The following is a 42,655-nucleotide window of genomic DNA, read 5'->3' as shown; positions in this document are numbered from 1 at the left end:
GGCGCCCGCCTCGGCACCCCCGCCGAAGCCGCCCGCACGCCCCTGCGGCCCGTCGCGGCGACCGGGACGAATCCGGCGACCGAGACGGCCGCGGCGCCCGCGCCGGTCCTGGAGATCGCCGACGATTTCGTGCCCGCCCACCGCTTCGACCAGGCCTTCACCGTGGCACACCCGCCCGACGCCGTCTTCGCCCTGTTCGGCGACGTCGAGGCCGTGGCGACCTGCCTGCCCGGCGCCGTGCTGACGGGCCGGCCGTCCCCGGAGATGGTCGAGGGCGCGCTTCAGGTGCGGATCGGCCCCATCGCGGCCCGCTTCCGCGGCCGGGCCCGGATTTTTCGCGACGCGCCGGCCCGCAGCGGACGCATCCTCGGCGCGGGCAGCGACGCGGGCGGGCGCTCCGCCACGCAGGGCGAGATCCGCTACCGGGTCGGGCCGGGGGAGGCCCCCGGCACGGCGAAGGTCGACCTCGCCGTCGGCTACACCCTCAAGGGGCCCCTCGCCCAGTTCGGCCGGCCGGGCCTCGTGCGCGACCTCGCCGGGCGCCTCGGCGCCGAATTCGCCGCGAACCTCGAAGCGCGGCTGTCCGGCGCCCCGGCGCCGCCGGCCGCCGGCCTCAACCCCCTGCGCTGGCTCCTCGCCGCCCTCGTGGCGCCCCTGCGCCGCCGCCTCGCCGCCCGGGGTGCCCGCCGCCCCTGATTCTTCGCCATCGCCCTTCGCCGCCGACTTTGGAGACCCCCATGACGCGCAGCCTCACGATTCCGGCCCTCACCCTCGCCTTCGTCCTGTCGGCGGGCGTCGCTCAAGCCCAGGCCCAAGCCCAGACACAGGCCATCCGCATCGGCGTCAACGAGCCCCTCACCGGCCCGTTCGCGGCGTCGGGCACCTACGTGGTCAACGGCGCCAAAATCGCCGCCGACGAGATCAACGCCAAGGGCGGCGTGCTCGGGCGCAAGCTCGAACTCGTCGTCGAGGACAACAAGAGCAACCCGACGGAAGCGGCGGCGGTGGCGGAAAAGCTCATCACCAGCGACAAGACCCCGGTGCTCATGGGCGCCTGGGGCTCGAGCCTGACCCTCGCGGTGATGCCCAAGCTCGCCGATTACGAGACCGCGATGCTGGTGGAGACCTCGTCGTCGGGCAAGATCACCACCTCGGGCAACCCCTTCGTCTTCCGCATCTCGCCGCCCTCGGCCCTGGAGGCCGAGGCTTTCGCCCCGATGGTGGAGCGGCTCGGCCTGAAGAAGGTCGATTTCCTCGCCATCAACAACGACTGGGGCCGGGGCGCCGCGGCCGATTTCGGCAAGATGCTCAAGGGTAAGGGCGTCGGCGTCGGCCTCGTCGAGACCATGGACCAGGGCGCGCAGGACATGAGCGCCCAGCTGTCGAAGCTCAAGGGCTCGGATGCCGACACCCTCCTGATCACGGCGGCCGTCGATCAGCTCACCCTGCTGTTCAAGCAGATGGCGGCGCTCGGCTTCAAGAAGCGGATCATCACCACCGGCGGCTCCCAGAACCCCGACCAGATCATCGCCCAGGCGGGCACCGCCGCCGAGGGCACCCTGCACCTGACCACCTTCCTGCCCTGGTACCCCGAGAAGACCCCGAACCCGGCCGCCACCGCCTACTTCATCGCCGAGTGGAAGAAGCGCGGCTTCGAGTTCGCCGGCGTCACCGAGAGCTTTCGCGGCTACGACGGCATCCGCACCATCGCGGCGGCCATCGAGAAGGGCGGCGCCGCCGACGCGGCCTCCATCCGGAAGGGCTTCTGGTCGGTGGATTTCACCGGCCTCAACGGCCCCATCCGCTTCGCCAAGGCCGGCCCCGCCGGGTCCGAGAGCGGCCAGAGCAAGCCCGACGTCTACCTCGTGAAGATCGAGGCCGGAAAAGTCGTGGTGCCCGACCTCTAGCCCGCGCCGAACCTGTCCCGGCCGCCCGTCCCCGGGCCGCCGGGTCCCGTCCGCACCGGCGAGGCCTCCATGACCGAATTCCTGCAGCACCTCCTCAACACCCTGATCCTGGGCGGGACCTACGCCCTCTTAGGCATCGGGCTGACCCTGATCTTCGGCATCATGAACGTGGTGAACTTCACCCACGGCGCCCTCTACACGGTGGGCGCCTACGTCATGTACCTCGCCGTCACGGCCCTGGGGCTCGGCTTCTTCGCGGCCCTGCCCACCGCGATCCTCGGCGGATTCCTCCTCGGCGCGGTCCTCGACCGCGTGCTCCTGCGGCCCCTGCGCGGCGCGGACATGGACACCACCATGCTGGTGATGATCGGGGCCGGCATCGTCCTGCAATCGGGCACCCTGTGGCTGTTCGGCGGCGTCGCCAAATCGATCCCGACGCCGTTCCCCGACGCGCCGCTCCAGCTCGGCCCCGTCTCGGTGTCGTGGCTGCGCCTGTTCGTCCTCGGGGCCGCCGCCTCCCTCATCGTCCTGACCTACGGGCTCATCAACCGCACCCGCCTCGGCCTCGCCATGCGGGCGACCTTCCAGGACCACGACACCGCCGCCCTGATGGGGGTGAACGTGCGGCTGGTCTACACCGCCACCTTCGCCATCGGCTCGAGCCTCGCCGCCGCCGCCGGCGCCCTGCTCGGCCCCGTCTACGTGGTGTTCCCGCAGATGGGCGGCATGGCCGAGCTCAAGGCCTTCGCCATCGTCATCCTGGGGGGGCTCGGCAGCATCACCGGGGCGGCCATCGGCGGCTTCATCCTGGCGCTCGCCGAGGAGCTGGGCGCCGGCTACATCTCGTCGGGCTACCGCGACGCCATGGGCTTCCTCATCATCATCGCGGTGCTGGTCTTCAAGCCGACGGGCCTCTTCGCCAAGGCGGAGCGCATCGGATGACCCAGTCTCTCCTGAATCGGCATCTCCCCGCCCTCGCCCTCCTCGCGGCCCTCGTCGCCCTGCCCTTCGCCCTCGGCGACAACCCCTACCTCCTCAACGCCCTGATCACGACGGGCATCGTCACCATCGCGGCCATGAGCCTGAACCTGCTGCTCGGCTTCACCGGGCAGCTCAGCCTCGGCCACATCGCGTTCTTCGGCATCGGCGCCTATGTCAGCGCCCTCACCAGCCTGGGCTTCGACGTCGAGATTCTCTGGGGATTTCGCGTCGTGCACGAGCCCTGGCCGGCGGCCGTGGGATTCGGGCTCGCGGTGCTGGCGACGGCCGCCTGCGGCTACCTCGTCGGGCGCCTGTCGTTCCGGGTGCGCGGCGCCTACTTCGTCATCGTGACCATCTCGTTCGCCGAGGTGGTGCGCCTCGTCGCCCTCAACTGGGTGGAGCTGACGCAAGGCCCCCTGGCGCTCACGGGCATCCCGCCCTTCACCCTCGGCCTGCCGGGGCTCGGCAGCACGACGCTTCGGACCAAGCTGCAGAACTACTACCTCGTCCTCGTGGTCGGCACCCTGTGCTACGCCCTCATCGCCCGCCTCGTCGGCTCGCGCTTCGGCCGGGCCATGCGGGGCCTGAAGGAGAACGAGTCCCTCGCCCTCTCGGTGGGCATCGACGCCACCCGCACCCTCACCCTGGCGGCGGTGATCTCGGCGGCCATGGCGGGGGCCGCCGGCAGCCTCTACGCCCACTACCTGCGCATCATCGACCCCGACGTGTTCCTGTTCTCCACCACGGTCACCATGGTCACCATGGTGGTGGGCGGCGGCAAGGGCACCCTGCTCGGCCCCATCGTCGGCGGCCTGATCTTCGGCCTGCTGCCCGTGGCCCTGCGCCCCGTCATGGTGCCGGAGGCGCAGTGGATGGTGTTCGGCCTCGTCCTCATCGCGATCCAGTTCGTGATGCCCCGCGGCATCGTCCCGGGGCTGGCCCGCCTGTTCGCGTGGCGGCGCGCGCCCGCGCCCGCGCCCCGCGCCGTGGAGGTCCGGTCATGAGCGCCCCCCCGATCCTCTGCGTCGACCATGTCGGGGTGCGCTTCGGCGGCCTCACCGCCATCGCCGACCTGCATTTCGACGTGCATCCCGGCGAGATCGTCAGCCTCATCGGCCCGAACGGGGCCGGCAAGACCACGGCCTTCAACGTGATGACGGGCTTCCTGAAACCGAGCCAGGGCCAGGTCCGCTTCCGCGGGACGGGCCTCCAGGGCCTGAAGCCCCACGAGATCGTTCGCCTCGGCCTGAGCCGCACCTTCCAGCGCACCAGCGTGTTTCCCGACGACACCGTGTTCGACAACGTGATGATCGGCCTCCATCGCCGGGGCCGGTCGCGCCTCGTCGATACGCTTCTCGGGCGCGACCGCGCCGGCGAGGCGGACCTGCGGGCGCGGGCCCGCGACCTCCTCGACACCGTCGGGCTCTCGGCCCGGGCGCAGGACAAGGCCGGCGCCCTGGCCTACGGCGAGCAGCGCCTCGTCGGCGTCGCCCTGGCGCTGGCCACCGAACCCGCCATGCTCCTCCTCGACGAGCCGGTCTCGGGCATGAACGCCTCCGAGACCCAGGTCTTCGTCCGCCTGATCCGGTCGATCCGCGACCGCGGCGTCACGATCCTCCTCGTCGAGCACGACATGCCCATGGTGATGGAGGTCTCCGACCGCATCGTGGTGCTGAATTACGGCCGCCTCATCGCCGAGGGGCCGCCGGCGGCCATCCGCGCCGACCCGGCCGTCATCGAGGCCTATCTCGGCCAGGGCAGCGCCGCCCGCGACGCGGCCCGGGCCGCCAGGGAGACGAGCGATGCTTGAGATCCGGGACCTCGTCTGCGGCTACGGCACCGTCACCGCCCTGAAGGGGCTGTCCCTCACCGTGGCGGAGGGGCAGCTCGTGGCCCTGGTCGGGGCCAACGGCGCCGGCAAGTCGACCACCCTGCGGGCGATCTCGGGCCTCGTCCCGGCGCGGGCCGGCAGCATCCGATTCGCCGGCCGCGACATCACCGGCGCCGACCCGCGCACGGTGCTCGGTCACGGCATCGCCCATTGCCCCGAGGGCCGGCGGGTGTTTCCGCAGATGAGCGTCGCCGAGAACCTCGCCCTCGGCGCCTACCTGCGCCGGGACCCGGCCGGGGTCGCGGCCGATCTCGCCCGCGTCTACGGCGAGTTCCCCCGCCTCGCCGAGCGCCGCCGCCAGATGGCCGGCACCCTCTCGGGCGGCGAGCAGCAGATGCTCGCCATCGGCCGGGCCCTGATGGCGCGCCCGAAGCTCGTCCTGTTCGACGAGCCGTCGCTGGGCCTCGCCCCCAACATCGTCGAGCGCATGTTCGCCGTGATCCGGGCGATCTGCGACGCGGGCACGACGGTCCTCCTCGTGGAGCAGAACGCCTTCGCGGCCCTCGAACTGTGCGACGACGCCTACCTGCTGGAGACGGGGCGCATCGTCCTCTCCGGTCCGGGCGCGACGCTCATCGCCGACCCCCATGTGCGCCAAGCCTATCTCGGCGGGTGAGCCGATTCCGGAGGGCGGCGTCTGGGTCCGTGCCTGCGGGCGCGAAGCCCTCGCCGCCCGCGCCCTGCTCCCGGTCTTCGTGGCCGGGCGGCCCCTCCTGCTGGTGCGGGACGGCGATAAGCTGTTCGCCACGGAGCGGGCCTGCCCGCACGAGGGGGCCGACCTCGCCGCCGGCCGCTGCGCCGGGGGACGGCTGTTCTGTCCGCGCCACCTGGCGTGGTTCGCCCTCGAGGACGGGACGGTCTCGCCGGGCTGGGATTTTCGCCGCCTCGTCACCTATCCGGTCCGCACCCGCGGCGCGGACGTCTACGTGCGGATCGAGCCTCGCGATCCGCCGTGAGACCTCGGGGTCATGCGGGATGCGGAACGCCCGGCCGTTCGCGCGCGATGTCGTCTACGCGGGTCCGGCTGCGTCCAGTCGCTCCACCACCGGCGTCGCGGAACTCGCCGCGAGCAAGGCCGTCCAGTCGTCCGGCGGGTTGCCCTTCGCGAGCATCTCCCTGAACACATGATAGGCGTCCGTCTTCGAGCCGTAGGTCCGCAACGTGGTCTCGTCGTTCACCCAGGCGAAGATGATGACCTTCGCTCGGCTGTCGAAGCGGAAGAAAAGCCGAAATCTGCCATTGCCGAACTTGGCGCGGAACCAGTGTTTCCGGGCCCTGCCCAGGGTGTCACCCTGGCGATACTCGGGCCGCGTCGGATCGGCCGGGATCGTTTCGAAGATCAGGGTGCGGAGCATCGCCAAAAGCTTCGCCTGCGCCGTGCTCCGATAGCCCTGCGGATCGGCCGCCCTGGCCGCCTCGACGGCCGCCGTCGCCCGCTCGAGCTGATCGAGCAGCAGGGGATGCGCGAAGATCGCCCAGCCGCCGACGACCATGGCTCAGAGGGCCACGGCCCCATCGATCTCCTCGGCGAGGTCGACGGTCATCCCGGCCGTGAGCGCGGCCATACGCTCCGCCAGGGCGGCAGGGAAAGCCGTGACCTGTGACGGGTTGCGGGTCATGTCCCGCGCTAGGAAGGTGAGGAACCCGTCGATCACGGGGTCCGTCTCCCGGTCCGCCCCGAGCAGGCTCACGTGGCCGCTGTCGTCGACGACGTAGGCGATTTCGCCGCCGTAACTCACGCCGAGGGCTTGGCGCACGGCTTTCGGAACCGTCGTCTGCCCCTTGGACGTGATCCGGCTCCGCTCGTGGACACGGGTCGCCATGGCCTTCTCCCGACGTAGGGTAAGGAATATTCCTTACCCTACGCAGGAAGGGCGGGCAACGGCGCGACCCCGGCGCCCCGACGGAGACCGAACCTCACGCCGCGCCGAGATAGGCCGCCTCCAGGCCCTTGTCCGCGGCGAGTTCGGCGGCCGAGCCGCGGGTGACGACGCGGCCCTGCTCGAGGACGTAGCCGCGGTCGGCCACGGTCAGGGCGAGGGCCGCCATCTGGTCGACGATGAGGATGGTGGTGCCGGCATCGCGCAGTTCGGCCACCACGGCGTAGAGGGCGTTGATCATCGCGGGGGCGAGGCCGAGGGACGGTTCGTCGAGGAGCAGGATGCGCGGCCGCGCCATCATCCCGCGGGCGATGGCGAGCATCTGCTGCTCGCCCCCCGACAGGAGCCCGGCCCGGCTCGTCGCCCGGTCGCGCAGGCGGGGGAAGCGGGTGAGCAGCGCCTCGATCTCGGCCGGATCGATGGGCTCGGCCCGGCCGTGGGCGCCCAGCCGGATGTTCTCCACGACGGTCAACTCCGAAAACACCTGCCGGCCCTCGGGCACCAGGGCGAGGCCGAGGCGGGCGATGCGGTGGGCCGGGAGGCCCGCGACGGCGCGGTCCTCCAGGACGATCCCGCCGGTGACCGGGCGCAGGAGCCCGGCGAGCGCCCGCATGGCCGTGGACTTGCCGGCGCCGTTGGCGCCGAGCAGGGCCACGGTCTCGCCGGGGCGGACCTCCAGGGACACGCCCTCCAGCACGGCGGCGGCGCCGTAGCCGGCGGTGAGGCCGTGGGCGGAGAGCACGGCGTCGGCCGGGCCCTGCCAGGGGGCCGCGCGCGGCCGGGCCGGGGTGTCGGCCGCCCCCAGATAGGCGCGGATCACCGCCGGGTCGTGGCGGATGGCGGCCGGGACGCCGTTCGCGATGGGCCGGCCGGCATCCATGACGAGGATGTGGTCGGAGACGCCCATGACCAGGGGCATGTCGTGCTCGACGAGGATCACGGCGACGCCGCAGGCGGCGATCCGGCGCAGGAGATGCCCGAGGCGGTCGGTGTCGGCGCGGGTGAGGCCGGCGGCGGGCTCGTCGAGGAGGAGCACCCGGGGCCGGCCGGCGAGCGCCCGGGCGATCTCCACGAGGCGGCGGTCGACATGGGGCAGTTCGTCGGCCGGCCGGTCGAGGGCGCCGGTATAGCCGGTGAAGGCGAGGAGTCCGGCGGCCGTGGCCCGGTCGTCGCGGCCCGCCCGGCGCCAGAGCCGGCCGGGGGCGAAGGCCAGGGCCACGTTGTCGGCGACGCCCAGCGACCCGAACAGCCGCGTGGTCTGGTAGGTGCGGGCGATGCCGGCCCGGGCGATGCTCTGGGCCGGGGCGCCCGTGAGGTCGCGGCTGCCGAGGCGGATGGCGCCGGCGCTCGGGCGGTAGAAGCCCGAGACCATGTTGAGCACCGTGGTCTTGCCGGCGCCGTTGGGGCCGATGACGCTGGTGACGGCGCCGGGCGCCGCGGTGAACGACACGCCCTCGGCCGCCTGGATGCCACCGAACCGGATGCCGATGGCCTCCACCACCAGGGGCTCGCCGGGCCGCTCCCCGAGGAAGCCGGCCAGGAGACCGGCGAGATCGGCTTCCCCCGTGGCCTTGGCGTCCGTCCGGCGCGGGATCAGGCGCGAAACACTGCCGACGAGGCCGGCGGGCACGAGCCAGAGCACCACCAGGGTGGCGAGGCCGAAGAACAGCAGCCGGTACTCGGCCAGGCCCGACAGGGTCTCGGGCAGGAGCACGGTGACCAGCGCCCCGAACAGGGGGCCGAGCACGGTGCCGGCGCCGCCGACCACCACGGCGAGGACGAACAGGATCGACTGCGAGAACGGGAACGAGCTCGGGGCGATGAACAGCATCAGGGGCGGCAGCACCGCCCCGGCGAGGCCCGTCAGCGCCGCCGAGACGGCGAACGCCAGGGTCTTCACCCGCACGGGATCGAAGCCGAGGGAGGCCGCCGCCACGTCGGCGTCGCGCACGGCGCGCATGGCCCGGCCGAGGCGGCTCCGCGCCAGGCGGTGGAAGCCGTAGAGGGCGGCCCCGGCCATGAGCACGGCGAGGATCGCGAGTTCGCGCTCGGCGAAGGGCAGGCCGAACAGGGTCGGGCCGCCGGTGACGACGAGGCCGTTCTGGCCGCCCGTGAGGGCGCCGCCCTCGATGAGCGCGTGCTCGACGATGAAGCCGAACGCGATGGTGACCATGGCCAGATACGGCCCCTTCACGCGCATGGCCGGAACCGCCAGGACGATGCCGACGAGGCCCGAAAGCGCCGCCGCCGCCGGCAGGGCCAGCCAGAAGCTCACCCCGGCCCCCGTCAGCACCGCGCTCGCATAGGCGCCGATGGCGTAGAAGCCGGCATGGCCGAAGGAGATCAGGCCGGTGAGACCCAGGAGCACGTTGAGGCCGACGCCGGCCAGCGTCGTCAGGGCCACCAGGGCGATGACGAAGTGGCTGTAGCCGGTGGAGCCGGCGACGAGGCCGAGGCCCGCGGCCGTCAGGGTCAGGATGGCGAGCGGCATCGCCCAAGGTCCGTTCAAGTGGCGCATGGCGTCATACGGGCTCCGGTTGATCACCTCGGATTGAATGGACGCGACCGACCTCCCTCTCCTGGAAGGAGAGGGTTGGGGTGAGGTGTGCGAACTCTCCGAACAAGTCGCACACCTCACCCTGTCCCTCTCCTTCCAGGAGAGGGGACCCGCGCTTGGCCGACCGAACGGATCAGCCGGGAATGGCGTCAGACCTTGTTGACGGCACGGCGGCCGAACAGGCCGTCCGGCCGGAGCGCCAGGGCCAGGATGATCACCGAGAACACCACGAGCTGGGTGTAGGCGGAGCCCAGCGTCGCCGTGACGGTGGCTTCCAGCAGCCCGTAAAGCAGCCCCGCCACCACGACCCCCGTGGCCGAGCCGATGCCGCCGAGGATCGCCACCGCGAAGGCCTTGATCCCGAACAGGGCGCCCATCTCGGCCGAGACGGAGAACAGGGGCGCGATGAGCAGGCCCGCGACCCCGGCCAGCACCGCCGACAGGGCGAAGGCGCAGGCCACGGTGCGGCGCACGTCGATGCCCATGAGGCGGGCCGCGTCGGCGTTCTGGGCCACGGCCAGGAGCACCCGGCCGAGGTCGGTCCGGCGGAACACCGTGCGGATGACGACGGCCACCGCGACCCCGATGACCGGGATCACGAGCTGGAGCGGGTAGATCCCGGCGCCGAAGACCTGCACGGGCGCCACCGCCAGGGGGGAGGGCAGGCTGCGCGGCTCCTTGCCGAAGGTGAACAGCAGGGTGTTGTCGAGGATGATGCCGCCCGCCACGGTGGCGAGGAGCCAGGCGTCCGAGCCGCGCTCGACGAAGGGCCTGACCAGCAGGCGCTCCACCGCCACGCCGAGGAGGGCGCAGCCGGCCAGCGCCAGGAGCACGGCGAGGGGCATCGGCCAGCCGAGGGTGACGCCGAGCCAGTAGCCCAGGACGGCGCCCAGGGTCACGGCCGACCCCTGCGCGAAGTTGACCGTGCCCGACACCGCGTAGGTGATGTGGAATCCGAGCGCGATCAGCCCGTACATGGCGCCGAGGCCGAGGCCGGTGACGAGGGTTGCGGTGAGCATCCCGGGAACGTCAGTTCGACACGGCGACGATCTCGCCGTTCTGGAAGCGGGTGAAGACGTAGTCCTTCGGCCCGAGGGCGTCGTGCCGGCCGGGGGCGAACGGCGCGTCGTAGGTCTTGATCAGGCCCGGATAGGTGGCGACCTTGTAGAAGCCGTCGCGGACCTCCGGCCCCTTGGTGGAGCCGGCGGCCTTGATCGCCAGGGCGAGCAGGTGGGTCGCGTCGTACGCGTTGGCGATGCCGACCGCCGGGGTCACGTCGGCCATGGACTTGATGGCGGGATACTTCTTCTTGAGGGCGTCGAGGACGGCCAGGGCCTTCGGGGCGGTGTTGCCCGCGAAGGTGAAGGTCTGGATGAAGTGGACCTTGCCGGCGTTGGGGCCGGCGAGCTCGTCGAAGCGCCCGCCCGCCGGGCCCCAGTGCGAGACCACCGGCACGGTCCAGCCCATGCGGTCGAGGGACTTCACCACCTGGGCCGAGGGCCCGACATTGCCGACGAGGAACAGGGTGTCGGCTCCGGCCTCCTTCAGGCGGGTGAGCTGGGGCACCATGTCGACGTCGGCGGCCTCGTACTTCTCGATGCCCGCGCTCGGCAGATCCGCCGCCTTGAGGGCCGCGACGAGGCCCTCCCGGTTCGACTCGCCCCAGGCGTTGTTGACCAGGATCAGGCCGGGCTTCTTGGCGCCGTGGGTCTTGACCGCGTAGGCGACGAGCGCCTCGTCCACGAGGGCGTCCACGGCCGAGACCCGGAAGGCGTAATTGTCGGCCGCGCCGTTGCGGGTGATGCCGGTGCCGGCGGCCCAGGGGCCGAGGAACGGCACCTTCATCTGATTGGCGATGGGCACCACCGCCATGGAGACGGGGGTGTCGAGGCCGCCCACCAGGGCGACGACGCCGACGCGCTGGATCAGTTCGCGGGCGGCGAGCACGCCCTTCGACGGGTTGGCCTCGTCGTCCCGCGCCACGAGTTCGAGGGGCCGGCCGAGGACGCCGCCGGCGGCGTTGATCTCGTCGATGGCAAGCCCGATGCCCCGCGAGATCGCCTCGCCGGATTTGGCCGACTGGCCGCTGAGCGCCGTGACGAGGCCGATGCGGATGGGGTCCTCGGCCAGGGCCGTGGAAACGCCCGAGACGCCCGAGACGCCAAGGAGCAGGGCCACGCCGAGGGCCGCGCGGCGGGTCGGGGACGGACGGGGGCGGATGGGCATGGGGCAGGTCTCCGGCGGAATTTTTGGAGTGTCTGCAACGCCCGTGCCATGGATCAAATCGTTGGTATCGTTGAAGAAAGATCCGGCCCTCCGGGGCCCGTGCCGCGAACTTCGCCAAAGTGCATACACTTTTTGCATGCACTTCCGGCGGCGTGCGGCGAGAAGGGGCGGAACGCGCAGGAGATCGAGGGATGACGGCAGGACCGAACGACCCGGACAGGCAGGGAGCGGACAGGACGGCGCGGGACGCCGCCATCGTCACCGCCTACCTCGAAGCCTCCATGGTGCCGGACCCCGAGCGGGCGGCGACCTACATGGCCCCCGGCATCGCCATCGTGTTCACGGGCGGGCGCCGGTTCGGGCATCCCCGGGAGGTCACGGCCTTCAACGCCGGGCGCTACGCCTGGGTGAAGAAGCGCATGGAGCGCCTCGACGTGGTGCCGGGGGACGGATTCACCACGGTCTACAGCCTCGGCACCCTCTACGGCGCCTGGCCCGACGGCACGCCGTTCGAGGGCAACCGCTACGTCGACCGCTTCACCGTGCGGGACGGTCTGATCGTCACCATGGAGGTGTGGAACGACAGCGCCGAGCGCCTCCTGACGGCGCGCGGGATCACCGCCTGATCAGACCGCGGCGTAGGGGGCGAGCCGGCGCAGGAGATCGCCGTCGCGGGGCGGGGCGGCGACGATGTGCGCCCGCTCGGCCACGGCGTCGAGGTGGTGGTCCATGAGGGCGGTGGCCCGCGCCGCATCGCCCGCCACGAGGGCCGCGATGAGGGCGCGGTGCTCGGCCACGGCGCATTCGGCCGAGTGGGGCCGGCTGTAGAGGGACAGGATGAGGGCGCAGCGGTAGCCGAGTTCGCCGACGTAGCGCTCCAGCACGGGGCTGCCGGTCATCTGCGCCAGCAGCAGGTGGAACTCCGTGGCGAGGCGGATGGAGCCCGGCTCGGTGCCGCGCCGGGCCGCCTCCTCGCGGTCGACATGGGCGTGCAGGGCGGCTTCCTGGTTGGGATCGAGGCGGCCGGCGAGGCGGGCGACGACGAGGCGTTCGAGGCCGATGCGGATGTCGAAGGTGTCGCGCGCCTCCTCCCAGCCCGGCGTCGCCACGACGGCGATGCGGTTGCGGCGCAGCTCCACCAGCCCCTCGCCGGCGAGCTGGCCCAGGGCCTGGCGGGCGATGGTGCGGCTGACGCCGAAGCGCTCGCCGAGGGCATCCTCCGGCAGGCGGTCGCCGGGGGCCACGGCCCGCTCGACGATGGCCCGCCGCAGGGCCCGGCAGATCGCCCCGACCCGGTCCTGACCGCCCTGCTGCGCGGTGTTGCCCGCCATGGCCTTTCCACCCATCCTGTTTCCGTCCTCCCCTGTCCCGCCGGACCACGACACACTCGCGAGAGTTGCCCAAGCACGAGCGGGACCAGATCTCCCACCACCAAGCCCCCGAACAAGGACCGATGCCGTGAGAGATTTCGCGAAGCCGGGGCGCTCGCCCGTCCATGCCGCCCAGGCGGCGGTGGCGACCTCCCACCCCCTCGCGTCCCTGGTGGCCATGGAGACCCTGCGGGCCGGGGGCAACGCCGTCGACGCCGCCATCGCGGCCGTGGCCGTGCAGGGCGTGGTCGAGCCGGCCATGACCGGCATCGGCGGCGACTGCTTCGTGCTGTACACGCCGAAGGGTGCAAGCGCGCCCGTCGCCCTCAACGGCTCGGGCCGCAGCCCGGCCGCCGCCCACGATGCCTGGTACCTCGAACGCGGCCTCGCCATCGGGCCGACCTCGCCCCACGCCGTCACGGTGCCGGGCGCCGTGGCGGCCTGGGCGAGGCTGCTCGCCGATCACGGCACCCGTTCCCTGGCCGACCTGCTGCAGCCGGCGATTCGCTACGCCGAGGACGGCTACGCCGTGCAGCCCCGCGTCGCCCTCGACTGGGCCCGCAACCGCGACAAGCTCCGGGCCGATCCGGCCTCGGCCGCCGCCTACCTCGTCGACGGCGAAGCGCCGAAGGTCGGCACCCTCATGCGCCACCCCAAGCTCGCCGCCACCCTGCGGCGCATCGCCGAGCACGGCCCGGCGGGGTTCTACGAGGGGCCCGTGGCCGAGGACATGGTCGGGCGCCTGCGGGCGCTGGGCGGCCTCCACACCCTGGCGGATTTCGCGGGCGCCGCGCCCGAATACGTCACCCCCATCACCACGCGCTACCGCGGCTACGACGTCTACGAGTGCCCCCCGAGCGGCCAGGGGCTGGCCGCCCTGATGATGCTCAACGTGCTGTCGCACTACGACGTCGGCGCCCTGTCGGAGGCCGACCGGGTCCACCTCTTCGCCGAGGCGTGCAAGCAGGCCTACCACCACCGCGACGCCCTGTTCGCCGATCCCGGAATCGCCGCCGTGCCGGTGGAGCACCTGCTGTCGGAGGCGTGGCGGGCCGCGGCGCGGGGCGCCATCGACATGGGCCGGGCGCAAGCCCCGGTGCTGTGGCCGGAGGTCCGCCACACCGACACGGTCTACCTCTGCGTGGTCGACCGCGACGGCAACGCCATCTCGCTCATCAACTCGATCTTCCAGGGGTTCGGCAGCGGCATCACCGCGCCGGAGAGCGGCGTGCTCCTGCACAATCGCGGCTTCTCGTTCCGGGTCGAGCCCGGCCACCCCAACACCATCGGTCCGGGCAAACGCCCGCTGCACACCATCATCCCGGGCATGCTCATGCGCGACGGCGCCGTGGTGGCCCCGTTCGGCGTCATGGGCGGGCACTATCAGGCCATGGGCCACGTCGAACTGCTCACCGGCCTCATCGACCGCGGCCTCGACGTGCAGGAGGCCCTCGACGCCCCGCGCAGCTTCGCCTACGGCGGCGGCGTCGAACTCGAAGGCGGCTTCGCCCCGGGCCTCGCCGACGCCCTCGCGGCCCGCGGCCACGTCACGCTCCCGGCCCCCCTCCCCATCGGCGGCGGCCAGATCATCTGGATCGACCCCGCCACGGGAATCCGCGCCGCCGGCTCCGATCCGCGCAAGGATGGGTGTGCGTTGGGGTATTAGGCGGGGTATTAGCGGAGCGGCGGGGCATTGGCGTCACGCGGAATTTTCTTCATGCAGGCCGTCCAAAACGGAACTTCGCTCATGGGGGCTGCAATCGAGCCGAAGCTCTTTCAGAAAGCCAGATTCCGGGCGGCACGATCTGATTGATTGGGCCTCTGCGACTGATGGTGGCCGTTTTCAGTCTGGTAGCTTCTGACTGAAATAGTCGGTTCGCCGCCACAATATCGTCGATAACAACCGAAGTTGAATCTATCATAGGATGACGAGGCGGCCGCTTTCCGCTAGTTCGCTAATAAGGGGGACGATTGCATGGGCGGTGCGATGAAAAAAGCGGGAGTTGAGCCCAAACGCAATTACTCATCGAAGACTATCAAAATTTTGTTCGCCCTTTCCGGCAATCAATGCGCAATCCCGGAGTGCAACGAGCCGGTCATCGCCCTTCAGACGGAGAAATCGGACGCGATGGTGGTCGGGCAGATCGCGCATATTTATGCGATCAGCGACGATGGCCCTCGCGGCAAGAAGGGAATGACGGAGAAGGATCTGAACCAAGTCTCGAATTTGATTCTTTTATGCCCGACGCATCATGTGAAAATCGACGGTCAATACGAGACCTATCCAGCGATAATGTTGATCGACTGGAAGACGCGCCATGAAAAGAAATATGGTGACTCCCTGTCTCGATCCATCAGCGGCGTTGGCGCCGCGGAGTTGGAGGTCGCCGCACGCGCGCTGATCGCGCCAAAACCGGCAGGGCATGCAATATCGTTCGCGGCGATCCCTCCACAACAGAAGATCGACCGGAACCGTCTTGGGGCCGCGACTAGCATGCTGCTCTCGATGGGCGCTGCGAAGTCTGCGGAGGTCGAGCACGTGATGATTCAGGCAGCGCAACTCGATTCTCAGTTCCCAGAGCGACTGAGCGCAGGTTTCGCCTCACGTTACCAAGAAGCAAAATCGCGTGGTCTAAGTGGCGACGAGATCTTCAACGAACTCTATGAAGCCGCCGGCGGTGGTGGCAGCGATAAGCTGCGCGAGGCGGCAGGCCTTTGCATCATCGCGCATCTCTTCATCATATGCGATATTTTTGAGAAATAGGCCCGTGTCGGCGCTCCCCAGCAAATATGTGCCCGTCGAACATTCAGCCGTGGGCGTCGCGGCGTTTCTCGTCGCGTCGCTGGGTGCCAACGACACAGTTTCGTCGCTTTGGGACCGTGTGCGCCACGATATCCGAGTAAGGACCTTCGATCGGTTCGCTGGTGCGTTGACGATGCTCTTCGCGGGCCGGATCATCTTTGTCGACAAAGGGGTTTTGAAGCTCGGTCAGCCTTCGGGCGCTGACCGATGATCACGAAAATCTGGTCCGACCTGCCGACATTCCGCGAGGTTGAGTTCGGCGTTGCGATGAACGTCGTCCTGGCTGACACGAACGCCGATTCTGAGGAGACGGAGAGCACCAACGGGCTTGGTAAAACCACCTTGTTGCGAATCATCCATTTTTGCTTGGGGAGTGACTTCGCGAAAGAGCGGACGCTTTCGCATCCCGATCTTTACGATACGACCTTCAGCCTCGCATGCAATGAGCGCGATATCTACTTCGAGGTTCATAGGAATACGGCCAGACCCAAGATCGTATCCGTGACGTGGCACTTCGTTGCTGATCTCTCACTGGAATTCGAGCGTGATGGCGATCTGGCGATAATGAGTGTCGAAGAGTGGCGCTACGCGTTGTCGGCGCGATTGGTGCCCGAGGCTCGTCTTCCCGACGAACCGATGAAGTTCAATCCCAGCTTCCGCAGTCTGTCCTACTATCTGATCCGACTCGGCAAGGAGGCGTTCGCTGAACCGCAGACGGCCTTCAAAAATCAGTCGGGTCTTTCGCGTCGGATTGATACGAGCTTCCTGCTGAGCCTCAATTGGCCAATCCAGCGCCAACTACATGCGCTTCAGGAAACCCGCGCCAGTGTGAATGCTGCGCTGAGGGCGGTGGCCAATGCCGCCGAGGCGGACAATGAGAATAGCATAGGTGACCTAGAAGCGGATCGCGTATTACTTGAGGAGGCGCTCGCTAAGCGGGAAAAGGAGGTCTCTGAATTCAATCTGCGTGAGGATTATCATGAGCTCGAAACCCGGCTTCAAGCGGTAGACACTAAAATCCACGAGCTCCTGAACGACAATCACGCGGACGGACGGCTGTTAACCTACTATCAGGAGAGCGCCCAGGAAACGCCGCTGTTTGATGCGAACGAACCGGTCGAGATACTCCGCGACGCCGGCGCCTTATTCCGACCTGAAGCGCTGCGCAGCCTCAAAGAGGTGGCTGACTTTCATCGTCAGATCTACGCCAACCGAAAGCAATTCCTCGCCGCGGAGATCACGCGGCTGAACGATCGTATAAAAATTCGAAACGCTGGAATTGCCCACGAGAGCGCTGTAAAAAGCGCCATCCTGAAGACGCTCTCGTCAAGTGGGGCCCTTGATGCCCTTATCGCTCTGCAGCGCGGCGCCTCGGAGCTGACTCTGAAGCTCGAAGCTTTGAAAGCGAGGATCGAGGATCGCAAGCGGTTTGACCGTCGGAAAGACGAGCTCACGCGCGATATCAGTCAAGCCCGCACCCTGTTGAAGCAAGATCTTGATGATCGACGCGCCACGATCGATGAAGCGATCGTGCTTTTCGGTGATTACACTCGCTTCCTTTATGGCGTACCCGGCAAGCTCGGCGTTGACGTCAATCGGGAAGGGTATCAGTTCAGCTTCGCCATCGATCGTATGGGCAGCGATGGCGTCGACCAGATGGTGGTGTTCTGCTTCGATCTAGTAGTTGCGACGTTGCGCGCGCGGCGTGGGGGCAGCTTCCTTTCACTTGTCCACGACAGCAGCATGTTCGCAGACGTTGATCCCCGCCAATACGGGCTTGCACTCCAGCTTGCCTGCCGCGTCTCCGAAGCCGAGAAATTTCAGTATGTCTGCTGTCTAAATGTAGGAGCGCTGCCGCGCGACCATCTAGGGGACCTCGATCTCGAACCATACATAAAGCTCAGGCTATCGGACGATGGCGACGCGGGCCGTCTACTCGGCAAAAGACTTCGCCCCCGAGAAAGCTAAGGCTTATGATCGACTACTAGTCGATTGCAGTCGGACCGTGAACGTGCGGGCGCTTTCAGAATCAGTCGTTCGATCCCTAGGCGGTACCAATGCGAACGGAGCAGCGCGTCCGCGTTCTCGCCCGGAGCCAAGGTTTGGAAGTCGAGCAAAGCCGCCTGTCGCAGCCTTCAACATGAGCGTCCATCTCTTCGCGTTTTTCTATCCGAAAACTGATTAGTGAGAACCTGCTCCATCCGACCACGGACACCGGTACCAAGCGTCGGATGTCGACCACCGGCCGCCGGATTGAACTTTAGGCGAAGGCCGTCATCGGATGGGGGTCGAGTCGGCAGGCATGGCGCCCGCGACCGAACAGGCGACCACCGTACCCCACCCCACCCAGCCACCTTGGAACCCCTCGCATAAAGACATCTTTATGTCTTGATTGCCTCGCATCCCGTCGCCTGCTATAGCCCCGGCCAACACGCAGCGGAGAGACGGAACCCCCATGGCTCAGGATTACATCGTCAAGGACATCGCGCTGGCCGAGTACGGCCGCAAGGAGATCTCCATCGCCGAGACCGAGATGCCCGGCCTCATGGCGACGCGCGAGGAGTACGGTCCGTCGCAGCCCCTGAAGGGCGCGAAGATCGCCGGCTCGCTGCACATGACGATCCAGACGGCCGTGCTCATCGAGACCCTGGCGGCCCTCGGCGCCGACATCCGCTGGGTCTCGTGCAACATCTACTCGACCCAGGACCACGCCGCCGCCGCCATCGCGGCCGCCGGCATCCCGGTCTTCGCCATCAAGGGCGAGACCCTGGAGGAGTACTGGGACTACACCTCGAAGCTGTTCGACTGGCACGGCGGCGGCATGCCGAACATGATTCTGGACGACGGCGGCGACGCCACCATGTTCGTGCACCTCGGCCTGCGCGCCGAGAACGGCGACACCGCCTTCCTCGACAAGCCGGAATCGGAAGAGGAAGAGATCTTCTTCGCCCTCCTGAAGAAGAAGCTCGCCGAGAAGCCCAAGGGCTGGTTCGCGGGTCTGGCCGATTCCATCAAGGGCGTCTCGGAAGAGACCACCACGGGCGTGCACCGCCTCTACAACCTCGCCAAGGAGGGCAAGCTGCTCTTCCCGGCCATCAACGTGAACGACGCCGTCACCAAGTCGAAGTTCGACAACCTCTACGGCTGCCGTGAATCCCTCGTCGACGGCATCCGCCGCGGCACCGACGTGATGATGGCCGGCAAGGTCGCCATGGTCGCCGGCTTCGGCGATGTCGGCAAGGGTTCGGCCTCGTCGCTGCGCCACGCCGGCTGCCGCGTCCTGGTGTCGGAGGTCGATCCGATCTGCGCCCTCCAGGCCGCCATGGAAGGCTACGAGGTCGTCACCATGGAAGACGCCGCGCCCCGCGCCGACATCTTCGTGACCGCCACCGGCAACAAGGACATCATCACCCTCGACCACATGCGGGCGATGAAGGACCGGGCCATCGTGTGCAACATCGGCCACTTCGACAACGAGATCCAGGTCGCCGGCCTGAAGAACCTCAAGTGGTCCAACATCAAGCCGCAGGTGGACGAGATCACCTTCGCCGACGGCCACCGCATCATCCTCCTGTCGGAGGGGCGCCTGGTGAACCTCGGCAACGCCACCGGCCACCCGTCCTTCGTGATGTCGGCCTCGTTCACGAATCAGACCCTCGCCCAGATCGAGCTCTGGACCAACCCGGGCAAGTACGAGAAGCAGGTCTACACCCTGCCCAAGGCCCTCGACGAGAAGGTCGCCCTCCTGCACCTCGAGAAGATCGGCGTGAAGCTGTCGAAGCTCAGCCCCGAGCAGGCCGCCTATATCGGCGTCTCCGAGACCGGCCCGTTCAAGCCCGACCACTACCGCTACTGAGCCCGGCGCTCCTCCGAGGCGTCCCTCCGGGGGCGCCCCGGCTCCTCACCGACTCGTGAAAAGGCCCGGCTTCCCGCCGGGCTTTTTTTGTGAACGGGCCGGCCCGCCAGCTTGACCGCACTGTGACTTTTCTGCGGCCCCGGCGGCCCGCGTGCCCGAAACCGGAGAAGTCCGCCTCAACCCTCTTCCGGGACGAATCCGCCTCGCGCTACTGTGGGTCGATTCCTCAGGTGGAGTGATCCGCCGACGGCCCCGCGGGGCCGGAGGCGGGATCGGCGCGTTCGGCGCCGCGTCGGGGATTCGTGGGGGCGGACCGGATCATGAGGGTCGATCGAACGGCGCGCGCCGTGGTGTGCGCCGGCGCTGTCGTCGTCGCTGCAGCCGGTGGACCGGCGCGGGCCGCCGCGCCCGGAACGGACCCGTCCGCCTGGACCATCGGCCTCGGGCCGCACACCCACAACGCCGTCGGCCTCGCGATTCTCATCGGGCTGACGGTGTTCTCCACCATCCTGGCCCTGCTCCACATGCGCGAGCGCGCCCGCTGGAGCCACCGCGACGCGGAGCTCACCCGCGAGCTCACCCGCCTGCGCGGCGCCCACGACCGCGCCGAGATGCTGCTGCATTCCGAGCGCCAGGTCATCGTCACCTGGACCGGCCGCGGCTCCGGACTCATCGAGGGCGACACCGGCCTCGCCCTCGACGGACGCCGGCTCTCGGCCGACGATCCCGACCACCTCCTCCAGTTCGACGCCTGGCTCCAGCCCTCCGACGCCCGCGATCTCACCGCCGCCGTGGACGGCCTGCGCGCCCGCGGCACCGGCTTCCGCCTCAGCCTGCGCACCCAGGACGGCCGCTTCGTCGAGGTCCAGGGCCAGGCGCTCGCCGGCCGCGCCCTCCTGCGCCTGCGCGAGACCACGGAAGAACGCCGTGAACTCATGGACTTGCGCCTCACCCTCGACGAGGCGCGGCGCGGCCTCGCGGCGCTGGGCGGACTCCTCGACGCGATCCCCCAGCCCCTGTGGCGGCGCAACCGCGACGGGGCGCTCGCCTGGGTCAACACCGCCTACGTGGCCGCCGTGGAAGCCGACAGCCGCGAGGCGGCGCTCGGCCTCGAGCTCCTCGACCGCCAGGCCCGCGACCTCATCGCCCGGGACGACGGCACCCGGACGCCCACCGGCGGCCGCCCCGCCCTGCGCCTCTCCGCCGTGGTGGCCGGCGGCCTGCGCATCCTCGACGTGACGGAGAGCGCCGTGGAGGCCGGCCGCGTCGGCATCGCCGTCGACGTCTCGGAGCTGGAGAGCGTGCGCGCCGACCTCCAGCGCCAGATGGACGCCAACGTCCGTACCCTCGACCAGCTGCCCACGGCGGTGGCGATGTTCGACGCCCGCCAGCGCCTCATCTTCCACAACGCCGCCTACCGCCAGCTCTGGGGCCTCGACCAGGCCTTCCTCGAGGGCCGGCCCCTCGACGGCGAGATCCTCGATCGCCTCCGCGCCTCGCGAAAACTGCCCGAGCAGGCCGATTTCAAGTCGTGGAAGGCCGACGTGCTCGCCGCCTACCGCGCCGTGGAGGCCAGCGAGGCGTGGTGGTACCTGCCCGACGGGCGGTCCCTGCGCGTCGTCGCCGACCCCAATCCGCAGGGCGGCCTGACCTACCTGTTCGACGACGTCTCGGAGAACATGAAGCTCGAATCGCGCTACAACGCGCTGATGCGGGTGCAGGCCGAGACCCTCGACACCCTCAAGGAGCCCGTGGCGGTGTTCGGCGCCGACGGCCGCCTCACCTTCGCCAACCGTGCCTTCGCCACCCTGTGGCGCCTCGACGCCGCCACCCTGTCCGAGCGCCCCCGCGTCGACGCGGTGATCGCGGCCTGCCGCGCCCTCGCGCCCGACGAGGAGCCGTGGCTCGACATCCGCGGCGCCATCACGGGCCTGGAGAGCCGTGCCGGCCTGACCTGCCGCCTCGAGGTGATCGACGGCACCGTCCTCGACTGCGCCGCCCAGCCCCTGCCGGAGGGCGCCACCCTCCTCACCCTCATCGACGTCACCGCGAGCGTGAACGTCGAGCGGGCGCTCACCGACAAGAACGACGCCCTGGAGCGGACCTCGCAGCTGCGCGACACCTTCGTGAACCACGTCTCCTACGAGCTGCGCTCGCCGCTCACCAACATCATCGGCTTCACCCAGCTCCTCGGCGACGAGACCGTGGGCGCCCTCAACGAGCGCCAACGCGAATATTCCGGCCACATCATGCGCTCGTCGGGCGCGCTCCTGGTGATGATCAACGACATCTTGGATCTCGCCTCCATCGATGCCGGCTCCCTCGAGCTGTCGCGCGAGGTCGTGGATGTCCGCGCCACCGTCGAGGCGGCCGTGCGCGGCCTGGAGGATCGCTTCGCCGAGGCGGCCATCGGCCTCGACCTCGACGTGCCCGAGGACATCGGCAGCTTCGTCGCCGACGGCAAGCGGGTGCGCCAGATCCTGTTCAACCTGCTCTCCAACGCCGTGGGCTTCTCCGCACCGGGCCAGCAGGTCCGCGTCGAGGTCCGGCGCAGCGCCACGGACCTCACCCTCGCGGTCATCGACTACGGCCAGGGCATGCCCGAGGAGGTCGCCGCCCGGGTGTTCGACCGGTTCGAGAGCAACACCCTGGGGACCCGCCATCGCGGCGTCGGCCTCGGCCTGTCCATCGTGCGCTCCTTCGTCGAACTGCACGGCGGCCGGGTCGCCCTCGAATCCGCCCCGGGGGTCGGCACCCGCGTCACCTGCACCTTCCCCATCGCCGCCGGCACGGCCCGCCGGGCCGCCGCCGAGTAGGAAGCGTCGCCGATTCGGGAGCCTTCGGCCGTTCCGGGGTTTTGGTTAAGGATGCGCGTCTATGATGACGGGTATCGTGCGGCCCCGCGACGGCTCGCGGCCACGGTAGGAGTTGGGCGTTGAACGAGGACGGTGCGGATTCGCCCCAGCGTGACGTGCGGGCGGCCTGGGAGATCATGCTCCCCGACGAGGGCGCCACCGAGGATCTCGGCCGCTTCCTGGCCGAGCTCCTTCAGCCGGGCGATCTCGTCGCCCTGTCGGGCGGCCTCGGCGGCGGCAAGACGACCCTCGCCCGCGCGCTGATCCGCGAACTAACCGCCACGCCCGACCTCGACGTGCCGAGCCCGACCTTCACCCTGATCCAGCCCTACGAGGCGCCGGGCGGACGCCAGATCGTCCATGCCGACCTCTACCGCCTGCGCAGCCCCGACGAACTCGTCGAGCTCGGCTTCGACGAGATGACGGAGGCGGCCATCACCCTGGTGGAATGGCCCGAGCGCCTCGGCGACCGCGCTGGGCCCATCCTCACCGTCGATCTCTCCCTGCGGGCGGAGTTCGGCGACGGCGCGCGCTTTGCCCGCATCGACGGGTCCGGCGGCATGGACGCCCGGCTGAAGCGGGCCAGGGCCCTGCGCATCCTCCTCGTGCGCAGCGGCTGGGACGAGGCCGCGCGCATTCCGATGCAGGGCGATGCCTCTTCGCGCGCCTACGAGCGTTTGATAAAGCCGGACGGCGCCCGCGCCGTGCTGATGGTGTCGCCGCCCCGCAGCGACGGCCCGCCGGTGCGCAACGGCAAGCCCTACAGCGCCATCGTCAAGCTCGCCGAGAGCGTCCACGCCTTCGTCGGCGTCGATCGCGGCCTGCGGGCGCTGGGCTTCTCGGCCCCGCGCATCTACGGCGAGGACCTCAACGAGGGCCTCCTCATCATCGAGGACCTCGGCTCGGAGCCGGTGGTGGATGCCAGCGGCCCGCGTCCCGAGCGCTACGCCGAGGCCGTGCGCCTGCTCGCCAAGCTCCACGCCACGGAACTGCCCGGCGTGCTGCCCGTGGCCGACGGGATCGACCACGTCCTGCCGCCCTACGACCTCGAAGCCCTGGTGTTCGAGACCGAGCTGCTGCCCGACTGGTACTGCCCGGCGATCCGGGGGGCGGATCTGCCAGGCCCGGCCCGCTCGGAGTTCGTCGCCCTCTGGGCGGAGGTTCTAGGGGGGCTCATTCCCGAGCGCCCGACCTGGACCCTGCGGGACTATCACTCGCCGAACCTGATCTGGCTGCCCCAGCGCGAAGGCCTGGAGCGCATCGGCCTCATCGACTTCCAGGATGCCGTGCTCGGGCACCCGGCCTACGACCTCGCCTCCCTGCTGCAGGACGCGCGGGTCGATGCGACCGCCGAGTTCGAGCTGCGCCTGCTCGGGCTCTACGTCCGCGAGCGCCGCAACCGCGAGCCCGATTTCGACATGCAGGGCTTCGCCCGCGCCTACGCGGTGCTGGCGGCGCAGCGCGCCACCAAGATCCTCGGCATCTTCGCCCGCCTCGACCGGCGCGACGGCAAGCCCGGCTACCTCGCCCACCTGCCGCGCATCGAGGGCTACCTCACCCGCAACCTCGCCCACCCGGCCCTGACCCGCCTGCGCCTGTGGCACGCCGAGCACCTGCCCGACCTCGTGCCGAAGGCCGCACCGGACGCCGCGCCCGAGGACGCCTGAGATGGACCCGCGCCTGACCCTCGTGACCCTCGGCGTCGCCGACCTCGCCCGGGCGTCGCGCTTCTACGAGGCCCTCGGCTGGACCCGCTCGGCCTACGCCTCCGAGGGCGTGGCCTTCTTTCAGCTCGGCGGACTCGTCCTGTCGCTCTATCCCCATACGGCCCTGGCCGAGGATGCCGGCGTCGCGGTCGAAGGCAGCGGCTTTCGCGGCTTCGCCCTGGCCCACAACACCGCGAGCCGGGCGGAGACCGATGCGGTGCTGGCGGAGGCCGTGCGCGCCGGCGCCACCCTGGTGAAACCCGCCCGGGACGCGTTCTGGGGCGGCTATTCGGGCTACTTCGCCGATCCCGACGGGACCCTGTGGGAGGTGGCCTGGAACCCGGACTTGATCCCGCGGGCCGACGGCACCGTGCGACTGCCTGCTTGAATTCGACCGGGCCGGCTCGCCCGCGTTCATCCCACCTGCGCCCGGAAGCGCGATGCGAGACCCCGCCGGAATGTCCGACACGCCCCCCATCACCCGCGCCTTCGTCCTCGCCGCCGGCCTCGGCAAGCGCATGCGCCCCATCACCGCGACGGTGCCGAAACCCCTCGTCGAGGTGGCCGGCCGCGCCCTCCTCGACCACGCCCTCGACCGGGCTGCGGAGGGCGGGATCACGGAGGCCGTGGTCAACGTCCACTACCTCGCCGACCTCATCGAGGGGCATGTCGGCAAGCGCCGGACCGCCCCCGAGATCGTGATCTCCGACGAGCGCGACCGACTGCTGGAGACCGGCGGCGGCGTGAAGAAGGCCCTGCCGCTCCTCGGCGACGATCCGTTCGTGGTCTTCAACGCGGATTCGTTCTGGCTCGAGGGGCCGGACTCGAACCTCGGCCGCCTCGTCGCCGCTTGGTCGCCCGGGACCATGGACATCCTGCTCCTCGTCGCCCCCACCGCCACCAGCCTCGGCTACGAGGGCGCGGGCGATTTCGTGATGGCGTCCGACGGGCGCCTGGAGCGGCGCGGCGAGCGCGAGGTCGCGCCGTTCATCTATGCGGGCGTCGCCATCCTGAAGCCCGGGCTGTTCGCGGACACGCCCGAGGGTGCGTTCTCCCTCAACCTCCTGTTCGACCGCGCCATCGCCGCCGGCCGCCTCCACGGCCTGCGCCTCGACGGGCAGTGGCTCCACGTCGGCACGCCGGAAGCCATCGTCGCGGCCGAGGCCCGCGTGAAGGCCAGCGCGCAGGTGCTGTAGGCGGCTTCACGGCGCCGCATTGCAAGCTCCCGCCCTGGGCTTATGCTGACCGATGGTCCGATGGAGCATCGCGTTTCCGCGATGACAGGCGCCTCAATTCGTCCCACGAACGCCAACGGTGGCTGAGCTGACGCACACGAGCGACGACGAGCCCGCCAGCCCCTCCCGCGTCTTCACCATCCCCCCCGGCGCACCGTTCCTGCCGACCCTCGCCGACGCCCTGCTCTCCGGCCGGCTCGTGGGCGACCTCGGGGACGATCCCTTCGCCCTCGCCGCCGTCACCCTCTACCTGCCGACGCGCCGGGCCGCGAAGGCGTTCTCGGCGCTGCTGGCCCAGCGCCTGGGCCGGGCCGCCCTCCTGCCCCGGATGGTGCCCCTCGGCGAGGCCGACGAGGCCGAACTCGATCTCGCCACGACTCCGCTTCTCGAGAACGGGCCGGACGTGCTCGCCCCCGCCATGCCGCCCCTGGAACGCCGGCTGATCCTCGCCCGCCTCGTCCAGCAATGGGCCGAGGCCGTAGACCGCACCCTCCTGCCCATGGACGACGACGTGCCCTTCCTGGTGCCGTCCTCGCCCGCCGACGCCGTGGCGCTGGCCGCCGACCTCGAGCACCTCATGGACGCCCTCACCGTCGAGGGGCTGCCCTGGGCGGAGATCGGCGGCGCCGTCGAGGTGGAGTACTCGCGCTACTTCGGCCTGACCCTGGATTTCGTGAAGATCGCCGCCGAGCACTGGCCCGGAATCCTCGCCGAGCGGCACATGAGCGACCCCGTCGCGCGCTCGCGCCGCCTGCTGGTGGCGGAGGCCGACCGCCTGCGCCGCGAGCGCCCGGCCGATCCGGTGATCGTCGCCGGCTCCACGGGCTCGGTCCCGGCGACCACCCGCCTCATCGCGGCGGTGCGGGGGCTTCCCCGGGGCGCCGTGGTGCTGCCGGGCCTCGACACGCGCCTCGACACGGCCGGCTGGGATGCCATCGAGACGGGCGAGGGCAGCGCCAAGACGATCGCCCACGGCCACCCGCAGGCGATTCTGCACCGGCTTCTCGGGCCGACCGGCCTCGATCTCGCGCGCGGGGCGATCGCCGGTCTCGGAGACCCGGATGCGGCGGCCCAAGCCCGCGCGGACCTGCTCTCGCAGGCCCTGCGGCCCGCCGAGACCACGGAGGCCTGGGCGGACCTCGACCCGGAGGCCCGCCTGTTGCTCGGCGGGGCCGGCATGGCGGGGATCGCCGTGGTCGAGGTCTCCGACGAGCGCGAGGAGGCCCTGAGCATCGCCATCGCCCTGCGCGAAACCCTGGAGACGCCCGGCGCCACCGCCGCCCTCGTCACCCCCGACCGGAACCTCGCCGTCCGGGTCGCGGCCGAGCTCGCCCGCTGGGGCATCGTCGCCGAGGATTCCGCCGGCGAGGCCCTGTCGTGCAGCCGGGCCGGACGCCTCGCGCGGCTCACCGCCGAATGCGCCGCCGACCTTCAGCCGGCCCGGATCATCACCCTCCTGGCCCATCCGTTCGTGCGCCTCGGCCTGCCGCGGAGCGAGGTGGTCCGGGCCGCCGCCGCCCTGGAGATCGGTGCCCTGCGCGGTCCCGCCCCCGGGCCGGGCTTTGTCGGCCTGCACCGGGCGGTGGTCGATCAGCGCGGCGCCACCGGACGCCGGCCCCGGGCCAAGCGCCGCCTCGTCGACCACGACTGGGACCTCGCCGCCGACATCCTCGCCCGCCTGGAGGCGGCCTTCGCCGGCTTCCTTCGGACCGACCACGACGGCCTCGGCAACCTCGTCGCCTACGCCGCGTGCCACCGCGCCACCGTCGAGGCGCTGCTGGCCCCGCCGGCCGAGGGAGAATCCGAGCCCGTCGACGACGCCTCCCTCGACGTCCTCGACAGCCTGTTCGATGACATCGCCGCGATCCCCGACGAGATGAAGCCCGGCGCGCCCTTCCGGATTCCCGGACAGTTCTCCGACTACCCGGCCTTCTTCACGGCCCTCACCACCGAACGGCCCGTGGCCTGCGGCGGCGGGCGCCCGCATCCGCGCCTGCGCATCCTCGGCCTCCTGGAGGCCCGGCTCATGAGCGTCGACCGCATCGTCCTCGGCGGCCTCGACGAGGGCGTGTGGCCGATGAAGACGGTCACCGACGCCTTCCTCAACCGGCCCATGCGCGAGCGCGTCGGCCTCAACCCGCCCGAGCGCCGCATCGGCCAGAGCGCCCACGACTTCGTCCAGGCCCTGGGCCATCGCGACGCCGTCATCACCCGGGCGGCCAAGCGCGAGGGCGCGCCGACGGTGCCGTCGCGCTTCCTACAGCGCCTGCGCGCGTTCGCCGGGGAGGCGTGCTGGGAGCGGGCCGTGGCGGGCGGCCGGCGGTTCACCGCCTATGCCGCCCACCTCGACCGGGGCGCCGGTCCGGTGCCGCGCCTCTCCCAGCCCAAGCCCCGCCCGGACCCGGCCCTGTTCCCCCGCACCCTGAGCGTCACCGAGATCGAGACCCTGGTGCGCGACCCCTACGTGATCTTCGCCCGCCACGTGCTCGGCCTCGATCCCCTGGAGCCCGTGGCGGCGCAGCCCGGCGCGAGCGAGCGCGGCACCCTGATCCACGAGATTTTGGGAAAGTTCGCGCAGGCCTTTCCGGAGACGCTGCCCGAGCCAGGTGTCGCGCACGATCGACTCGCGGCCATCGCCACCAAGGAGTTTGCTGCGATCTCCGGGACGTATCCTGCGCTCTACGCCGAGTGGTGGCCGCGCTATGAACGCCTCGCTTCCAAGTTTCTCGACTGGGAAACCGCGCGCCGGGACGGTCTCACCCGGGTCCACGGCGAAGTCTCGGGCAAGTGGCTGATCCCGCTGGGCAACGAGACCTTCACCCTGCGCGCCCGCGCCGACCGGATCGAGCTCGGCCGCGACGGGACCGCCTGCATCGTCGACTACAAGACCGGCCAGCCGCCGAGCAACAAGGAGGTTTTCGCCGGCTTCTCGCCGCAGCTTACCCTGGAGGCGGCCATGCTCCTGCACGGCGCCTTCGATGGGCTGCCCCGGACGCCCGTGACGCCGGACCTGCTCTACGTGTACGCGTCCGGCGGTCGCAAACCGTTCGAGCCGCTCCCCGTGAAGCCGCCGAAGGGCGATGACCGCGAGGTCGCCGCCATCGTTTCCGAACACGAGGGCCGCCTGCGCGGCCTCCTCGCCCGTTTCTTCACCGGCGAGGCGGCCTACACGTCGCGCCCCTACCCGAAATTCGCCAAGTCCTACGGCGATTACGACCACCTCGCCCGGGTGCTCGAATGGTCGCTCGGCGGCGAGGGAGACGGCTGATGACGGCCCATTCGCCGAAGGCCTTCGTGGTCGACGACCTCACCCAGGCGTCCCAGCGCCGGGCCGCCGATCCGCACGCCTCGGCCTGGGTCTCTGCCAATGCGGGGGCGGGCAAGACCAAGGTGCTCACCGACCGGGTGGTGCGGCTGCTGCTGGACGGGGCGCCGCCGGCGCGCATCCTGTGCCTGACCTTCACCAAGGCGGCGGCCGCCAACATGTCGATCCGGGTGTTCCGGGTGCTCGGCCGCTGGGTCACCCTCGACGCGCCCACCCTGACGCAGGAACTGACGGCGCTCACCGGGGAGCCGCCCTCGCGAGAGACGCTGCGGGCGGCGCGGCGCCTGTTCGCCCGGGCGGTGGAGACGCCGGGGGGGCTCAAGATCGAGACCCTGCACGCCCTGTGCGAGCGGCTGCTGCACATGTTCCCGTTCGAGGCCAACGTCCCGGCCCGCTTCGAGGTCTTGGACGACGACCACGCGGACGCGGCCTTCGCGGCGGCGGTGGACGCGGTCTACGCCGAAGCGATCTCGGCGCGCGCGGATCGGGACCTCGCGGCGGCCTGGGCCATCGTCAGCGCCGAGGCAACGGGCGACATCCTGCGCCGGACGATCCGCACGGCCCTGCGCGCGCGGGGCGTGTTCGCGCAGCGCGGCGGGCTCGAACGGTCGTTCGCCGCCCTCGCCAGCGCCCTCGACCTCAAGGCCGGCGAGACGGTGGCCGCCGTCGAGGCCCGCATCCTCGCGGGCGGGCTCGGCGATCTCACGGACTTCGCCGCCCGCCTGCGCACGGGCAAATCCACCGACGAGGGGCTGGCCGACAAGCTCCTGGAGGCCGAGGCCACCGAGGGACCCGGACGGGTCGAGGCGTATCGCGCGGTGTTCTTCACCAAGGACGGCAGCCCGAAGGCCGACCGGAGTCTCGGCACCAAGGCGGTGCCGGAAGAGGCCCGCCAGGCCCTCGCCGACGAGCGCGACCGGATCGCGCCCCTCGACGATTCCTTACGCGGCGTGCGCGCCCTGGAGCGCACCCGCGCCCTGTTCACCCTGGCGGCCGAGATCCACCGTCGGGTCGAGGCCGAGAAGGCGCGCCTCGGCGCCCTCGACTTCGACGATTTGATCCACAAGACCCTCGATCTCCTGGCCCGGGTCGATTCCGCCTGGGTCCTGTACAAGCTCGACCGGGGCATCGACCACGTCCTCGTCGACGAGGCGCAGGACACCAACCCGCTTCAATGGGAGATCCTGCGCCGGATCACCGCCGAGTTCGCCGCCGGCGCGGGCGCCCGCGAGGTCGCGCGGACGCGCTTTGCCGTGGGCGACCCCAAGCAGTCGATCTACAGCTTCCAGGGCGCCGAGCCCCGCGAGTTCGAGACCACCCGGCGGGAATGGATCAAGGCCGCCGCCGCCGCCGACCTGCCGTTCGAGGACGTCCACCTCACCCTGTCGTTCCGCTCGACCCGGGGCGTCCTCGGGGCGGTGGATGCCACCTTCAAGGTTCCCGAGCATTACGAGGGGCTGTCGTTCGAGGACACCGGAATCGGCACCGTCCATACCACCGCGCGGGCGACCGCCCCCGGCGCCCTCGAACTCTGGCCCGTCGCCGAGCCGCAGGCCGAGGCGGACCCCGATGCCTGGGCCGCCCCCGTGGATGCGCCCGAGGCCAACGCTCCGGCCGTCGTCACCGCGCGGCGCGTGGCACGGGCGGCCGCGACCTGGATCACCACGGGCGACGAGACCGGCCGGGTCTGGCGTCCGGGCGACATCCTCATCCTGGTGCGCAAGCGCTCGGTGGCGTTCGAGGAGGTGATCCGCGCCATGAAGGGACTGGGCGTGCCCGTGGCCGGCCAGGACCGCCTCGACATCGCCGCCCACATCGCCGTCAACGACCTCGTGGCGGTGGGGCGGGCCGGCCTCCTGCCCGCCGACGACCTGACCCTCGCGGGGGCCCTGAAGACACCCCTCGTCGGCCTCGACGACGACGACCTCGTGCGCATCGCCGCCCGGCGGGAGGAGTCCGAGACCCTCGAGGATGCGCTGGCCCGCCACGCCGCCGCCGGCGATCCCGCCGCGATCCGGGGCCGGGACGCCCTGCGCCTGTGGATCCGTCTGGCCGCCTGCGAAGGCCCGTTCGCGTTCTACGCCGCCATCCTCGGCGCCCATGGCGGGCGCCGCGCCCTGGTCTCCCGGCTCGGCGGCGAGGCCGGGGACGCCATCGACGTGTTCCTCGCCACCGCAGCCCAGGCCGAGCAGGCCGGCGAGGCGTCCTCCCTCGGAGGCTTCCTTGCCCGCTACGCCACGGTGCCGGGGCGCGGCGAGGCCGGGCACACGGTCAAGCGCGACCTCGAATCCGGCCGCGACGAGGTCCGGGTGATGACCGTCCACGGGGCCAAGGGCCTGGAGGCGCCCCTCGTGGTGATCATCGACGGCAGCGAGCCCCTCGGCCGCAACGATCCGCCGCTTTTCACCCTGGCGGGGGGGCTGCCGCCGGTCTGGTCGAGCGCCAAGACCTATGACAGCGAACCCATCGGCGCGGCGCGGGCCGGCCTCCAGGCCCGCGCCCGCGAGGAGCACCACCGCCTGCTCTACGTGGCCATGACCCGGGCCGCCGATCGCCTCGTCGTCGCCCCCTATCGCGGGCACGAGACCGGGGGCGAGACCGCCTGGTGCGAGATGATCCGGCGTGGCGTCGAGGAGGATATCGGTCCGGGCACCGCGATGGAGCGGCCCTACGGCCCCGTCACCCTCTGGCACGAGGGCGGTGCCGCCGCGGCCCCCGCCTCCGCCGCCGCCGCGCCGGCCCAGGCGGACGCCGTGCCGCCGTGGCTCGAAACACCCGCGCCGGACGAGACCGAGCCCGCCCCGCCCGTGAGCCCCTCCGGTGCGCTCGGCGCGGCGGATTCCCAGCGCACGCCCGGCCGGCGCCAGGGCGATGCCCAGGCCCGGCGCCGGGGCGTGCTGATCCATTCGCTCATCGAGCACCTGCCGCGCCTCGACCCGGCACTGCGCAGGAAAGCCGCGACCCGCTTCGTGCGCGCCCGCGCGCCGACCCTCGAGGACGCCGCGCGAAAAGCCATCGTGGCCGCCACGATGCGGCTCCTCGATGAGCCGGATCTCGCGCCCCTGTTCGCGCGGGATGCCAGGGCGGAGGTGACCCTGTCGGGCCGTGTCGTGGTCGAGGGGACCGAGCGCCCGGTCTTCGGCCGCGTCGATCGCCTCGCGGTCGGACCCGAGACGGTGGTGGTCGCCGACTTCAAGACCGGTCGCCCGCCAGCCGAGGATGCGCCCCTGTCGGATGCGGATGCCGGGCAGATCGCGCTCTACGCCGCCCTCCTCGCCCAGATCTTCCCGGGCCGGCGCATCGTGCCGATGCTGGTCTGGACCTCGGGTCCGACCCTGCGTCGTTTGACCGAAGATGAACGCGCCCGCGCGCTCAAGGGGCTGGCGGCGTGACGAGAGCCGCCGGTGCGCGCGACGCGCGGGCGGGTCGGCGAATCAGGCCCGGGTGCCGAGGGCCTCGCGGACGGTGATGGCCACGGCGTCCGTGCGCTCGGCCTCCACCACGTAGAGTTCTCCCGTGTCGAGGCCCGTGGCCTCGACGGTCGCGTGGGGAACGTCGCTGGCGAAGACGATGCGCAGATCGGGACGCAGGGCGCGGGCCTCCAGGGCGAGTTTCACGCACCCGAGTTCGCCCGTGAGGCCGAGATCCGTGACGAGAACGTCCACGGGCAGGCCGAGCGCCAGGACGGTCATGGCGTCGACCCCGCAATCGACCGTGGTGGTGGCGTAGCCGGCGCGGCGGATCTGGGCGGCGACATCGTCACGCCAGTGCTTCTGGCGCCCTGCGATCAGAACCTGGACACCGTAGGCGCCACCGGACGAGGCGGTCTGTTCCATGGTCGGGGCTCCCCATGTGCGCCTGGCCATACCGTGATCGTCACCTCGAATGGGTTGCATCGCAACATGCTAAGCCACGCCGGGCCCACGACACAAGCCCACCGCGCGCTTTCCCGGACGGCTGTTGCTAGGGCAATTCTTCGTCCGGCGAAGTCGTTCCCTTGTCGTCGACCCCGTTGACGGGGCGGGCGGGGCCGGGGCAACACCGCCCGGCCGCCGGAATCACCAACCGGCACAGCGCCCGGGACCTTCTTCGCCCGGGATCTCCCTCGCCCGAGGCGACCGACAGCCGGAGACCCGCACCGATGGCATCCGCCAAGACCGTTCCCGTCTCGCCCCTCGCCCCCCGGCACCAGCCGGACCTCCCCGCCATCGCCGGGGTCGGGCTCGCCACGGCGCAGGCCGGCATCCGCTATTCCGGGCGCACGGACGTGCTCTACGTCGCCCTGGCCGAAGGGACCGAGGCCGCCGGCGTGTTCACCCGCTCGCGCTGCCCCTCCGCCCCGGTGGATTGGTGCCGGCACGCCCTGGGCAGCGCGGGCGCGCGGGCCCTCGTGGTGAATTCCGGCAACGCCAACGCCTTCACCGGCGCGCGGGGCCGGGAGGCCGTGGAGCTGACCGCCGCCATCGCGGCGCGGGCCGCTGAGTGTGCGCCCGAAGCGGTGTTCATCGCCTCCACGGGCGTCATCGGCGAGCCCCTGGACGCCACCAAATTCGAGGGCGTGCTCGCCGCCTGCGCCGCCCGCACGGAGGGCGGCGCGGCCGCCTGGGCGGCGGCGGCCCAGGCGATCATGACCACCGACACGTTTCCGAAGCTCGCCACCCGCCGGGCCAGCATCGACGGCACGGTGGTGACCCTCAACGGCATCGCCAAGGGCGCCGGCATGATCGCCCCCGACATGGCGACGATGCTGAGCTTCGCCTTCACCGACGCCGCCCTGCCGCAGGCCGTATTGCAGGCTCTACTCACCGCCGGAACTGCGAAAAGCTTCAACTGCGTGACGGTGGATGGCGACACCTCCACCTCCGACACCCTGATGCTGTTCGCCACGGGTGCGGCGGGCAACGCGCCCGTCACCGACGCGGCCGACCCGCGCCTGGCCGACTTCCGGGACAAGCTCGACGATCTCTTGGTGGAGCTGGCCCAGCTCGTGGCCAAGGACGGCGAGGGCGCGCGCAAGTTCGTCACCGTGCGGGTGGAGGGCGCCACGAGCGACGCCTCGGCTCACCGCATCGCCATGTCCATCGCTAACTCGCCCCTGGTGAAGACGGCGGTGGCCGGCGAGGACGCCAACTGGGGCCGGGTGGTGATGGCGGTGGGCAAGGCCGGCGAGCCGGCCGACCGCGACCGCCTCGCCATCTGGTTCGGCGATGTCCGCGTCGCCCGCGAGGGCGCCCGCGACCCCGATTACAGCGAGGATGCAGCCAGCGCCGTCATGCGCGAGTCCGACATCGAAATCCGGGTCGAACTCGGCCTCGGCGAGGGGGCCGCCCGCGTCTGGACCTGCGATCTGACGCAAGGGTACATCGCCATCAACGGGGATTACCGCTCGTGAGCGCCCGCGCCGGCACCCTGGCCCTGGCCGCCCTGGCCACCGTCTGGTTCGTCCCCGCCCGCGCCGAGGACGCGTCCGCTCTGAAGGACGGCCGCATTCACGTCGTCGGCCGGGCCAGGGCCGAGACGCCGCCCGATTTCGCCTCGGTGGAGATCGGCGTCGAGGCCAAGGGCGCGACCCCGGCCGTCGCCCTCGACGCGGCGAGCGCGGCCGCCAAGGGGCTCATCGCGCTCGCCGAGACCTTCAAGGTGCCGGAGGCCGACATCGGCACCACGGCGGTGACCCTTCAGCCCGTGACCCGCAGCGTGCGCCAGCCCGACGGCTCCATGACCGAGCGGGCCGACGGCTACCGGGCAGCCAACACCGTCCGCCTGCGGCTCGCCGACATGGGCCGCCTCGGCGATCTCATGCGGCGCGCCCTCGAGACCGGGGCCAACCGAATCGAGGGCGTCAGCTTCGGCCTGCGCGATCCCGACGCCGCCGAGGCGGCCGTGCGGGTCGCCGCCATGAAGGACGCGACCGCGCAAGCCGCGCGTCTCGCCGAGGCGGCCGGCGTCACCCTCGGGCGCGTCGTCGCCATCCGCTCGCCGGCGGCGTCCGGTTCGTCGCCCGATCTGCCGATGCCCGCCCCGATGGCGATGCGCTCCAAGGCCAGGGACGTCCGCGTGCCTCTCGTCGCCGGCACCATCGAGACGGCGGCCGACGTGTCCGCCACCTTCGCCATCGCCCCATGACCCGGTCTCAAGACATGAGTCCGTCTCAAGATATGAGCGGGCCTGCGATCGCTCCCCTGCGCATCCTCCTCGTCGTCGCCGTGGCCCTCGTCGATACGGACGGACGGGTGCTCCTGGCCCAGCGCCCGCCGGGCAAGCAGCTCGCCGGCCTGTGGGAGTTCCCCGGCGGCAAGGTCGATCCCGGCGAGCGCCCGGAGGAGACTCTGATCCGCGAACTCCACGAGGAGCTCGGTATCGCCGTGAAGGAGGCCTGCCTCGCGCCGCTCACCTTCGCGAGCCACGCCTATCCCGACTTCCACCTTCTCATGCCGCTCTACGTCTGCCGGCGCTGGGAGGGGATTCCCCGGTCCATGGAGGGGCAGGCCCTGAAATGGGTGCGCCCGCGCGACCTTAGGGATCAGCCGATGCCGCCCGCCGACGCGCCCCTGATCCCGTTCCTCATCGATCTGCTGGGACCCTGAAGGGTCCCCGGGGCCTTGATGGTGCGGGCCGCCCGCGACACCTTTCGGCTCTGATGGGAGGCGACGCGGTATGGCGCGCAAGGCGGAAACGAAGCAGGCGACGGCCAAACCGGCCTCGAAGCCCAAACGCGCCTCGCGAAAGACCGCGCCGAGCCCCGAGACCCTGACCGAACTCGGCCTGGAGCGGCTGATCCGCCTCGTGCTGGACGAGACCGGGCGCAACCCGGCCTTCAGGAAGCTGGTCACGGCGGCGGTGGCCGGGCTCCAGGGGCCCGATGCCGTCGCGGCCCTCATCGACCGGCGCCTCACGGCCCTGGAGCGGGCGAGCGGCTACATCGACTGGCAGAAGCGCCGCGCCTTCGCGGCCGACCTCGATGCCACGCTCACCACCGTCGTGGCCGAACTCGCCCCCCTCGACGCGCGGGCCGGCCTTGACCGGCTGCTGCGCTTCCTCGCCGCCGCGCCGGGCGTGCTGGCGCGGGTCGACGATTCGAGCGGGCAGGTCCACGGCGTCTTCGACCGCGCGGCCGAGGCCGCCGCGACCTTGGGCAAGGGCCTCGCGCCCGCCGAGGCGGCTGCCTTCGCCGAGCGCCTCGTCCCGATGCTGGCGGCGGACGAGCACGGCCTCGTCGAGGATCTGCTCTACGCCCTGATCCCGGACCTGCCCGAGGCCGCCCTCGCGTCCCTCGATTCGGGCTTGGCCGCTGCCCTGCCGCCGCGTCCGGTCAAGGCCGGGGGCGCCCAGGCCTGGGCCCTGCAGCTGGAGCGCAGGCGGACCTTACGCCTGCGCCAGATGCTGGCTGACCGGCGCGGTGACGTCGATGCCTTCATCGCCCTGGAGCGCGAGGCCGCGCCCGAGCACCCGGAGCGGACGGCGATCGCCGAACGCCTTCTCGGGGCGGGGCGCTTGGATGAGGCCCTCGACTGGGTGCGCCGCCCGCAGAAACGCGGCCTCGTCGTCGTCAACCGCGAGCAGATCGTCACCGGACAGTTCGATCCGGAGGCGCCCGACCGCGCCCGGATCGACCTCGAGATCCGCCTCCTCGACGCCCTGGGGCGGGGGTCGGAGGCGCAGGGCCTGCGCTGGGGGCAGTTCGTGCGCAGCCTGGACGCCGGGATGCTGCGGGCGCATCTCGCCAAGCTGCCGGATTTCGAGGACGAGGACGCCCTGGAGCGCGCCTTCGCCCACGCCGCCGCCCATCCCGACCCGTACCGGGCCCTGCACTTCTTCACCCACTGGCCGAAACCCGATCGCGCTGCCCGCCTCGTCGCCGAACACACCTGGGACGGGGGCCGCTACGAGATCCTGGTGCCGGCGGCCGAGGTTCTGGAAGCCAGCGAGCCCCTGGCGGCGGCCCGCCTCTACCGGCTCCTCGTTGACGACATCCTGGAGCGTGGGCGCTCGGCCGCCTACGGGCACGGCGCGCGCCACCTCTCGACCCTGGAAGCCCTCGACGCCCGCCTCGATCCCGGCGCCCTGGTGCCGGACCATACGGAGTACCGCGCCGGCCTGCGCAAGGCCCACGGCCGCAAGGCGGCGTTCTGGTCTCAGGTGCGCGAGTGATCCGGCGGCCGCTTGATCGAAGCGGCTGAGGGATCACGAAGCCCGCGCGGCGCTTGAGCGAAGCCCAAATTCGCCATCCCGAAGGGATCAACCGGATTTGGTAGGAGGCGTCCGGCCTACGGCACGACCTCGATGGCATCGACCCGGTCGGGATAGAAGGCAAGGTGATCGCGGATCGCGGCCACCGCCGGATAGGGATCCGCGTAGCTCCACACGGCGTCGGGCCGTTCGGTGCCATCGACGGACAGGCTGAAATAGCCGGCCTCGCCCTTGTACGGGCAATGGCTCCGGCGGGCGCTCGGGACGAAGTGGTGCCACTGCGCGTCGGCGCGGGGGATGTAGAACACCGGCGGATAGGCCGCCTCGGTCAGGACCAGGGCGGCACCGGTCTCGGCCACGGTCACGCCGCCGACCCGCACGCGGACGCGGCCGGCATGGGGCGTGATGGTGATGGGATGCTCGGGCCCGGGCTGCTTCATGAGGGACTCCGCATGGGGTCGTGTTCGGTGGTGCCGAGCGCCGCGGCGAGGCGGGTGCGGGCGCTGCCGGGCTTGAGCGGCACCTGCTGGCTCGCGTGCGGCGCCCAGCCCGAGAGCCACAGGATCTCGAAGGTGGCGCGCAGGCGCCCATCCGGATCGGCGAAGCGCTCGGCGTAGATGGCCGCCGCCCGCATCAGGGTGGTCCGGCGCAGGGGCGTGCGGCGTCGCTCGGTCAGCACGTTGGTCAGCCCCATGGCGCGCAGGTCGCGCATCAGGGCGAAGGGATCGGCGTAGCGCACGGTGACGGTCTCGATATCCGTCACCGGCAGGGCGAAGCCCGCCCGCTGCAGGAGGCTGCCCATCTCGCGCACCTCGGCAAACGGCGCGACGCGCGGGCTGACGCCGCCCTCGATTTCGCTCTCGGCCTGCCCGAAGGCCTGGCGCAACTCCGTCAGGCTGCGCCCGCCCAGAAGGCAGCCGATGAACAATCCGTCCGGCTTCAGGGCACGGCGCAGTTGCGCCAGGGCCCCGGGCAGGTCGTTGACGTGCTGGAGGGCCAGGAGCGACACGGCGAGGTCGACGGTGGCGGGGGCGACGGGGAGGGCCTCGGGATCGCCCACGGCGACCGCCACGCCCGGCGTCGCCTCCACCAGGGGCGACAGGCGCAGGACCGCGTCGCAGCGTCCCCCCGCCGCCAGGCGCAGGGCGGCGTCCGGCGTCGGTGTCCCGAGGTCGAGGGCCTGCGGGAACCGCCGCAGGACCGCGCCGAGGCGGTCGTCGAGGTCGTCGCAGACGCGCGTCACGAGGAAATCGGCATGGCCGGCGCGGCGCGCCCGGGCGAGACGGGTGCGGGCCAGGGCGGTGTCGAACAGGGGCGGCGGTCGCGTCATCGGGTCCGGGGCGTCGAGGATCGATTCGTTAACATGGCGCGCGGGCCCTGGCGGGACCAGCGCGCGCGACGATGGAACGCTTCCGCGGACGGAACGCCGGTGTCGCCCCGGATGTTCTGTCTCCCACGAATCCATCGGAAGGCATCCACGTCATGAAGTCGATTCTGTTCGGTACGGCCCTCGCCCTGACGGCCCTCGTGGCCACCACGGGCGCCGAGGCCAAGGGCTGCCTCAAGGGCGCGGCCGTCGGCGGCGTGGCCGGGCATGTCGCCGGCCACGGCGTCCTCGGTGCGGCGGCGGGCTGTGCTGTCGGGCGCCACCAGGCGAACAAGCGCGACCGCCAGCAGCAGGCCCAGCCCCCGGCCCGCTGAGAATACCGCGCGACCGCCCACGGGGCGGTCGCGCAGAAGTAGAACATCGCATAAGGTTCGCGGCATGATTGCCGCGATCCGCCAGCTCGCCACCGGCCTGCGCCTCACGTGGGGTGCCGCCCTCGGCCTCGTCTATCCGCCGACCTGCCCGGGCTGCGGAGCCGCCACGGCGCAGCCCCACGCCCTGTGTCCGGCCTGCTGGGCGCAACTGCGCTTCATCGAGCGGCCCTATTGCCAGCGCCTCGGCACGCCGTTCTCCGTCGATCACGGCGCCGGCCCGCTGCTCTCGCCCCGGGCCATGGCCGAGCCGCCGGTCTTCGGTCGGGCACGGGCCGCGGTGCTCTACGATGGCCTCGCCCGCGACCTCGTTCACCGCTTCAAGTACGGCGACCGCCTCGATCTCGCCCCGACCCTGGCCCGCATGATGGCCACCGCCGGGGCCGAACTCCTGGGGCAGGCCGATTGCCTCGTGCCGGTGCCGCTCCACCGTTGGCGCCTGTGGCGGCGGCGCTTCAACCAGGCGGCCCTGCTCGCCCAGGGCATCGCCGCGCTCACGGGCCTGCCCGCCGACACCCGGACGCTTGCCCGCGTGAAGGCGACCCGCTCGCAGGTCGGCCTGTCGCGGGCCGCCCGCGCCCGCAACCTTCAGGGCGCGTTCCGGGTGCGGGAGGCGGCCCGGCCGAAGCTCCAGGGCCGGCGCGTCCTCCTCATCGACGATGTCGCCACCACCGGGGCCACCGCCAATGCCGCGTCCCGTGCGCTCCTGCGCGCCGGCGCGGCGTCCGTCGATGTCCTCACCTTCGCCCTGGTGGCGGGCGAAACCCTCTGACGGCGCGCGAACGAGAACGGGGACCTGGAGGTCCCCGCTTCGAAGCTGCGTAGTCCGGCTCAGGCTTCAGACGGTCACGGGATCGAGGCGCCCGGTTTTGGCCGCTTCGACGGGGGCCGGGTCCAACACCTTGCCGCGGGGCCCGACCCAGGTGCCGACCCACTTGCGCTGCCACAGGAGCAGGCAGCCGAGCACCACCGCCGCGAACACGGCGTAGCCGACGAAGCCGTAGGCGAAGGAGCCGGTGTACTGCTTCGACAGGCCCATGACGTTGGGCAGGATCGCGCCGCCGAGGGCCCCGACTTCGCCGATCATCGAGCCCGCCACAGCGGTGTTCGCCGGCCAGCGCAGGGGGACGAGCTGGAACAGGGCGCCGTTGCCGGCCCCGAGGGCGGCGAAGCACAGCATGAACAGCCCCGTAGTGACGACGAGGGACGGCGTGGCCGTGAGCAGCAGGAACGACGCGACGGCGGCGAGCAGCACCACGGACAGGACGAGGATGCCGCCCATACGGTCGGCGAAGTATCCGCCCACCACCCGGATGCCCGAGCCCATCAGGGCGGCCAGCATGGTCAGGCGCCCGGCCTCGACCTTGGTGACCCCGAACTGCTCGTAGAAGAAGGTCGGCAGGAAGTTCGACAGGCCGATGAAGCCGCCGAAGGTGATGATGTAGATGAGGTTGAACGACCAGCCGTCCTTCTGGAACAGGCAGGAGACGTGCTCCTTGAAGGACTGGTGCTCGGCATCCGGCGGCTCCTTCGCGAACACGATCATCACCACGAGGGGGATCGCCATGACGCAGCCGGCGAAGCCGTAGACCGTCTGCCAGCCATAGGCCTGGGCCAGCGGCGGCGCGAACAGCACGGCGAGCACGGTGCCGGAATTGCCGGCCCCCGCGATGCCCATGGCGAGGCCCTTGTGCTCCTTCGGGAACCAGCCCGACCCCAGCGACAGGGCGACGCCGAACGAGGCGCCGGCGATGCCGAGGAGCACGCCCATGGCGAGCACGTCGTTGTAGGTGTGAACGAAGAAGAACCCGTAGGCCATCGCCGCCATGATGATCGACATCTCGGTCACCGCGGCGTTCTTGCGGCCGATATACTGGGCGAGGATGCCCAGGGGAAAGCGCATGATCGCCCCGGCCAGGATCGGCAGCGAGATCATGAAGCCGGTCTGGGCCGGGCTGAGCCCGTAGGTCTCGGTGATGAACGGGCCCATGGCGCCGTTCAGGACCCAGATCGCGAAGCAGAAATCGAAGTAGAGGAACGCGGCGAACAGGGTCGGGGGATGACCGGATTTCATCACGGTCTTGAAACTGGCCATGGAGTGCTCGTCTCGAGGTTCGCGGGTCCCGCGCGTCGCGCGGCCGCTCATGCCAAGGGATTCGGACTCGCGCCGTCCGCCTCGCGGGGCGCCGTTGCCCCGCCTGCCGCCGTGACGGCAGCGGGAACTGGCAAGCATCGCCCGTGCCAGACACGGCACGGGCGGCCGGACGTCCACGAAACGGGTCTCGGGACGCCCCGCGCATCTCGGACGCGCCGATCGCCTGCCGCAAACCGGTGCAGTTGCCGCTCAACACATGGGCTGACTAGGGCGCGGGCATTCCGGCATCCACGACGCTGACCACGCTGCGGCCGTTGCCGCGCTTCTCCACCCGGACCTGCACGGCGATGCGCTCGATCATCGCCGCCACGTGGGTGATGACGCCGACCTTGCGGCCCCGGCCCTGGAGCGTCTCGAGGGCATCGACGGCGAGATCCAGGGTCTCGGCGTCGAGCGACCCGAAGCCCTCGTCGATGAACAGGGTGTCGACGAAGGAATCCCGGCCCTCCAGCCCCGAGAGGGCCAGCGCCAGGGCCAGGGAGACGAGGAAGCGCTCGCCGCCCGACAGGCTGCGGGTGGCGCGCAGGTGATCCCCCATATCGCGGTCGAGGACGTGGAGGGCGAGATCCGTGGTGGCACCGCGGGCGAGGCGGTAGCGCGGGCTCAGGGCGGCGAGCTGTGCGTTGGCGAGGTGGACGAGGTGCTCGAGGGTCACGCCTTGCGCAAAGCGTCGGAACTTGTCGCCCCCCGCCGAGCCGATGGCGTCGTTGACGGCATCCCAGGTCTCGAATTCAGCGCGCGCCGTACCGATCTGCGCCTCCAGGCCGGCGGCCTGGGCCCGCGCCGCCTCTTCGCGGGCAAGATCCGCCGCGATGGCGCCGAGGCGCTGCTGATGCCGCGCCATGGCCTCGGCACCCGCCTCCGCCTCGGCCTGGGTTGCCACGACATCGATCTCGGGACCCGTGAGATAGGCGTCGCGGTCGGCCCGGCGGGTGGCCAGCGCCGCCGTGGCGTCGTCGATCTCCCGGGCGCGCGCATCGGCCGCCCGCCGCAGGCCGGCCCGGATCTCCGGCGCCTGTGCCAGGAGGGCGGCCACCGCCTCCGGTGCCCGCGCCCCGCACGCCGTCGCGAACGCGGACCGAGCCGCCGCGTGTCGGGCGAGGGCGGTTTCCCGCCGGGTGGTCGCGTGTTCGGCGGTGCTGCGCGCCCCGGCCAGCGCCGTCACGGCGGCGAGATTCGCCTCCACGGCGGCCTTCAGGCCGAGATTCGCCGCGACGCGACCCTTGTTGATCCGGGTCCGGTGCGCCGATGTCTCCTCGCCGCCGAGGAGGGGCGCCCGCCGGGCCCGGGTTTCCGCGAGGGTCGCGGTCCGGGCCTGAAGAGCGGTTTTCGCGGTGTCATGGACCGCCACGGCGCCGGCGAGGGCCGCCACGGCTCCGGCCATGTCGACGGAAAGCGTCCGGACCTCGTGCTCCAGGGCGAGGCGGCGCTCGCTCAAGGTCCGGTGCCCGGCGGCGACCGCCATCACGCGCCGGGCGGCCGCCGTGCCGTCGCGGTCGAGGTCGGCGAGGGTCAGGCCGGCGGCGGCGAGGGCCGGGGCGGCGTCGTGTCCGAGGGTTTCGGTCCGCTCGGCCAGGGCGCCGGCCCGGGTCTGCGCGCGCTCGGCGGCGAGTTCCGCGGCTTGCAGGGCGATGCGTGCCTCGGCCGTTGCGGCCTCGGCGGCTTCCATCTGGGCGCCTGCCGCTTCGGCGGCCCGGCCGAGGCTGTCGATCTCGCCGCGCAGGGTCTCGGCGGCGCTCAGGGTGCCGGTGAGCGACTGCCTCGCCGCCCGCGTCGCCTCCGCAAGGGCGGTGAGGGCGTCATGGGCATCCGGGGTGAGGGCGGCCGAGACCGGCGGGGCGATCCCGGCTTCGGTGCCGCCGGTCACCAGGGCCGGGTGCAGGGCCTCGTAGGCGCGGGCGGTCCGGTCGAGGCCGGTCCGCGCGGCCTCCCCCGCCCGCACGGCCTCGGCGTGGCGGGC

The 42,655-nt window shown here is 71.3% G+C and carries 36 protein-coding genes; 25 read left to right on the top strand and 11 right to left on the bottom strand.

Annotated elements, in window-relative coordinates:
• The 7 genes from FV218_RS11465 to FV218_RS11435 form a co-directional block, all read left to right on the top strand.
• On the top strand, positions 1-696 hold a 696-nt coding region (locus tag FV218_RS11465; RefSeq protein ID WP_187273029.1), incomplete at its 5' end, for an SRPBCC family protein.
• Positions 697-737: 41 nt separating this feature from the next.
• Positions 738-1,907 carry an ABC transporter substrate-binding protein gene (locus FV218_RS11460; RefSeq protein ID WP_147709801.1) on the top strand — a complete coding sequence of 390 codons (1,170 nt, stop codon included), beginning with the start codon at positions 738-740 and terminating at the stop codon, positions 1,905-1,907.
• 69 nt (positions 1,908-1,976) lie between these two features.
• Entirely contained in the window at positions 1,977-2,849 is an 873-nt protein-coding gene (locus FV218_RS11455; RefSeq protein WP_147709800.1) for a branched-chain amino acid ABC transporter permease, read from the top strand.
• Between the two features lie 11 nt (positions 2,850-2,860).
• Complete coding sequence (locus FV218_RS11450; protein ID WP_187273030.1) at positions 2,861-3,892, top strand: branched-chain amino acid ABC transporter permease; 1,032 nt, start codon at positions 2,861-2,863, stop codon at positions 3,890-3,892.
• Positions 3,889-4,698, top strand: coding sequence for an ABC transporter ATP-binding protein (locus FV218_RS11445; RefSeq protein ID WP_147709798.1), 810 nt, complete (start codon positions 3,889-3,891; stop codon positions 4,696-4,698). Before FV218_RS11450 ends, FV218_RS11445 begins: the two co-directional genes overlap by 4 nt.
• Positions 4,691-5,395 (top strand): ABC transporter ATP-binding protein, encoded by a 705-nt coding sequence (locus FV218_RS11440; RefSeq protein WP_056090569.1) that lies wholly within the window; start codon positions 4,691-4,693, stop codon positions 5,393-5,395. The genes FV218_RS11445 and FV218_RS11440 overlap by 8 nt, the downstream gene beginning before the upstream one ends.
• On the top strand, positions 5,367-5,735 hold the full coding sequence (locus FV218_RS11435; RefSeq protein WP_147709797.1) for a Rieske 2Fe-2S domain-containing protein: 369 nt from the start codon (positions 5,367-5,369) through the stop codon (positions 5,733-5,735). Before FV218_RS11440 ends, FV218_RS11435 begins: the two co-directional genes overlap by 29 nt.
• Before the next feature lie 54 nt (positions 5,736-5,789).
• Here FV218_RS11435 and FV218_RS11430 read toward each other — a convergent pair whose 3' ends face one another.
• The 5 genes from FV218_RS11430 to FV218_RS11410 all read right to left on the bottom strand — a co-directional run bounded on the left by FV218_RS11430 (position 5,790) and on the right by FV218_RS11410 (position 11,442).
• Positions 5,790-6,272: a type II toxin-antitoxin system YhaV family toxin gene (locus FV218_RS11430; protein ID WP_147709796.1), complete on the bottom strand. Its 483-nt coding sequence runs from the start codon at positions 6,270-6,272 to the stop codon at positions 5,790-5,792.
• Between the two features lie 3 nt (positions 6,273-6,275).
• Entirely contained in the window at positions 6,276-6,602 is a 327-nt protein-coding gene (locus tag FV218_RS11425; protein WP_056090578.1) for a type II toxin-antitoxin system PrlF family antitoxin, read from the bottom strand.
• Between the two features lie 94 nt (positions 6,603-6,696).
• Positions 6,697-9,150, bottom strand: coding sequence for a branched-chain amino acid ABC transporter ATP-binding protein/permease (locus FV218_RS11420; RefSeq protein WP_246685079.1), 2,454 nt, complete (start codon positions 9,148-9,150; stop codon positions 6,697-6,699).
• A gap of 215 nt (positions 9,151-9,365) precedes the next feature.
• Positions 9,366-10,235 (bottom strand): branched-chain amino acid ABC transporter permease, encoded by an 870-nt coding sequence (locus FV218_RS11415; RefSeq protein ID WP_147709794.1) that lies wholly within the window; start codon positions 10,233-10,235, stop codon positions 9,366-9,368.
• A gap of 10 nt (positions 10,236-10,245) precedes the next feature.
• Positions 10,246-11,442, bottom strand: a complete 1,197-nt coding sequence (locus FV218_RS11410; RefSeq protein WP_147709793.1) for an ABC transporter substrate-binding protein — start codon at positions 11,440-11,442, stop codon at positions 10,246-10,248.
• A 191-nt stretch (positions 11,443-11,633) separates the two neighbouring features.
• On the opposite strand from FV218_RS11410, the gene FV218_RS11405 reads away from it, so the two are divergent.
• The gene (locus FV218_RS11405; protein WP_147709792.1) at positions 11,634-12,068 is read left to right on the top strand and encodes a nuclear transport factor 2 family protein; all 435 of its coding nucleotides are present in this window, start codon (positions 11,634-11,636) and stop codon (positions 12,066-12,068) included.
• On the opposite strand, the gene FV218_RS11400 is transcribed toward FV218_RS11405, so the two are convergent.
• Positions 12,069-12,773, bottom strand: a complete 705-nt coding sequence (locus FV218_RS11400; RefSeq protein WP_147709791.1) for a GntR family transcriptional regulator — start codon at positions 12,771-12,773, stop codon at positions 12,069-12,071. It lies immediately after the preceding gene.
• 127 nt (positions 12,774-12,900) lie between these two features.
• Between FV218_RS11400 and ggt the strand changes: the two genes are divergently transcribed.
• The 11 genes from ggt (at position 12,901) to addA (ending at position 31,984) form a co-directional block, all read left to right on the top strand.
• The gene (ggt, locus tag FV218_RS11395; RefSeq protein ID WP_147709790.1) at positions 12,901-14,478 is read left to right on the top strand and encodes a gamma-glutamyltransferase; all 1,578 of its coding nucleotides are present in this window, start codon (positions 12,901-12,903) and stop codon (positions 14,476-14,478) included.
• Between the two features lie 309 nt (positions 14,479-14,787).
• Complete coding sequence (locus tag FV218_RS11390) at positions 14,788-15,576, top strand: ABC-three component system protein (protein ID WP_147709789.1); 789 nt, start codon at positions 14,788-14,790, stop codon at positions 15,574-15,576.
• A 4-nt stretch (positions 15,577-15,580) separates the two neighbouring features.
• Positions 15,581-15,826: a hypothetical protein gene (locus FV218_RS11385; RefSeq protein ID WP_147709788.1), complete on the top strand. Its 246-nt coding sequence runs from the start codon at positions 15,581-15,583 to the stop codon at positions 15,824-15,826.
• Complete coding sequence (locus tag FV218_RS11380; protein WP_147709787.1) at positions 15,823-17,583, top strand: DUF2326 domain-containing protein; 1,761 nt, start codon at positions 15,823-15,825, stop codon at positions 17,581-17,583. Before FV218_RS11385 ends, FV218_RS11380 begins: the two co-directional genes overlap by 4 nt.
• Positions 17,584-18,070: 487 nt before the next feature.
• Positions 18,071-19,471: an adenosylhomocysteinase gene (gene ahcY, locus FV218_RS11375; protein WP_147709786.1), complete on the top strand. Its 1,401-nt coding sequence runs from the start codon at positions 18,071-18,073 to the stop codon at positions 19,469-19,471.
• Positions 19,472-19,791: 320 nt separating this feature from the next.
• Positions 19,792-22,287 (top strand): PAS domain-containing sensor histidine kinase, encoded by a 2,496-nt coding sequence (locus tag FV218_RS11370; RefSeq protein WP_147709785.1) that lies wholly within the window; start codon positions 19,792-19,794, stop codon positions 22,285-22,287.
• Between the two features lie 176 nt (positions 22,288-22,463).
• The gene (gene tsaE / locus FV218_RS11365) at positions 22,464-23,993 is read left to right on the top strand and encodes a tRNA (adenosine(37)-N6)-threonylcarbamoyltransferase complex ATPase subunit type 1 TsaE (protein ID WP_147709803.1); all 1,530 of its coding nucleotides are present in this window, start codon (positions 22,464-22,466) and stop codon (positions 23,991-23,993) included.
• A gap of 1 nt (position 23,994) precedes the next feature.
• Positions 23,995-24,420: a VOC family protein gene (locus FV218_RS11360; RefSeq protein ID WP_056090609.1), complete on the top strand. Its 426-nt coding sequence runs from the start codon at positions 23,995-23,997 to the stop codon at positions 24,418-24,420.
• Positions 24,421-24,490: 70 nt separating this feature from the next.
• Positions 24,491-25,228: a nucleotidyltransferase family protein gene (locus FV218_RS11355; protein WP_056090612.1), complete on the top strand. Its 738-nt coding sequence runs from the start codon at positions 24,491-24,493 to the stop codon at positions 25,226-25,228.
• Between the two features lie 118 nt (positions 25,229-25,346).
• Positions 25,347-28,535 (top strand): double-strand break repair protein AddB, encoded by a 3,189-nt coding sequence (gene addB / locus FV218_RS11350; RefSeq protein ID WP_246685078.1) that lies wholly within the window; start codon positions 25,347-25,349, stop codon positions 28,533-28,535.
• Positions 28,535-31,984 carry a double-strand break repair helicase AddA gene (gene addA / locus FV218_RS11345; RefSeq protein WP_147709784.1) on the top strand — a complete coding sequence of 1,150 codons (3,450 nt, stop codon included), beginning with the start codon at positions 28,535-28,537 and terminating at the stop codon, positions 31,982-31,984. The genes addB and addA overlap by 1 nt, the downstream gene beginning before the upstream one ends.
• A 42-nt stretch (positions 31,985-32,026) precedes the next feature.
• Here the strand turns inward: addA and FV218_RS11340 are convergent, their stop codons facing one another.
• A complete protein-coding gene (locus FV218_RS11340; RefSeq protein ID WP_056090618.1) occupies positions 32,027-32,428 on the bottom strand; it encodes a hypothetical protein in 402 nt (133 codons plus the stop codon).
• Between the two features lie 305 nt (positions 32,429-32,733).
• Between FV218_RS11340 and argJ the strand changes: the two genes are divergently transcribed.
• The 4 genes from argJ (at position 32,734) to FV218_RS11320 (ending at position 36,743) form a co-directional block, all read left to right on the top strand.
• Entirely contained in the window at positions 32,734-33,984 is a 1,251-nt protein-coding gene (gene argJ, locus FV218_RS11335; protein ID WP_056090621.1) for a bifunctional glutamate N-acetyltransferase/amino-acid acetyltransferase ArgJ, read from the top strand.
• Entirely contained in the window at positions 33,981-34,718 is a 738-nt protein-coding gene (locus FV218_RS11330; RefSeq protein ID WP_244474939.1) for an SIMPL domain-containing protein, read from the top strand. Before argJ ends, FV218_RS11330 begins: the two co-directional genes overlap by 4 nt.
• A gap of 32 nt (positions 34,719-34,750) precedes the next feature.
• Positions 34,751-35,179, top strand: coding sequence for a (deoxy)nucleoside triphosphate pyrophosphohydrolase (locus FV218_RS11325; RefSeq protein ID WP_056090624.1), 429 nt, complete (start codon positions 34,751-34,753; stop codon positions 35,177-35,179).
• A 70-nt stretch (positions 35,180-35,249) separates the two neighbouring features.
• A complete protein-coding gene (locus FV218_RS11320) occupies positions 35,250-36,743 on the top strand; it encodes a DUF6880 family protein (RefSeq protein WP_147709783.1) in 1,494 nt (497 codons plus the stop codon).
• Between the two features lie 116 nt (positions 36,744-36,859).
• Here the strand turns inward: FV218_RS11320 and FV218_RS11315 are convergent, their stop codons facing one another.
• Positions 36,860-37,222: a DUF427 domain-containing protein gene (locus tag FV218_RS11315; protein ID WP_056090630.1), complete on the bottom strand. Its 363-nt coding sequence runs from the start codon at positions 37,220-37,222 to the stop codon at positions 36,860-36,862.
• Positions 37,219-38,112: a methyltransferase domain-containing protein gene (locus FV218_RS11310; protein WP_056090633.1), complete on the bottom strand. Its 894-nt coding sequence runs from the start codon at positions 38,110-38,112 to the stop codon at positions 37,219-37,221. Before FV218_RS11310 ends, FV218_RS11315 begins: the two co-directional genes overlap by 4 nt.
• Before the next feature lie 152 nt (positions 38,113-38,264).
• Between FV218_RS11310 and FV218_RS11305 the strand changes: the two genes are divergently transcribed.
• Together FV218_RS11305 and FV218_RS11300 are read left to right on the top strand one after the other, a co-directional pair.
• Positions 38,265-38,483 (top strand): hypothetical protein, encoded by a 219-nt coding sequence (locus FV218_RS11305; RefSeq protein ID WP_056090636.1) that lies wholly within the window; start codon positions 38,265-38,267, stop codon positions 38,481-38,483.
• Positions 38,484-38,547: 64 nt separating this feature from the next.
• Positions 38,548-39,312, top strand: coding sequence for a ComF family protein (locus FV218_RS11300; RefSeq protein WP_056090639.1), 765 nt, complete (start codon positions 38,548-38,550; stop codon positions 39,310-39,312).
• Between the two features lie 66 nt (positions 39,313-39,378).
• On the opposite strand, the gene FV218_RS11295 is transcribed toward FV218_RS11300, so the two are convergent.
• Positions 39,379-40,635 (bottom strand): MFS transporter, encoded by a 1,257-nt coding sequence (locus tag FV218_RS11295; protein ID WP_147709782.1) that lies wholly within the window; start codon positions 40,633-40,635, stop codon positions 39,379-39,381.
• Positions 40,636-40,900: 265 nt separating this feature from the next.
• On the bottom strand, positions 40,901-42,655 hold a 1,755-nt coding region (locus FV218_RS11290; RefSeq protein WP_281407814.1), incomplete at its 5' end, for an SbcC/MukB-like Walker B domain-containing protein.

Source organism: Methylobacterium sp. WL69 (assembly GCF_008039485.1).
Classification (GTDB): domain Bacteria; phylum Pseudomonadota; class Alphaproteobacteria; order Rhizobiales; family Beijerinckiaceae; genus Methylobacterium.
Note: the sequence above shows the minus strand (reverse complement) of the source record. Positions and strands in the feature narration are given on the sequence as shown.

Coding starts and splice junctions, on each gene's coding strand:
- FV218_RS11460 (WP_147709801.1), top strand. CDS start 738: ATGACGCGCAGCCTCACGATTCCGGCCCTCACCCTCGCCTTCGTCCTG.
- FV218_RS11455 (WP_147709800.1), top strand. CDS start 1,977: ATGACCGAATTCCTGCAGCACCTCCTCAACACCCTGATCCTGGGCGGG.
- FV218_RS11445 (WP_147709798.1), top strand. CDS start 3,889: ATGAGCGCCCCCCCGATCCTCTGCGTCGACCATGTCGGGGTGCGCTTC.
- FV218_RS11440 (WP_056090569.1), top strand. CDS start 4,691: ATGCTTGAGATCCGGGACCTCGTCTGCGGCTACGGCACCGTCACCGCC.
- FV218_RS11435 (WP_147709797.1), top strand. CDS start 5,367: ATGTGCGCCAAGCCTATCTCGGCGGGTGAGCCGATTCCGGAGGGCGGC.
- FV218_RS11430 (WP_147709796.1), bottom strand. CDS start 6,272: ATGGTCGTCGGCGGCTGGGCGATCTTCGCGCATCCCCTGCTGCTCGAT.
- FV218_RS11425 (WP_056090578.1), bottom strand. CDS start 6,602: ATGGCGACCCGTGTCCACGAGCGGAGCCGGATCACGTCCAAGGGGCAG.
- FV218_RS11420 (WP_246685079.1), bottom strand. CDS start 9,150: ATGCCGCTCGCCATCCTGACCCTGACGGCCGCGGGCCTCGGCCTCGTC.
- FV218_RS11415 (WP_147709794.1), bottom strand. CDS start 10,235: ATGCTCACCGCAACCCTCGTCACCGGCCTCGGCCTCGGCGCCATGTAC.
- FV218_RS11410 (WP_147709793.1), bottom strand. CDS start 11,442: ATGCCCATCCGCCCCCGTCCGTCCCCGACCCGCCGCGCGGCCCTCGGC.
- FV218_RS11405 (WP_147709792.1), top strand. CDS start 11,634: ATGACGGCAGGACCGAACGACCCGGACAGGCAGGGAGCGGACAGGACG.
- FV218_RS11400 (WP_147709791.1), bottom strand. CDS start 12,773: ATGGCGGGCAACACCGCGCAGCAGGGCGGTCAGGACCGGGTCGGGGCG.
- FV218_RS11390 (WP_147709789.1), top strand. CDS start 14,788: ATGGGCGGTGCGATGAAAAAAGCGGGAGTTGAGCCCAAACGCAATTAC.
- FV218_RS11380 (WP_147709787.1), top strand. CDS start 15,823: ATGATCACGAAAATCTGGTCCGACCTGCCGACATTCCGCGAGGTTGAG.
- ahcY (WP_147709786.1), top strand. CDS start 18,071: ATGGCTCAGGATTACATCGTCAAGGACATCGCGCTGGCCGAGTACGGC.
- FV218_RS11370 (WP_147709785.1), top strand. CDS start 19,792: ATGAGGGTCGATCGAACGGCGCGCGCCGTGGTGTGCGCCGGCGCTGTC.
- tsaE (WP_147709803.1), top strand. CDS start 22,464: ATGCTCCCCGACGAGGGCGCCACCGAGGATCTCGGCCGCTTCCTGGCC.
- FV218_RS11360 (WP_056090609.1), top strand. CDS start 23,995: ATGGACCCGCGCCTGACCCTCGTGACCCTCGGCGTCGCCGACCTCGCC.
- FV218_RS11355 (WP_056090612.1), top strand. CDS start 24,491: ATGTCCGACACGCCCCCCATCACCCGCGCCTTCGTCCTCGCCGCCGGC.
- addA (WP_147709784.1), top strand. CDS start 28,535: ATGACGGCCCATTCGCCGAAGGCCTTCGTGGTCGACGACCTCACCCAG.
- FV218_RS11340 (WP_056090618.1), bottom strand. CDS start 32,428: ATGGAACAGACCGCCTCGTCCGGTGGCGCCTACGGTGTCCAGGTTCTG.
- argJ (WP_056090621.1), top strand. CDS start 32,734: ATGGCATCCGCCAAGACCGTTCCCGTCTCGCCCCTCGCCCCCCGGCAC.
- FV218_RS11325 (WP_056090624.1), top strand. CDS start 34,751: ATGAGCGGGCCTGCGATCGCTCCCCTGCGCATCCTCCTCGTCGTCGCC.
- FV218_RS11320 (WP_147709783.1), top strand. CDS start 35,250: ATGGCGCGCAAGGCGGAAACGAAGCAGGCGACGGCCAAACCGGCCTCG.
- FV218_RS11315 (WP_056090630.1), bottom strand. CDS start 37,222: ATGAAGCAGCCCGGGCCCGAGCATCCCATCACCATCACGCCCCATGCC.
- FV218_RS11310 (WP_056090633.1), bottom strand. CDS start 38,112: ATGACGCGACCGCCGCCCCTGTTCGACACCGCCCTGGCCCGCACCCGT.
- FV218_RS11305 (WP_056090636.1), top strand. CDS start 38,265: ATGAAGTCGATTCTGTTCGGTACGGCCCTCGCCCTGACGGCCCTCGTG.
- FV218_RS11300 (WP_056090639.1), top strand. CDS start 38,548: ATGATTGCCGCGATCCGCCAGCTCGCCACCGGCCTGCGCCTCACGTGG.
- FV218_RS11295 (WP_147709782.1), bottom strand. CDS start 40,635: ATGGCCAGTTTCAAGACCGTGATGAAATCCGGTCATCCCCCGACCCTG.